Origin of the sequence: Bacillus sp. 22-7 (assembly GCF_010628845.1) — a bacterium.
Classification (GTDB): Bacteria; Bacillota; Bacilli; order Bacillales; family Cytobacillaceae; genus Cytobacillus; species Cytobacillus firmus_B.
Map to the genome: position 1 here is coordinate 40008 of NZ_NJQY01000004.1, position 52156 is coordinate 92163.

The 52156-nt window shown below is 44.4% G+C and carries 51 protein-coding genes and 1 other annotated feature; of the genes, 34 read left to right on the forward strand and 17 right to left on the reverse strand.

What is annotated here, in order from left to right:
• Positions 1-73: 73 nt before the first annotated feature.
• Complete coding sequence (gene cbpA, locus CE058_RS02120; protein WP_163139988.1) at positions 74-718, reverse strand: cyclic di-AMP binding protein CbpA; 645 nt, start codon at positions 716-718, stop codon at positions 74-76.
• Positions 719-837: 119 nt separating this feature from the next.
• Here cbpA and CE058_RS02125 point away from each other — a divergent pair, with 119 nt between their 5' ends.
• The 3 genes from CE058_RS02125 to CE058_RS02135 all read left to right on the forward strand — a co-directional run bounded on the left by CE058_RS02125 (position 838) and on the right by CE058_RS02135 (position 4458).
• Complete coding sequence (locus tag CE058_RS02125) at positions 838-1503, forward strand: LytTR family DNA-binding domain-containing protein (protein WP_206763087.1); 666 nt, start codon at positions 838-840, stop codon at positions 1501-1503.
• Between the two features lie 132 nt (positions 1504-1635).
• The gene (locus CE058_RS02130) at positions 1636-3159 is read left to right on the forward strand and encodes a succinyl-CoA:acetate CoA-transferase ScpC (protein WP_163139990.1); all 1524 of its coding nucleotides are present in this window, start codon (positions 1636-1638) and stop codon (positions 3157-3159) included.
• A 105-nt stretch (positions 3160-3264) separates the two neighbouring features.
• Entirely contained in the window at positions 3265-4458 is a 1194-nt protein-coding gene (locus tag CE058_RS02135) for a class I SAM-dependent rRNA methyltransferase (protein WP_163139992.1), read from the forward strand.
• 60 nt (positions 4459-4518) lie between these two features.
• Here CE058_RS02135 and CE058_RS02140 read toward each other — a convergent pair whose 3' ends face one another.
• A complete protein-coding gene (locus CE058_RS02140; protein WP_163139995.1) occupies positions 4519-5565 on the reverse strand; it encodes a TRAP transporter substrate-binding protein in 1047 nt (348 codons plus the stop codon).
• Positions 5566-5646: 81 nt separating this feature from the next.
• Here CE058_RS02140 and CE058_RS02145 point away from each other — a divergent pair, with 81 nt between their 5' ends.
• From CE058_RS02145 to CE058_RS02165, 5 genes are all read left to right on the forward strand, one after another.
• Positions 5647-7248, forward strand: coding sequence for an ATP-binding protein (locus CE058_RS02145; RefSeq protein WP_163139996.1), 1602 nt, complete (start codon positions 5647-5649; stop codon positions 7246-7248).
• Positions 7238-7924 (forward strand): response regulator, encoded by a 687-nt coding sequence (locus CE058_RS02150; protein ID WP_163139997.1) that lies wholly within the window; start codon positions 7238-7240, stop codon positions 7922-7924. Before CE058_RS02145 ends, CE058_RS02150 begins: the two co-directional genes overlap by 11 nt.
• Positions 7925-8046: 122 nt before the next feature.
• Positions 8047-9336, forward strand: a complete 1290-nt coding sequence (gene dctP / locus CE058_RS02155; RefSeq protein WP_163139999.1) for a C4-dicarboxylate transporter DctP — start codon at positions 8047-8049, stop codon at positions 9334-9336.
• 298 nt (positions 9337-9634) lie between these two features.
• Positions 9635-10948: an MFS transporter gene (locus CE058_RS02160; RefSeq protein WP_163140001.1), complete on the forward strand. Its 1314-nt coding sequence runs from the start codon at positions 9635-9637 to the stop codon at positions 10946-10948.
• 79 nt (positions 10949-11027) lie between these two features.
• Positions 11028-11873, forward strand: a complete 846-nt coding sequence (locus CE058_RS02165; RefSeq protein ID WP_163140003.1) for an STAS domain-containing protein — start codon at positions 11028-11030, stop codon at positions 11871-11873.
• Positions 11874-11914: 41 nt separating this feature from the next.
• Here CE058_RS02165 and CE058_RS02170 read toward each other — a convergent pair whose 3' ends face one another.
• Positions 11915-13597, reverse strand: a complete 1683-nt coding sequence (locus tag CE058_RS02170; RefSeq protein WP_163140005.1) for a hypothetical protein — start codon at positions 13595-13597, stop codon at positions 11915-11917.
• Between the two features lie 137 nt (positions 13598-13734).
• Between CE058_RS02170 and CE058_RS02175 the strand changes: the two genes are divergently transcribed.
• The 6 genes from CE058_RS02175 (at position 13735) to CE058_RS02200 (ending at position 17033) form a co-directional block, all read left to right on the forward strand.
• A complete protein-coding gene (locus tag CE058_RS02175; protein WP_163140007.1) occupies positions 13735-14127 on the forward strand; it encodes a DUF3139 domain-containing protein in 393 nt (130 codons plus the stop codon).
• A gap of 66 nt (positions 14128-14193) precedes the next feature.
• The gene (locus tag CE058_RS02180) at positions 14194-14325 is read left to right on the forward strand and encodes a hypothetical protein (protein ID WP_276570955.1); all 132 of its coding nucleotides are present in this window, start codon (positions 14194-14196) and stop codon (positions 14323-14325) included.
• A gap of 96 nt (positions 14326-14421) precedes the next feature.
• Positions 14422-15246 (forward strand): MBL fold metallo-hydrolase, encoded by an 825-nt coding sequence (locus tag CE058_RS02185; protein WP_163140009.1) that lies wholly within the window; start codon positions 14422-14424, stop codon positions 15244-15246.
• A 58-nt stretch (positions 15247-15304) separates the two neighbouring features.
• Complete coding sequence (locus CE058_RS02190) at positions 15305-15847, forward strand: DinB family protein (protein WP_048010542.1); 543 nt, start codon at positions 15305-15307, stop codon at positions 15845-15847.
• Positions 15840-16361, forward strand: coding sequence for a signal peptidase I (gene lepB, locus CE058_RS02195; protein ID WP_163140011.1), 522 nt, complete (start codon positions 15840-15842; stop codon positions 16359-16361). Before CE058_RS02190 ends, lepB begins: the two co-directional genes overlap by 8 nt.
• A 78-nt stretch (positions 16362-16439) precedes the next feature.
• Positions 16440-17033, forward strand: coding sequence for a histidine phosphatase family protein (locus CE058_RS02200; protein ID WP_163140013.1), 594 nt, complete (start codon positions 16440-16442; stop codon positions 17031-17033).
• Positions 17034-17133: 100 nt separating this feature from the next.
• On the opposite strand, the gene CE058_RS02205 is transcribed toward CE058_RS02200, so the two are convergent.
• The 3 genes from CE058_RS02205 to CE058_RS02215 form a co-directional block, all read right to left on the reverse strand.
• Entirely contained in the window at positions 17134-18186 is a 1053-nt protein-coding gene (locus CE058_RS02205) for a DUF4179 domain-containing protein (protein ID WP_163140015.1), read from the reverse strand.
• Positions 18183-18752, reverse strand: coding sequence for a sigma-70 family RNA polymerase sigma factor (locus tag CE058_RS02210; RefSeq protein WP_163140017.1), 570 nt, complete (start codon positions 18750-18752; stop codon positions 18183-18185). Before CE058_RS02210 ends, CE058_RS02205 begins: the two co-directional genes overlap by 4 nt.
• Before the next feature lie 105 nt (positions 18753-18857).
• On the reverse strand, positions 18858-20117 hold the full coding sequence (locus CE058_RS02215; protein WP_163140019.1) for an ATP-binding protein: 1260 nt from the start codon (positions 20115-20117) through the stop codon (positions 18858-18860).
• A 252-nt stretch (positions 20118-20369) separates the two neighbouring features.
• Between CE058_RS02215 and CE058_RS02220 the strand changes: the two genes are divergently transcribed.
• The 4 genes from CE058_RS02220 (at position 20370) to CE058_RS02235 (ending at position 25660) form a co-directional block, all read left to right on the forward strand.
• Positions 20370-20843, forward strand: a complete 474-nt coding sequence (locus tag CE058_RS02220; RefSeq protein ID WP_242069088.1) for an ArsR/SmtB family transcription factor — start codon at positions 20370-20372, stop codon at positions 20841-20843.
• Complete coding sequence (locus CE058_RS02225; RefSeq protein ID WP_163140021.1) at positions 20844-22121, forward strand: MFS transporter; 1278 nt, start codon at positions 20844-20846, stop codon at positions 22119-22121. It begins immediately after the preceding gene.
• A gap of 134 nt (positions 22122-22255) precedes the next feature.
• On the forward strand, positions 22256-24343 hold the full coding sequence (locus CE058_RS02230; protein ID WP_163140023.1) for a catalase: 2088 nt from the start codon (positions 22256-22258) through the stop codon (positions 24341-24343).
• Positions 24344-24796: 453 nt separating this feature from the next.
• Positions 24797-25660, forward strand: a complete 864-nt coding sequence (locus CE058_RS02235) for an AraC family transcriptional regulator (RefSeq protein ID WP_163140025.1) — start codon at positions 24797-24799, stop codon at positions 25658-25660.
• 28 nt (positions 25661-25688) lie between these two features.
• On the opposite strand, the gene CE058_RS02240 is transcribed toward CE058_RS02235, so the two are convergent.
• The gene (locus CE058_RS02240; RefSeq protein WP_163140027.1) at positions 25689-27203 is read right to left on the reverse strand and encodes a glycine betaine uptake BCCT transporter; all 1515 of its coding nucleotides are present in this window, start codon (positions 27201-27203) and stop codon (positions 25689-25691) included.
• Positions 27204-27343: 140 nt separating this feature from the next.
• Between CE058_RS02240 and CE058_RS02245 the strand changes: the two genes are divergently transcribed.
• The 5 genes from CE058_RS02245 (at position 27344) to CE058_RS02265 (ending at position 32061) form a co-directional block, all read left to right on the forward strand.
• Positions 27344-27826, forward strand: coding sequence for a DinB family protein (locus CE058_RS02245; RefSeq protein WP_163140029.1), 483 nt, complete (start codon positions 27344-27346; stop codon positions 27824-27826).
• Positions 27807-28607: a GNAT family N-acetyltransferase gene (locus CE058_RS02250; protein ID WP_163140031.1), complete on the forward strand. Its 801-nt coding sequence runs from the start codon at positions 27807-27809 to the stop codon at positions 28605-28607. Before CE058_RS02245 ends, CE058_RS02250 begins: the two co-directional genes overlap by 20 nt.
• Positions 28608-28740: 133 nt before the next feature.
• A complete protein-coding gene (locus CE058_RS02255) occupies positions 28741-29292 on the forward strand; it encodes a cupredoxin domain-containing protein (RefSeq protein WP_163140033.1) in 552 nt (183 codons plus the stop codon).
• Positions 29285-30751: a cbb3-type cytochrome c oxidase subunit I gene (locus tag CE058_RS02260; RefSeq protein WP_163140035.1), complete on the forward strand. Its 1467-nt coding sequence runs from the start codon at positions 29285-29287 to the stop codon at positions 30749-30751. The genes CE058_RS02255 and CE058_RS02260 overlap by 8 nt, the downstream gene beginning before the upstream one ends.
• Before the next feature lie 86 nt (positions 30752-30837).
• Positions 30838-32061, forward strand: coding sequence for an MFS transporter (locus tag CE058_RS02265; RefSeq protein ID WP_163140037.1), 1224 nt, complete (start codon positions 30838-30840; stop codon positions 32059-32061).
• Between the two features lie 34 nt (positions 32062-32095).
• Here the strand turns inward: CE058_RS02265 and CE058_RS02270 are convergent, their stop codons facing one another.
• Together CE058_RS02270 and CE058_RS02275 are read right to left on the reverse strand one after the other, a co-directional pair.
• Positions 32096-33052 carry a calcium/sodium antiporter gene (locus CE058_RS02270; protein ID WP_163140039.1) on the reverse strand — a complete coding sequence of 319 codons (957 nt, stop codon included), beginning with the start codon at positions 33050-33052 and terminating at the stop codon, positions 32096-32098.
• Positions 33053-33121: 69 nt separating this feature from the next.
• Complete coding sequence (locus CE058_RS02275; RefSeq protein WP_163140041.1) at positions 33122-33850, reverse strand: DUF3784 domain-containing protein; 729 nt, start codon at positions 33848-33850, stop codon at positions 33122-33124.
• 106 nt (positions 33851-33956) lie between these two features.
• Between CE058_RS02275 and CE058_RS02280 the strand changes: the two genes are divergently transcribed.
• Positions 33957-34181 carry a hypothetical protein gene (locus CE058_RS02280; protein WP_048010560.1) on the forward strand — a complete coding sequence of 75 codons (225 nt, stop codon included), beginning with the start codon at positions 33957-33959 and terminating at the stop codon, positions 34179-34181.
• Positions 34182-34251: 70 nt separating this feature from the next.
• Positions 34252-34860 carry an exonuclease domain-containing protein gene (locus tag CE058_RS02285; protein WP_048010561.1) on the forward strand — a complete coding sequence of 203 codons (609 nt, stop codon included), beginning with the start codon at positions 34252-34254 and terminating at the stop codon, positions 34858-34860.
• Between the two features lie 43 nt (positions 34861-34903).
• On the opposite strand, the gene CE058_RS02290 is transcribed toward CE058_RS02285, so the two are convergent.
• The 3 genes from CE058_RS02290 to CE058_RS02300 are packed head-to-tail and all read right to left on the reverse strand — an operon-like array spanning position 34904 to position 36582.
• Positions 34904-36157, reverse strand: a complete 1254-nt coding sequence (locus tag CE058_RS02290) for an ATP-binding protein (RefSeq protein WP_048010562.1) — start codon at positions 36155-36157, stop codon at positions 34904-34906.
• A 39-nt stretch (positions 36158-36196) separates the two neighbouring features.
• On the reverse strand, positions 36197-36394 hold the full coding sequence (locus tag CE058_RS02295; protein WP_048010563.1) for a YwbE family protein: 198 nt from the start codon (positions 36392-36394) through the stop codon (positions 36197-36199).
• Positions 36394-36582, reverse strand: coding sequence for a hypothetical protein (locus CE058_RS02300; protein WP_076257657.1), 189 nt, complete (start codon positions 36580-36582; stop codon positions 36394-36396). Before CE058_RS02300 ends, CE058_RS02295 begins: the two co-directional genes overlap by 1 nt.
• Positions 36583-36791: 209 nt before the next feature.
• Here CE058_RS02300 and CE058_RS02305 point away from each other — a divergent pair, with 209 nt between their 5' ends.
• Entirely contained in the window at positions 36792-38624 is a 1833-nt protein-coding gene (locus CE058_RS02305) for a M6 family metalloprotease domain-containing protein (protein WP_286167841.1), read from the forward strand.
• A gap of 42 nt (positions 38625-38666) precedes the next feature.
• Here the strand turns inward: CE058_RS02305 and CE058_RS02310 are convergent, their stop codons facing one another.
• From CE058_RS02310 to CE058_RS02325, 4 genes are all read right to left on the reverse strand, one after another.
• A complete protein-coding gene (locus tag CE058_RS02310) occupies positions 38667-39587 on the reverse strand; it encodes a ketopantoate reductase family protein (RefSeq protein ID WP_163140045.1) in 921 nt (306 codons plus the stop codon).
• Positions 39588-39804: 217 nt separating this feature from the next.
• A complete protein-coding gene (locus CE058_RS02315; RefSeq protein ID WP_048010567.1) occupies positions 39805-41256 on the reverse strand; it encodes a carbon starvation CstA family protein in 1452 nt (483 codons plus the stop codon).
• A gap of 301 nt (positions 41257-41557) precedes the next feature.
• Positions 41558-42289 carry a LytR/AlgR family response regulator transcription factor gene (locus CE058_RS02320; RefSeq protein WP_163140047.1) on the reverse strand — a complete coding sequence of 244 codons (732 nt, stop codon included), beginning with the start codon at positions 42287-42289 and terminating at the stop codon, positions 41558-41560.
• Positions 42289-44028, reverse strand: a complete 1740-nt coding sequence (locus CE058_RS02325; protein WP_163140049.1) for a sensor histidine kinase — start codon at positions 44026-44028, stop codon at positions 42289-42291. Before CE058_RS02325 ends, CE058_RS02320 begins: the two co-directional genes overlap by 1 nt.
• 177 nt (positions 44029-44205) lie before the next feature.
• On the opposite strand from CE058_RS02325, the gene CE058_RS02330 reads away from it, so the two are divergent.
• The 7 genes from CE058_RS02330 (at position 44206) to CE058_RS02360 (ending at position 49928) form a co-directional block, all read left to right on the forward strand.
• Positions 44206-44616: a GNAT family N-acetyltransferase gene (locus CE058_RS02330; protein ID WP_163140051.1), complete on the forward strand. Its 411-nt coding sequence runs from the start codon at positions 44206-44208 to the stop codon at positions 44614-44616.
• A 64-nt stretch (positions 44617-44680) separates the two neighbouring features.
• On the forward strand, positions 44681-45313 hold the full coding sequence (locus CE058_RS02335; RefSeq protein WP_048010571.1) for an NUDIX hydrolase: 633 nt from the start codon (positions 44681-44683) through the stop codon (positions 45311-45313).
• The gene (locus tag CE058_RS02340; protein WP_048010572.1) at positions 45303-45881 is read left to right on the forward strand and encodes a nucleotidyltransferase family protein; all 579 of its coding nucleotides are present in this window, start codon (positions 45303-45305) and stop codon (positions 45879-45881) included. Before CE058_RS02335 ends, CE058_RS02340 begins: the two co-directional genes overlap by 11 nt.
• Positions 45878-46444 carry a hypothetical protein gene (locus tag CE058_RS02345; RefSeq protein ID WP_048010573.1) on the forward strand — a complete coding sequence of 189 codons (567 nt, stop codon included), beginning with the start codon at positions 45878-45880 and terminating at the stop codon, positions 46442-46444. The genes CE058_RS02340 and CE058_RS02345 overlap by 4 nt, the downstream gene beginning before the upstream one ends.
• Positions 46445-46503: 59 nt before the next feature.
• On the forward strand, positions 46504-47244 hold the full coding sequence (gene map, locus CE058_RS02350) for a type I methionyl aminopeptidase (protein WP_048010574.1): 741 nt from the start codon (positions 46504-46506) through the stop codon (positions 47242-47244).
• A 107-nt stretch (positions 47245-47351) separates the two neighbouring features.
• Positions 47352-47558: a binding site (T-box leader), on the forward strand.
• A 48-nt stretch (positions 47559-47606) separates the two neighbouring features.
• Entirely contained in the window at positions 47607-48854 is a 1248-nt protein-coding gene (gene tyrS / locus CE058_RS02355) for a tyrosine--tRNA ligase (RefSeq protein ID WP_163140053.1), read from the forward strand.
• 78 nt (positions 48855-48932) lie between these two features.
• The gene (locus tag CE058_RS02360; protein WP_163140055.1) at positions 48933-49928 is read left to right on the forward strand and encodes a zinc-binding dehydrogenase; all 996 of its coding nucleotides are present in this window, start codon (positions 48933-48935) and stop codon (positions 49926-49928) included.
• Between the two features lie 44 nt (positions 49929-49972).
• Here the strand turns inward: CE058_RS02360 and CE058_RS02365 are convergent, their stop codons facing one another.
• A complete protein-coding gene (locus CE058_RS02365) occupies positions 49973-51016 on the reverse strand; it encodes a lactonase family protein (RefSeq protein ID WP_163140057.1) in 1044 nt (347 codons plus the stop codon).
• A 121-nt stretch (positions 51017-51137) separates the two neighbouring features.
• Between CE058_RS02365 and CE058_RS02370 the strand changes: the two genes are divergently transcribed.
• Complete coding sequence (locus CE058_RS02370; RefSeq protein ID WP_163140059.1) at positions 51138-51905, forward strand: hypothetical protein; 768 nt, start codon at positions 51138-51140, stop codon at positions 51903-51905.
• The last annotated feature ends 251 nt before the right edge of the window (positions 51906-52156 follow it).

Consider the following 52156-nt stretch of genomic DNA (forward strand, 5'->3'; position numbering starts at 1 on the left):
CTTAGCGACACTAGAACGCGACTAACAATCAGTGGGGATAAGGAAAACCCCCACTGATTGAAGTTTCACTTTATCAGCATTCTCCATTATGACACTCGACTCCGATCACCCGGAATCCATTTATGTCCAGTTCTTTCTTGATTTTATCTAAAGTTTCTTCAGTCGTATCCTTCGGCAATGTAAAGAGGATACGGCGGATCAGACTGACATGGAAGTTGGATGAATCCAATGAGATGACTCCCTGGATATCGCTGTACTTACTGATAATACTGCTTATCTTTTTCAATGTTCCCTGTGTGCCATAGCTGCCTACAGTCAGCGTATAGCTTCCGCGGTTCAGTCCCCACGCTTCCTCCAGCAGCTCCAGTACGGCCGCATGTGTCAGTAATCCGACAAAATGCCCCTGGTCATTTTCAACCGGAAGATAAGGATATCTCTTCAGCGTGAAAAAGGCTTTCATGAAGGAGTCATCCTCATCAATTATGGTCTGCTGGTCTTTAGCCAGTGCCGTAATCGGCTCATCCAAAGAATGATTCTCCTTGTATTCTAAAATATCAACCTTATAAATATTGCCGACAAACTTTGTATGTGCCGCATCCAGTATAGGGACACAGCGGTAGCCAGTTTCATTTAAAAACTGCAGTGCCTGTTGCAAATTAAAGGTTTCATCACAAAACCGGACATCTTTTTTCTCCACCATCTGATGGCGAATCAGCATACGAGCATCCTCCTTTACCCCATAACCTTCTCTATTCTATGCCGGTGCCTTTTCGGCAATGATAAGAAATTAAGTGAATCCCCCTCCGAAAACTTGTAAAATAAGAAAAAGCAATCATCATGAAAGGTGCTGAAAAGAACGTGGAAAGCATTACAGTTGTATCGCTGCTGGATGTAATTGGGGAGCTGTTTTCCGATGAGATTTCCATAGCGGTTTCCAATACGAGTGAATATATTTATTACAGGCCGAGCAAGCGCATCGATTTGAAAATCAGGCCGGGGGACATGGTAAAGGAAGGGACCATCGCCTATAAGGCTTTAGGGACACAGCAAAGGGTGTCGGAGTTCATAGACCGTGAAGTGTTCGGTGTTCCGTATCACGGCATGGCTGTGCCATTTTTGCATGAAGGGAAGCTTGAAGGCTGTGTAACGGCGATTTTCCCGGCTTTGACGGACGGCAAATCGGTTGTGACGATGAAAACGAATGATGGCTGGATTCCGATTCCTTTTTCCGAGGTTGTATGCCTGGAGGCAAAGGATAAGAAGACCTATGTACATACAGGCGGCCATTCAGGCACCCATAAATACTCGCTGCAGGATTTTGAGTATTCGCTGCCTAAGGACAGTTTCATCCGCTGCCACCGCTCATTCATTGTAAATGTTAATCATATCAAGGAAATCTTTCCTGATACCCATTCCACCTTTCTCCTCGTCATGAAAAATGGGGACCGGGTGCCTGTCAGCCAGTCCTATTCCAGCTATTTCAGGAAATTACTCGGTTTTTAGAAAATTCTTTCTGTTTCAGTGGTGAAATTCGCTGTTTTATCGGAATTTTCCGTAAGTTAATCGGAAAAATCCTGGCTCCCTCTTTATCCAGGTAAAATGATTACATATATCTTGATAAAGGGGATGAGCATCATGGAGAAACATTTAGAACGGATTCGCGATAGCCGCCTGCATGACCGGGTAGTTACACCTGAAGAAGCAGCATCCTGGATTCAGGATGGCATGACTCTGGGGCTAAGCGGCTTTACACGTGCAGGTGATGTGAAAGCGGTACCATTTGCGCTCGCAGACCGTGCCAAACATGAGAGTTTTAAAGTGAATGTCTACACGGGCGCTTCTTTGGGATCTGATGTGGATAAGCTTTTTGCGGAAGCAGGGATTTTGGGAAAAAGGCTGCCATTTCAGGCCGATCCGACCATGAGAAAAGGGATTAACCAGGGGGATTTTCTATTTGTCGATCAGCATTTATCCCACACGGCAGAGCTTATCCGCGCTAATGTCATGGATCCTATTGATTTCGCTATTTTGGAAGCGGTTTCTATCTCGGAGGACGGGCTGATCATTCCGTCTACTTCTATCGGAAACTCACTGTCTTTCGCTGAAAATGCGAGACATATTATTGTTGAAATCAATTTGGCCCAATCCACACAGCTGGAAGGATTGCATGATTTATATGAACCTGGCAGGCAGGGGGAGCGTAATCCGATCCCGCTGACGAAAGCGGACGACCGTATCGGCGCTCCAGGAATTAATGTGGATCTGGATAAGGTGAGGGGAATCGTATTCACGAATCAGCAGGACTCGCCTTCGACGATCGTGCCGCCGGATGAAGAAACCGCCATCATGGCACAGCATCTGCTTCAGTTTCTCCGCGGGGAAATTGCAGCAGGAAGGCTGACAAATAGCCTGGCACCGCTGCAGTCGGGGATTGGGTCTGTGGCGAATGCCGTGCTTCATGGAATGCTTGACTCTGAGTTTGAGAATCTGGAAGTCTATTCAGAAGTGCTTCAGGATGCCGTATTTGATTTGATGGATGCCGGAAAGGTGAACTTTGCTTCCTGCTGTTCTATCACATTATCAGATGAAAAGATGAAAGAGGTTTTCACGAACTTTGACCGGTACAGGGACCGCTTAATCATGCGTCCTCAGGAGATTTCCAACCATCCTGAAATCATCCGCCGCCTCGGCTTGATTTCGATCAATACAGCACTGGAGCTTGATATTTATGGAAACGTGAACTCCACCCATGTCCTTGGAACGAAAATGATGAATGGCATCGGCGGATCCGGCGATTTTGCCAGAAATGCGCGACTGGCGATCTTCGTGACGAAGTCTATTGCCAAAGACGGCAAGATTTCAAGCATCGTCCCATTCGTCTCCCATGTCGACCACACCGAGCATGATGTAGATGTCATTGTAACAGAACAGGGCTTTGCAGACCTGCGGGGGCTGGCTCCAAGACAGCGCGTGGAGTTGATCATCGAAAATTGCGCACACCCGCTGTACCGCGACCAGCTTCGCGGCTATTACCGGGAAGCTCTCACAAGAGGCGGCCAAACACCGCACGTACTGGAAAAGGCACTCTCCTGGCACACAGACTTTGCAAAGAATGGAACCATGCTGAAAGAAACAGCGGCAGCTGCTGCCCGTCAGTGAAGAGATGGTGACAGGCACCTATACCACTTCATCCAAGTGGTATAGGTACCTGTCACTTTTAATGTTACAATGATAGCTATACTAACAAAATGATTGGGTGAATTTATGAGTAATGCTATCAAATTAATCGCGGCTTCTAAATATATGAATAGTTTTAGGGAGGGCTATCCGCTTGTGACGGAGGAGTCGGTGCAGCGGATTCCGAATGGCATCAAAGAGGGTGCGGTCATTGAGCTGACTGACGAGAGCGGCCGGTTTATAGGTAAAGGATATTATGGAAAGCAGAATAAAGGCAGGGGCTGGATACTGTCGCGAAATCCTCAGGAAACCTTTGATGAAGCATTTTTTGCGAAGAAATTCCAAGAAGCGTTAAGGAGACGGGAAGCTCTATTCCGTGATCCCGATACAACCGCTTTTCGGGTTTTTAATGGAGAAGGAGACGGAATCGGAGGCATCACGATTGATTATTATGATGGCTTTTATGTGATCAGCTGGTACAGTGAAGGCATTTATACGTTCAGGGATACGGTGATTCAGGCATTCATGAACAGTGCTGATGTAAAAGGATTGTATGAAAAGAAACGGTTTGCTGTAAAAGGCACTTATATAGAGGACGATGATTTTGCGGCAGGAGAGCGGGCCTCTGTTCCGCTGATGGTGAAGGAGAATGGAATCAGCTTTCCCATTTATCTGAATGATGGCGCCATGGTAGGTGTATTCCTTGATCAGAGGCATGTCCGGAAGACGATCAGGGACAAGTATGCAAAAGGAAAAACGGTCCTGAATACGTTCTCTTATACAGGCGCTTTTTCAGCTGCTGCCGCATTAGGGGGGGCAGTGAAAACAACCAGTGTCGACCTTGCCAACCGCAGCAAAAGCAAAACCATTGAAATGTTCAGCGTCAACGGCATTGATTTTGAGGCACAGGATATCATTGTGGAAGATGTGTTCAACTACTTCAAATATGCTGTCCGGAAGCAGCTGACATTTGATATGGTCATCCTGGACCCTCCAAGCTTTGCCCGTTCCAAAAAGCATACTTTCAGCGCCAGAAAAGATTATCCGGAATTGCTTGCGCAGGCCATTCAGATTACAGAAAAAAACGGAATCATTGTGGCCTCATCCAACTGCAGCACATTCAACATGAAAAAATTCAAAGACTTTATCAAAAAAGCATTCGCACAGACTGGGGACCGCTACAAAATTCTTGAGGAATTCACCCTTCCTGAAGACTTCCGCACCATTAAGGAATTCAAAGAAGGAGACTACCTTAAGGTAGCATTCATACAGAAGCTGTAAAAAAGGGGTGACAGGCACCTATACCACTTCAGCCAACTGGTATTGGTGCCTGTCACCTTTTCATTCATATTTACCCCGCAGTTCCTTCATCTCTTCCACCAGATTCTTCCCGATATCCTGTGAAAAGTCTTCATAGATGGGATCCAGCACAGCTTGCCATTCCTGTTTTTCTTCCGGTGTAAGTTCATGAATCTGAATGGAGGAATTCTGCCTGATTTTTTCAAGCAAATCTTCGTTCATGTCAAAAGCCATCCGGCTGTTCCATTCAGTTGTTTCTTCCATTGCCTCAAGCAGAATCTTCTTTGTTTCCTCACTCTGCTCATTCCAGACCTTCCCGCTCATCATCACCGCATATCCCAGATAGCCATGATTGCTGATTGTCATATGCTTTTGCAGGTTATAAAATTTCTTAGAGTAGATATTGGAAACTGTGTTTTCTTCTCCATCCACTTCACCTTCTTCCAGCAGCTTGTATGTGGAATTGAAGGAATCCTGAATAGCCTTTGCCTTCAGGCGGCTGAATTGGGCCGATATCACATCACTTTGCATGATACGGAAGGATTGCCCTTTCAGATCCTCGGGTTTTTGAATGGGCCCTTTATTCGTGGTGAGCTGCTTAAATCCATTTGGCCAGTGGGCGAGCCCTTTAATGCCGTCCCCCTGAAGAGAATCCAGCAGCTGCTCACCGATATCCCCATTCAGGCCTTCCAGAGCCGCTTTGCGCGATGGGAAGGCAAAAGGCAAATCCAGCACAGCCCACTTTGGGGAAAGCATCCCAAGCTTAGAGGTGGAAGGGGCAATAAAGTGAACCTGTCCTTCCTTAAGCGCATTAATTTCTTCAATATCAGAATAGAGGCTGCCGTTTGGGAACACTTCTATTTTTATATGGCCATCCGATTTTTCGGCGACAAGCTCTGCAAACCTTTGAGCGGCAAGGCCCTTCGGCGTATTTTCAGCTACCACATGGCTGAATTTGAAGACAATTTGATCCTTAAGCCCTTCCTGGTCATCATCGTAGGGAATCTCTTCCACCGGAAAAAAGCTTCGATAGCCAAAGAAGGCAGCCAGCAGCAAAACCATGCCGGCAAGGAGAACATAGCTTTTCATTTGAATCCTCCTTTTTAAAACTATTAATGTTATCATACTTACAAGAATTCTATCCGTAAAGACAGAAGGGAGGGACCCTTTGTGAATCAGCTGCCCATCCGCTGGAAGATTACCATATTGTCTTATGCAGTCGTTATTTTTTCTTTATTGATTGGCGGAATGGTCGTGATTGCAAACATCCAGGAGCAGGAAGAAAAAGAACTGAGGATACGCTCGATGAATACGGCCAGAACGGTGGCAGAGCTGTCAGATGTGAAAAAAGGAATCCTGCAGCCGCAGGGCTGGAAGACGGTTAACAAAGTTGCTGAGGAAATCCGGATTATCAATGAAACCGACTATATCGTTATCATGAATATGGAGCGTATCCGCTATTCCCATCCGGTTCGGGAGCTGATCGGCAGGCCTTCATCAGGTGAGGATGAGAAACCTGCTTTTGCCGAGCATATCTATTTTTCCAAGGCTGAGGGAGACGTCGGCACCTTTATACGCGCATTCATACCGATTAAAGATGAAAGCCTCAATCAAATCGGTGTGGTTGTTGTCGGCAATAAGATCCCTTCGATTACGGAGATTATCACAGATCTGGCAAATGAGATCAGCATCATTGTGCTTTTGACGCTCATATTTGGACTGATCGGTTCTTTAATGCTCGCCAATCATATTAAAAAGCAGATGTTCCAGCTGGAGCCCCATGAAATCAAACGGATGCTGGAGGAAAGGACAGCCACTTTCCACTCGATCAATGAAGGCGTAATTGCAATCGATAACCAGGAAAACATTACGATTTTCAATGAAAAGGCAAAGAAAATTTTTAATGTATCAGGCAAAGTCGCAGGCAAAAAAATCAGAGACGTGCTAAAAGACACAAGGCTTCCGGAAATTGTAGAAAGTAATCGAGCCGTCTATAATGAACAGATCATTGTAAGCGGCAAGGTCATCCTGAGCACCAGAATTCCCATCCGGAAAGACAATGAGAAGATCGGAGCTGTGGCCATCTTCCAGGACCGCACGGAAGTTACGAAGCTTGCAGAAGAGCTGACCGGTGTAAAAAGCTTTGTTGAGGCGCTCAGGGTGCAGAACCATGAACATATGAACAAGCTTCACACCATTGCGGGATTGATTCAGCTCGGGAAAGCTGACAAAGCACTCCAGCTGACGTTTGATGCATCTGAAGAGCAGGAAAACCTCTCGAATTTCCTCAGCGATAAAATCAGGAACGATGCCATTGCAGGGCTTTTATTAAGCAAAGTAAGGCGTGGAAAGGAATTGGGCATCTCGGTGGTCATCGATCCAAAGAGCAGCCTAGAGGAGTTCCCGGAGCGGCTGGATCATCATGATTTTGTTCTGCTTCTGGGGAATCTGATTGAAAATGCTTTCGGTGCCTTTGAGCATAGTGACCGGGAAGATCGAAAAATTGACATCAGCATTGAACAGACCGTGGAGATTTGTGCGGTGCTGGTGGAAGATAACGGCAGCGGGATAGAGGAAGCGATATTGCCGAAAATATATGAAAAAGGATTTACCGCCAATAAATCTGGCGGGACAGGCTACGGGCTTTACCTTGTCAAACAAATTGCAGAAAAAGGCGGGGGAGCGATCGAGGTTTCAACACACAGGGATGAAGGAACCTCTTTTACAATCGTTTTTCCGATGGAAGCGGAGGGAGAAACATATGGCGGTTAAAGAAGAAATCAGTGTGCTGCTGATTGAAGATGATCCAATGGTCCAGGAAGTGAATAAGGAATTTATTGCAAGTGTGCCCGGATTTACGATCATCGCTGCGGCCGGGAATGGGGAGGAAGGCATTGCCCTGGCGAAAGAGCTGCAGCCTGACCTTGTGATTTTGGATATTTTCATGCCGAAAAAAAATGGAATCCAAACCCTGCAGGAATTCCGGAAGCAAAACCTTGTTTCTGATGTCATTGTCGTATCCGCCGCAAAGGATAAGGAAACCATTAAGCTGATGCTTCAAAACGGCGCCAGGGATTATATTATCAAGCCCTTTAAGCTGAACAGGATTCAGCAGGCCCTCGAAAAATACCGCCATTACAGGGAAAGCCTGAAGGAAGCGGGCACTCTGTCACAGGAGCAGCTCGATGCTCTGCTTTATGCCAAGCAGGCGAAGAAAGAAGAAAACGTATTGCCTAAAGGGCTGAATGAATTCACTTTAAATGAAATTACCGTATTTATGAAACAGCAGACCGAACCCCGCTCTGCCGAAGAAGTTGCGAACGGCATCGGCATTGCCAGAGTCACCGCCCGCCGCTATCTTGATTATCTTGAAAAAAGCGGTGCGATCCGGCTGGATGTGCAGTACGGAGGCGTGGGCAGACCTGTGAATCGGTATGTCATCGTTTAGCTGCATTCCCGGAGACCAAAATGAACAAAACATCCGTTATGACCATAAACTTCTCTCTTTTATCTGAAAACGCTATCATTTCTAATAGAACGAATAGTTAGAAAAAGGGAGCTGAGATAAGAGTGAAGAAGCAGCGGATTTATAAGAATCTAACCTTTCAGGTGTTAACGGCTATTTTTATCGGTGTTATGGTCGGGCTGATTTGGCCGGAAGTCGGAAAAGAAATGAAGCCGGTCGGCGACACCTTTATCAACGCAGTCAAAATGGTCATCGCCCCAATTATTTTCCTGACCATCGTCCTTGGAATCGCTAAAATGGGCGATATGAAAAAAGTCGGCAAAGTGGGCGGAAAAGCGTTCATCTATTTTGAGGTGGTTACTACACTTGCTTTAATGATCGGTCTGATCGTCGTTAATGTCATTAAACCAGGTGCAGGCCTGAACTTTAATGAATTGGAAAAAGGAGATGTTTCACAGTACACAGCCAATGGCGGAGAGGGCATCAATTGGATTGAGTTTGTGACACATATTGTTCCTTCCAACATGGTAGATGCCTTTGCAAAAGGAGATATCCTGCAGGTATTATTCTTTTCTGTTCTATTTGGTGTCGGTTTGGCGGCTCTTGGGGACAAAGGCAAAATCGTCATTGAGTTTTTGGATAAGCTATCATTAGTTTTCTTTAAAATTATCGGCTATGTCATGAAGGCAGCTCCGCTTGGTGCTTTTGGCGCGATGGCCTATACAATTGGCCATTTCGGACTGGCATCACTTGTTCCGCTTGGCAAACTGATGATTTCCGTGTACGTGACAATGTTCTTATTTATCTTTGTTGTGCTAAATATTATCTGCAAAATGTACGGATTCAGCTTATGGAATTATCTAAAGTTTATCAAAGATGAAATACTAATCGTATTAGGGACAAGTTCTTCAGAATCAGTGCTTCCGAGAATGATGGATAAAATGGAGCGCATCGGCTGCTCCAAATCGGTTGTGGGTCTGGTCATTCCAACAGGTTACTCTTTTAACCTGGATGGTACATCCATCTATCTGTCCATGGCGGTTGTATTCCTTGCACAAGTGTTCGGAGTAGATCTGACAATAGGCCAGCAGGTTACCATTCTATTAGTGCTCATGCTGACTTCAAAAGGTGCCGCGGGTGTAACAGGCAGCGGATTTATCGTATTGGCATCGACGCTTGCCGCCCTTCAGGTTATTCCTCTTGAAGGATTGGCGCTTCTTCTTGGCGTAGACCGCTTCATGAGTGAAGGAAGAGCAATCGTGAACCTGATCGGAAACGGAATCGCAACAATGGTTGTAGCAAAGAGTGAAAATGAATTTGATGAAAATAAGGCTAAGAAAGCCATCAGTGAAATGAAATTAATGAAGCAGGAACAGCAAAAGCAGGCAGTATAAATGGAAAGGCCATTCCGATAAGAGGGATGGCTTTTTCTCATTTATTGTCGAAAATCCTACTGAGCAGACGACAATTTCTGCAGCTATTTCCCGGGAAAAATTCAGATATGTAAGTACTTCTTGTTATTTCAATCAAACGTTTGATTGAAAAGTAAATTGTTGAATAAACGCGAAAGGTAAACATAATTTAGAAAGTTACAAAAAATATATGGTATGATTATTTTTAAAAAGTGACAGGCACCTATACCACTTGGACCAACTGGTATAGGTGCCTGTCACCGGAAAGAAGGTTCACATCGTGAAGCGCTTAAAGGTTCATTATGCGTGGATAATTTTAGTCCTGACGTTTTTGGCTTTGCTTGCCGCGCAGGGTGTCCGATTGTCGTTCGGCGCGTTTATGGCGCCATGGGAGCATGAGTTTTCCGCAAATCGCAGTGTTATATCGTTTATAGCCTTTGTCAGCTATATTGTTTTTGCCATTTCACAGCCGTATGTCGGACGGCTGATTGATAAATACGGCATCCGTTATATTCTGTCCTTCAGTATACTGGTTATTGGCTTTTCAACAATTCTGACCTTTTTTACCGCCAATCCCGTCCAGCTGATGATTATCTACGGTGTGATTGCCTCCGTTGGCTTTGGCGGTGCATCCAATGTAGCAGGAACGATGGCAGTGGCGACCTGGTTTGCCGATAAAAAGGGTATGGCAATGGGACTGATGTCTGCAGGCACAGCCGCAGGACAGCTTATTCTCGTCCCGCTGTCCTTATTCCTGATTGATCTGCTGGGCTGGAAGACAACCGTACTTGTGCTCGGCTTCTTTTTGATTGTAATCATTTTCCCGCTGCTTTTGCTCTTTATCCGCTCGAACCCGGCAGATCTCCAAATCGATGCTTATGGGGCAAACGTGAGTGACAGTCAAAAGGGGAGGCAGGGAAAAAAGGAAGCACCAAAAGGAACGCTTTCCATATTTCAGCTCTTAAAGCGGAAAGAATTCCTATTTCTCATGCTCCCGTTTTTCGTGTGCGGAATCACCACTACTGGCCTGATGGATACTCATCTGATTCCCTTTGCCCAGTATTGCGGATTTTCGCCTGGTGTAACGGGAGCTGCTGTCAGCCTGCTGGCCGGCTTTAATATTCTTGGAACTGTCATTTCGGGGTTCCTCGCAGACAAATGGAATTGCAGAAAAATCCTTGCCTTTCTCTATGGAGTACGGGCGTTAACCATTGTTCTTCTGCTCATCATCGTAAATGATGCGTCATTGTTTGGCTTTTTCGTCACTCAGTCCCATCTGCTCATTCTGTTTGCCATCAGCTTTGGGATTGTCAATTTTGCCACCGTCGCACCAACCATGAAACTGGCTGCAGAATATTTCAAACATCTGTCCGCAGGAGCCGTAATCGGCTGGATTTATTTGAGCCATCAGCTGGGTTCAGCTCTCGGTTCATTCGTTCCTGGTGTATTATTTGATCTGACAGGCAGCTATGACAGCTCTTTCATTGCATCCATCATTCTTCTGGTATTCGCCTCAGTCTTTAGCATAATGCTTCCAAGGCAGGGGGCAGACTATCAGTATGCAAACAGCAGGAATTTGGCGGAAAATAGGTAGGAGCTTAAAAATGACACTTTATTTCTCTTCGGTTAAAATAAAAATATTGAAATAACAGTTGGGTTAGGGGAGACGGGGCATGCATCGTAATCATGATCTATATCAATTTTTCCTTGAGAAAACATGGGACTTAACAGAAGAATGGTATAAAAATGTGAACAAAGAAGAAAGCGGCGGGATTTATACCTCGGAAGACCCCGCTGTAATTGAAAAAGTCAAAAAGCAAAATTATGAATTCCACAAGCAGTTCTCCGAAGTCTTCAATAAAGAAGAAGAAGCGTTCTTTAATGATTTGGAAGTCTGGATTGTCAAAGTGGCGCAGGATGATGAACATCTCCGCACACCTCTTGAGATGATCCTCAAGGAGTTCTTTAACACTCAGGAACAGTATTTAAACCTGCTTGAGCAGTTCCTTGAAACCAATCAGGGCCAATATGATGACAAGCAAATCGTCTTATGGCGCAGGATGATCATCAGAACCATTGGGGAAGTAGTTACCTGGTTCACGGAAGAGTATAATAACCATTCCCAGAAGAGGCTGCAGGCTCAGCAGGCTTTAATCCTTGAGCTCAGCTCCCCGGTCATCTCATTGACAGAAGATATCGCACTTCTGCCGCTTGTCGGGGATATTGATACAGCACGAGCGAAAATCATGCTTGAAAATACACTTCAGCAATGCAATAAATTAGGCGTCAACCAGCTGTTCCTTGACCTTTCAGGCGTAGTCATGATCGATACAATGGTAGCCCATCAGCTATTCCAGCTGATTGAAGCTCTAAGCCTGATCGGTGTAAAGACTACAATCTCCGGCTTAAGACCGGAAATTGCCCAGACAGCAGTACAGCTCGGACTGTCTTTTGATCACGTCAGCATCAAATCCACGCTATCTAGTGCCATTAAATCAGCGAATATCATAGCAGGGTAATAAAAAACACGATGAAGACAGTTTTCATCGTGTTTTTGCATCTATTCCAATCCTTTAATGCTCATTTCCTTCACAGGCAGGAATGCCTCACCTGTATCCAGATAGTTAACGCTGACCTGATCACCTTCCTGCAGATAAATGGCCATCGGCACGGTTTCGGATGAAACCACATAGCTTTGCCGGTTGTCCAGAAGGAATGATACGACCGTGAAATCACCGGATTTCTCCTTGTACACCCGCACCACAGTGCCGCCTATCTGTTTTTCCTCTGCTTTCGAGCTACCGTCTACTGTGCCTCCGCCCCGCTGCAATGCAGTTTTATACAAACGCAATGCTTCATTTGGCGTCGTTCCATAAGCGGAAATTTCCGGATTGGCAGCTGATACAATGAAGTAGTTCTGCAGGAATCCGTTGGCATCAAGCACAGGCGTCAGCCAGCTCGCTTCCCCGTAGAAGTTATACAGAACAGGCATTTCCCCGCTCCATTTCTTCTCGATGAATTTTTTCTCGATAATCTGGAGGGCACCCTGCGAATCCATATAAGATTCCTCAAGATTGCCTGTAAAGAAGGTGGCTTTGCCCGTCCTTGAATTTGTCAGAGAATAGCCCAGCATCGAATCGACGCCTTCTTTTGGACTTGTAAAATCAGTGAAGTAGTACATGTCGCCATTTTCATCAAAAATTGGACTCACATTGGCTTCTGTTCCCTCATCCGATGGAATCCTTACATCTGACTTTCCGAATTTGCTGTTCCAGAAGCCATGGACGTAATTTCCGAAATAGCTGTTCTGCAGGCTGACCGTTTCAGGGGAAACTGCTCCATCAATAAAGGCCGGCACATCCGCAAGTTTATAAGACTTCGTCTGTCCGCTCAGCGGGTCAACCATGACCACTCCTTTAACGTCAAAGCCATTTCTCGCCGAAATAAATTCTCCATACGAACGGATATAAAATGGTTTTCCGTCGTCATCCACTTCCAGCTGAACATCTCCGTAAAAGATGGCCTGCGGATACTGCATCCGGATATGGCGCTCTATATTTTTATTAAAATAAGAAGATGGTGTGTACACCATATCGCTCTTCACGAATTTTGGATTAGCTGAGGAATCAGTCGCGCTAATTGTAAAATAGCCTGGTGTCTTATCCCCATTCCACCATTTGAAAAAGCCCGAAAACTCTACAGGCGCAATATAAACATACTCTCCATTGACTTTCTGGATCTGCAGGCTGCCAAGTTCATAATAACTCGTGTTCGGAACCTGCCCGAAAGCCTTCTTCATCTTATTGCGCGCAAACTTCGGCGGAACGCTCGCCGGTGTTTCTTTTTCATCAAATGTTTCAATCTCCGTTTTTTCCTTCATTTTGGCACTTTCATACTTATCGTCCGCATTAAACAGGAAAGCTGTCAGAAAGAAAGCCCCTGCAGCTAAACTAAGGACAAACACACCCGTTTTGATCATACGCTCTCGGCCAGTCGCAAAAACAGCCCCGATTACAGAAGCGATAACCGCGAACAGCCACAAACTGGTTAAGTTCCGGTCCAGATTGGTGAAATAGTACACGGCAAAAACAAGCAGTACAGATACAGCGGCGGTGGCGGCCATAATTCCGGTTCCCAGTTTCCTGCCTTCCTTTTCCTTCGCCTTCGGTTTATAGCTGAACGGAATCAGCAGGATCGAAATCGCCAGTCCGGCAATCAGTGAAAAAATAAAAATATTTCCCATTATGAATCTCTCCTAAAATAAGTTCGTTAGTATCTAATACGGGTGGCATGCAAAAAAGTTTCAAAAAGAAAAAACTACCACTTTAAGTTCTTATTAGTGTAAAATTACACTGTGATGAAAATAGGAGTGTCAAATACATGAAAAAATTACTGTTAATTATAGCGGGCTTGTTATTTCTGACTTCACCCGCCCTTTTTCTTTATGTATTGAATAATGGAAATCCGATCATGAACAAGTGGATAACACTTGAAGTGAAGGCGCATCTGGATGTAACAGGCTATAGCAAAAGTGATTTTCAAAAGCACAGCTATAACATACCTAAGGTGGACATCAATCATGACTTCTACCATACCCACTATTATGTCATTTTCAAGGATGAACCGAACATCATTTATTACTATGGTAAAAAGAAGTGGTTTGGAGATGTCGTTCAGTTTTGTGAAAAAGAGGACGCTGCCACATATGAGTTTGTAACGGAGAATACGGAACATAACGAAGAAGCCTGTATCTCGATGCTGGATAATCGTTAAAAGAAAGAGGAATCTTCCGCCCCGAGCCAGAATAGGATTAGCATTGCCTTACTAAGGAGTTTTTTTATGATCAAATATGAATTGGCTATACCGGATCAGGCTCAGTTGTTTCAGTTATATGAAAATGACGGCTGGAATGACTTCTTGAAGCTGACTGAGGTTTTCACATTAAGCTTAAAGTATAAGTCCTCAGTCTAAAGCTGTAGCCGCTTTCAGCCGAAACGGCGATTTAACTGAACGTTTCCAATAGTAAACTGGTTAATATAACCAATATGAGAAACGGAGGCAATATCTATGGAAAAACATATATGCAAAACGTGCGGAACGCAATTTCCACCATGCGATCATCAGCCTGAAAGCTGCCCGATCTGCATGGAAGAGCGCCAGTATGTTAGACCCGGCGGCCAGGAGTGGACTACTTTACATGAAATGACGGAAAGCCAAAATTATATGAATGAAATAAAGCAGGAGGAAGCCAATCTTTACAGCTTGAAAACAGCTCCGGAATTTGCCATCGGCCAGACAGCCTATCTTATTCAGCAAAACGGTTTTAATCTGATGTGGGATTGCATCACCTACCTGGATGAGTGCACGATTGAAGCCATAAAAGAACTGGGCGGTATTAGCGCGATTGCACTGTCCCATCCTCACTATTATTCAGCACAAGTTGAATGGGCGGAAGCATTTAATGCGCCGATCTATATCCATGAAGACGACAGGGAGTGGGTAATTAGGGAAAGTGACCACATCATTTTCTGGAGCGGAGAAAGTTTTAAAATTCTTGATGGCCTGGTCATCCACCGCCTCGGCGGCCATTTTAAAGGCGGTGCTGTCCTTCATTGGGAAAAGGGGAATGGGGGCAAAGGCGTCATGCTTACCGGCGACATCATTCAGGTCGTTGCGGACAGGGAATGGGTCAGCTTCATGTACAGCTATCCGAACCTCATTCCGCTTCCCGCTGAAACGGTTGAAAGGATGGCCGGCAAAATCAAACCGCTGTCATTTGACCGGATTTACAATGCGTTTCACAGAGTGGTAGAAAAAGAGGCAGACCTTGCAGTGCAGCGGTCAGCCGAACGGTATGTTAAAGCAATCAGGGGCGAGCTTTTTCAGACCTGAAGTTGGCTCTTTATATGAAAATTTAGTAAAATAAGGGAATAGAATGGGAGGGAACGAGATGTTAAAGAAACCTGGATTGGATGAGTATGCACCGTATTATAAGAAATATGTCAGCTCTGTACCGGAAGGGGATCTTCTGCAGATCCTTGATGAACAAATGAAGGAGACAATCAATCTGGTCAAAGATCTGAATGAAGATCAGGCGCATTTCCGCTATGCTCCGGAAAAATGGACGGTTAAGGAAGTGATCGGCCATATTACAGATACTGAACGCATCATGAGCTACCGCCTGCTTTGCATTGGAAGAGGGGAGATGGCTGAGCTGCCGGGCTATGATGATAACCAGTATGTAAAGAATGGCAAATTCAACCGCTTCAGCATTGGGGAGCTTTCAGCACAGCTGTCCCAGGTTCGCCAAAATACGATTTCTTTACTGAAAAGCCTGGATGATGAAGCACTGCTTGGGCGAGGAAATGCGAACGGCACTGGGGTAACTGCCCGGGCCATTGCCTATATCATTGCCGGACATGAACTTCACCACCGCACCTTAATCAAAGACCGGTATCTGGGTGCTGAAAGCTTTGGAGGAGCACATGAATAAGCATGAAATAGCGAGCTGGCTCAAGTCTCTTCTGATTGCCTTTGGAATTGCACTGGTCATCAGGGTCTTTCTTTTTTCACCCTACTATGTGGAAGGAGCCTCCATGGATCCGACCCTTCATGACGAGGAAAAAATCTTTGTTAATAAATTTGAAGAACTGAACAGAGGCGATATTGTCATCATCAGGGGCGATGAAAAGAACTATGTAAAGAGATTAATAGGCTTTCCTGGCGATGAACTGGAAATGAAGAATGACCAGCTGTATATTAACGGCCAGCAATGGAATGAAGACTACCTTGACGAAAATCGCGAAGCAGCAGATGGAATTGTCAGCAAACTGACCGGTGACTTCGGCCCTCTCACGGTTCCGAGTAATCACTATTACGTTATGGGGGACAACCGCCTTGTCAGCCTGGACAGCCGAAATGGGCTCGGTTTTATTGAGAAAGAGCGCATCATCGGCGTCAGTGAATTTGTCTGGTATCCTTTTACAAGCATGAGAAAAGTAGATTAGATAGGGAGCAAAGACCGCTCTTTTACTTAGATAAGGCAACTCATAACAATCTATTCAAAAGAAAGGATGTTTTTACATATGACAAGAATCGGATTAATCCGGCACGGAATCACACCCTGGAATAAGGAGGGACGGGCACAGGGAAGCTCGGATATTCCCCTTCATGAAGAAGGTTTGGCTGAGGCAGAACGCCTGGCCGAACGAGTTAACGGCGAAAAATGGGATGTTATTTACTCCAGTAATCTCTTAAGGGCAAAGCAGACGGCAGTAGCAATCCAGGAGAAAATCGGCTCCATTCCCCTTCACCTCGATCCGAGGATTAGAGAAGTAGGCGGCGGGATGATTGAAGGCACAACCGAAGCCGAACGCCTTGAAAAATGGGGCAAGAATTGGCGTGAAATGGACCTTGGTTTCGAGCCGAAAGAAAGTGTTATAAAAAGAGGGCTTGGTTTCCTGCAGGAGATTACAGAAAAGCATCCGGGTGAAAACGTGCTGATCGTAAGCCATGGCGCCTTTATTCGTCATCTGTTAAGAGAACTGGTTCCGCATACAGACCTTTCCACTCCGCCGAAGAACACTTCCATCACAGAACTGTTAATAAAAGAAAGCAAGTGGAACTGTGAGCTGTATAACTGCACGAAGCATCTGGAGGCGGAGCAGATCGAATCATAATGAAAGAGACAGGCGGAATCGCAGGCTTTTCCTGGGAGAAAAAATAAAAGCCTCCCCGAAACGGGAGGCATCTTCTAAATAAAGCTTACCTGTACATATTTTAATTTATTTTCTTTTTATCTTTACTTAAGATCGTCAGCTCATATGGGTCATTTCGAATATCCTCTGCTTTTTCATGTGTTTGTAAGAAGCTCTTGATTTCCTCTTCAATACGTTCTGCCAGCACCTTTGCATCCGGGTCATCTGCTTTCACGGATGTTTTCACCTTGATTTGCAGCGGGAGAGGATGGAAAGAGTATGAAAACCCCTTTACCTTGAATTCTTTGTTTTCCATCAAGCCGCTTGCGATGACGTGAATGACTCCGGCTTCATCCCATCGCTGTTCCTGTTCTCTGGCCTCCATATCAATCTGTCTAATGTCAAATTTGAACCCCTTTCCATATTCACTTGAAATGGAATTCAATAAACTATTAAGCTCGTCAGTCCTTTTTTCGGTCTTCGGAATAGCCACAAAAATATATTTCTCAATTTCATTAATCCTGGCCTGAACTGGGAAGGCCATCGTGTAATTATTCGCTTCAAGCGCTTTAATGATTTTTTGTTCCAGCTCCAGGCTGTCAGCTTGCTGCTTTTTCATTTCAGGGGTTTCTTCTGGTATCGTGTTATCATGTTTGTCCCTTTTTATTCTGATATCATACGCACCAAAGTTATGATCTTTTAATGAGTGACTGAAGGTTTTTTTTACATCTCCTTTAATGCTGTTTACATCCTCCTTTGTTCCTCCAAGCCAGACGGTTAACTCTTTATCAGGGATGGAGGCATCCATTCTTCTTAAGTCATAGCGATGCTTATTAGCAGTATCACTAATGACATCATATAAAGCATTTTTGTATTCTTCCTGTTTTATAAATACGCTGAAGTAAGGAATCTTGGCGGCAACCTTTGCCATTCCGGGAGAAAAATAAGCTGTCCCGATAAAAAGAATGAACAAAGCTGCTGCAGCTGTACCTGCGTAAGCCCATTTCTTTTTCCGGCTTATTCTTTCTTTCTTTTGAAAAGAATATGAGTTAGGTCTTACAGCTTTTAATACCTTTTCTTTCTGTCTATCCTCGAATCGAATTTGATTATCAGGGTATTTAAAATGATTGGTCATGTCTGTTCATCTCCCTTCTCTGAAAGAACGTCCTTTAAGGAATTTCTTGCCCGGTGAAGCCGCGTTTTGACTGTATTCATATTTATGCTCAGGAGGTCGGAAATTTCGCCAAGCGTTAGTTCTTCATAATAGTGAAGGATAATGACTTCACGCATTTTCAAAGGGAGCCTAAGAACTCTGCTATACAGATACTCCTTGTTTTCTATATGAAGCAGCTCAGTTTCAACAGAATCCATTCGGTCTGCAAGCAGGGATCCAATCCATTCTTTATAAAATAAATTTTTATAAGACCAGCTTTTTAAAACATCCTTGCATTTGTTGACAGTGATCCTGTAAAGCCAGGTTTTATAGGCAGCTTTCTTCTGAAAACCTTCAAGGTTCTGATAGCAGCTAATAAAAACTTCCTGAGATACGTCTTCAGCCAGCTGCTTTTGTTTTAAATAGGAGAAGGCAACCCTGATAACCATGTCCCCATATTTATCCATGAGCCAAATAAGCTTCTCTTCTTTGGACTCTGTATCGGATTGAATGGGCGGCCCTTGATTGTCTGTTATTTTTACCAGCATGTTTATGCTCCTTTCGTTGGTAACACTTAGACGAGGGGTACTGGCTGGAGGTTCCATAAAAACTGGAAAAAAGAAAAACAGCAGTGTTGCCCCTGCTGTTTTTTGTTAATCCTTATGTAGTTCCGATTTATAATTCGGAAAAGTAAAGCTGAAAACAGTTCCTTTATCGACTTCGCTTTTGACCCGGACATTACCATCCATGGCTCTTACAATACTGAATACGACCATCATTCCAAGGCCGGTCCCTTTGGAGCCTTTAGTAGAATAATAGGGTTCTCCCAGGCGCTGAAGCTGTTCGGGAGTCATGCCTACGCCGGTGTCTTTTATTTCGATGGTGATCTGGCTGCTGCTGTAGTGCGTTTCTATGTATAATTGCCCGCCGCGCGGCATGGCCTCGATTGAATTTTTAATTACATTCAAGAAACATTGGTGGAATTTTTGCCGATCCCCCTTAATCGATCCGAGGAGGGAAAAGTGGGCATTGACTTCGACGGAATTCTGGTTGGCTGTCGGCTTTAATATATTCAATACCTGCATGAGCTCTTTTTTTACATTGATCTCCTCGATCTTATCTAAGGATGGCTTGGAAAAGGTTAAATAGTTCTGGATGACCTGCTCCGCTGATTCCAGCTCAGCCTTCACAATGCTTAAATATTCCACCCTTTTTCGCGGTGGCAGCCGCTGCTCCTGCAAAAGCTGAACAAATCCGATAGCGGCTGTCAGGGGATTGCGTATTTCATGGGAGATGGCTGCACCCATTTGCTCGACAGCTTCAAGTTTTTCGGCCCGGACGAGATTCTCACGCATATCCAGATTCCTTTTAGTAAATTCAAATACATATGTAATCATAAAGACACCCAGTGGCGGAATCATCAAATAGGCAAACCAGGCATCGAACCGGTTTTGTGGCGGTGCGCTTATTTCCATTGCCATGACCGTCAGTACACTTAAAATTAGGGTAATGAAAACCGAAAAGCGAATCCTTTTTCGGGGCACCTGCTTCCAAAACCAGGGATAGAGCTTCCAAAGAATAATTCCCAGGGGCAAATATAAAAGAATATTAGAATAAAACCCAGGCTCTATTCCATAAAAACTTCTCATCAAGATCACAGTCCCGGCCAATGTGAGACCGAGCCCGGCATATAAACCGCCGATGATGACAGGTATCAATCGTAAATCAAAAAAATAATGGGGGCTTGTCTGAAAGGAAAACTGAAAGCATATCCAGATCATGAACAAAAGCCATACAAAAGAGCAGGCTTTGGAAAATCGGAATTTAGAACTTTTTTCCGCCCATACAAGCACAACAAACAAGATAACGATCAAGAGCGATAGATTAAAGAAAAGATGCTTTGTAATTTCCATCGTTTCACCTGCCTCTTCGTGAGGTTATAAGAAAATTCTATATTGTTTTACTATTTATGACAATACTCATTTGCTTTTTTTATATAATATTGTCAGAAAATACGAAATTGTGGAGGGTGGGACGAAGAATTCATGTAAAAAGATAAACTGTTACAACGGATTTGTATTTTTCATTTTAAAAAAATGTATCATTCTAATTTTTTAGAACGTATAATAAAATTAGAATATATGAATTAGAAAGGGTGAACCATCTTGGATTTAATCAAGAAAACGATGGAGATCAATCTTGAACAGCAGAAGCTGATATCCAGCCCGTTAAGGATTAAAATTATATATCTTCTCGCTAAAAGTCCCATGACAGCCAAACAGGTTGCCGAAGAGCTTGGGAAGTCTGCTGGAAGCATTCATTATCATATTCAGCAGCTTTATAAAGGCGGAATACTCGAGATTGAGGAGACGAAAGAAAACAGGGGAATTATCGAAAAGTATTACCGTTCAAAAGCGACCCAATTCAACTTGAAAGAAAGCGGACAGGAGAAAGGAGAAAGCTGCAGCACCATGGGAATAAACATCTCCCTCACAGAAGAAGAATTAAAGGGATTTCAGGACGATTTTTATGATTTGATGGTTAAATACATGGAAAAGAGCGTAAAGGGAGCTCTAAAGCGCAATTCTTATGAGGTTTCCTGCAGCTTCAAATTGCTTGATTCCGAGGAGGAAGAATAGATGGAAGCACAGATTAAAAGAAATATAACACTGTTTCTGGCAGGGAAATTGACAGCGGTGCTCGGTTCCTCCATTTACGGATTTGCCATTGGCTTATATATCCTTTCAGAAACAGGGTCCAGCCTGAATTTTGCCATAACCCTCATTCTTAGTGCACTGCCAAGAATCCTGCTTTCTCCTGTTGCGGGCGCACTCAGTGACAGATGGGACCGCAAAAAAATCATCATTATTTCCGATTTCGCCTGTGCCGTCTGGCTTATTGCCATTTTTCTTCTGTACCTTTTGGTCACACAGGAAATCTGGCTCCTTTACACAGCCACAGCCGTTTTAAGCATTTTGAATACTTTTTATTCAGCTGCAGTCACTTCAGCAATTTACAACATGGTCGGTCCTGATACTCTGCAAAAAGCAATGTCACTCAATCAGGCCGCAGCTTCATCATCCTCCATCTTGGGACCCGTTCTTGGGGGCGTCTTCTTTGGCATCTTTCATCTATCAGTCTTCATGCTTATTAACATCATCGCCTTCACAGTCTCCGGCATCACCAGTTTACTTATTCAATACAATCTATTTGCAGAAAAAAAAGAAAGACCAGAAGAAAATGGAATGATCTACGATCTGAAAATGGGTATTTCATATGTGAAAAATCAGCCGTTTATAAAAAATCTCATTATCATTAGCATCTGGCTGAACTTTTGGTTTGCGGTTTTTCCCGTTGCCATGCCTTATCTGGTTCTGACTGTGCGGGAAATGAGTTCACTCCAGCTGGGCATCATTGAAGGAGCCTTTTCCGTCGGGATGCTGATCATGTCGGTCGTTCTATCTGCCCGTCCCGAGGTAAAGAGAAAAGAAGTGACCATTTTTGGGGGCGTAATGGCCATGTCCCTTATCATTGCTCTGCTTGGCCTCCCGAATTTTCCTGGCCTAATGGGCATTTCAAACAGCATCATGTTTCCTTTTTTAATAGGTCTGGTCCTGCTGCTATCTTCAGTTATCATGGTAATCAACATTCCAGTAATGGTTCTGCTGCAAAAAGGCACGCCTGATGCCTATCGGGGCAGGGTCATGTCACTCCTTGAAACAGGAGCAAGTGCCATGACACCACTGGGCTTTATCTTTTTTGGATTTTTACTCGAAAAATTGCCTGTCTGGATCCTGATGGCTGCATCCGGCGGCAGTATTCTGGTGCTAATCCTGTATCATTTGCAAAAAAGAACCTTTATCCAGCTGCTGAGAGACGCGGATCAGCCTAAAACTGAGATTAGCCCACAAGCCTGAGAGAAAGCAGTTTTCTGCTGCTTTCTTTTATTTTGCCGTTTACCGCCTTCATTCTGGGGTATTTCAACTTATAGATACATAGATAACATCGTAACCCCGAAGCAATTGCTTCTTTATAAAAGGAGGAAGGACATTTGAAACAAGATCCGCAAAATAAAAGCGTAAATGAGCACAGCAAAGACAAGCAGCTTGAGGAGTTTCGCATGGATAACACAGGCAAGAAGCTGACAACGAACCAGGGGGTAAAGGTTTCGGAGGATGAGCATTCACTGAAAGCAGGTACCCGCGGACCGACGCTGATGGAGGACTTTCACTTTCGGGAAAAAATGACGCACTTTGACCATGAGCGCATCCCTGAACGGGTTGTTCATGCCCGCGGGTTTGGCGCACATGGCTATTTCCAGGTGTATGAATCCATGGCAGAATACACTAGGGCCAAGTTTCTGCAGGACCCATCTGTCAAGACCCCGGTCTTTGTGCGTTTCTCGACAGTTGCCGGCTCCCGCGGCTCGGCAGACTCTGTACGTGATGCCCGCGGCTTTGCCACCAAGTTTTACACGGAAGAAGGCAATTATGATTTAGTAGGAAATAATATTCCGGTGTTTTTCATCCAGGATGCCATCAAATTCCCGGATCTCGTTCATTCATTCAAGCCGGAGCCGCATAACGAAATGCCGCAGGCTTCAACGGCCCATGATACGTTCTGGGATTTTGCAGCCAACAATACGGAAACAGCCCATATGATCATGTGGACGATGTCAGACCGTGCCATTCCGCGCAGTTTCCGCATGATGGAGGGCTTTGGTGTTCACACGTTCCGATTTGTGAACGAGCAGGGGAAGGCGCGTTTTGTGAAATTTCACTGGAAGCCTGTTCTGGGCACGCATTCCCTGGTTTTTGACGAAGCCCAAAAGCTCGCCGGAAAGGATCCGGATTTCCACCGCCGTGATCTTTGGGAAGCCATCGAAATGGGGGACTACCCTGAATTTGAGCTCGGCGTTCAAATGATTGAGGAGGAAGATGAATTTTCCTTTGATTTTGATATCTTGGATGCAACAAAGCTCTGGCCGGAGGAAATGGTCCCGGTTAAGATCATCGGGAAAATGACCCTCAACCGTAATCAGGATAATGTATTTGCTGAAACAGAGCAGGTTGCCTTCCACCCGGGCCATGTCGTACCTGGCATTGATTTTTCAAATGACCCATTACTGCAGGGCCGCCTGTTTTCCTATACAGACACACAGCTGATCCGCCTAGGCGGTCCAAACTTCCATGAAATCCCGATCAACCGTCCTGTATGTCCATTCCACAATAATCAGTATGACGGCTATCATCGCATGACGATCAACAAAGGGCCGGTTGCTTATCATAAAAACTCGATGCAGAATAATGATCCAAGCCCTGCCACAGCAGAAGAGGGCGGCTATGTTCACTATCAGGAAAAGATCGAAGGGCGCAAAGTGCGCCAGCGCAGCGACAGCTTCAAAGACCATTACAGCCAGGCGAAATTGTTCTGGAACAGCATGTCTGAAGTGGAAAAACAGCATATGATCGAGGCGTTCCGCTTTGAAGTCGGAAAGGTTCAGAACAAAGATGTGAAGCAGCAGGTTGTAGACATGTTCAGCAACGTAGATAGCTTCCTGGCTGAGCAAATTGCCCTCGGAGTTGGCGCAAAAGTGCCGGATGCTGCGAATGAATCCAAAGTGACGCATTCTTCACCAGCATTAAGCCAAATGAACACAGCCAAATCACCTAAGACCCGAAAAGTCGCCATTCTTGCTGATAATGGCTTCAGCTATACTGAAGTCAATAGCGTAATGGAAGCTTTGAAAAGTGCCGGGATTATGCCTGAAATTGTCAGCAAAAACCTGGGTATGATCAAAGGAGACGGCGGAGAACTGGAAGTTATGAAAACATTCCTGACTTCACACTCCGTTATGTATGATGCCATCTATGTGGCAGGGGGAAAAGAAAGTGCCAAAGCTCTGAAAATGATGCCGCAGGCAAAGGAATTCGTCAGCGAAGCCTACAAGCATTTTAAAACCATTGCGTTTGGCGGTGAAGGAGCCGAACTGCTGCCTGCAGAAGCTTTAAACCTGCTGGGGCAATCCCAAACTCTTTCCGATATGGGAATCGTCGAAATCAAAAGCGGCGATGCTTCCTCCAGTGAGAATTTAATTAATAGCATTGCAATGCACCGTCATTGGGGCCGTGCCATATAAAATCAATGCCAGCTGCCCGTTATCGGGCGGCTGGTTTTTTTCTGATTCCTTGATAGAATAAGGACTGACCGTTAAATTTCAAAAGTGACCGAAATAATGCAGAAACTGACCGATAAAATTGAAAAGAAACCGATAAATTAAAATAATGACCGATAAAGCTGATGAAGTGACCGATAAACGGAAAATTGTTTGGCCGATAAATCTTTAATTATGGCCTGTAAATGCCCCACCTTGGCCGGCGAAACCACAAATAGGCCTGTATATCCCTCATTTCGGCCGGTATTTTCCTGATTCTGCCCCGGCCCGCCAGCATCCGAATCAAAGATTCCCCAATAAGCAGGATTCTCCGCCTATAATAAGAATTCTTTAATATCTGCCTGCCAAAACAAAGCAAAAAATGACAGGCAGCCAAAAAGAGATAAAGATAGGATATACATAAGGGAGTGATCAGTAATGTCATGGATTGAATCGCTGCAGAAGGCTATTGATTATATAGAGGAGCATTTGCTGGATGAGGATTTTTCAGTCCAGAGAGCTGCGGAGGCAGCGAACTCCTCCGTATTTCATTTTCAGCGCACGTTTGCCATTCTGACAGATATGCCGGCGGGAGAATATATCCGGGGCAGAAGATTAACGCTCGCCGCACAGGACCTGGTTTGTACAGACCTCAAAGTGATTGACCTCGCTTATAAATATGGCTATGACACTCCCGAAGCATTTACAAAGGCTTTCCGCAGACAGCATGGCATGATACCGACGGAAGCCAGAAATTTTTCCGGAAAGCTGAAATCATATAACCGCCTGGTGATCCAGGTGAGTCTGAAAGGGGCGGAACAAATGCAATATGCAATTGTCGAAAAAGAAGCTTTTCAAGTAGCGGGCATCAAAAAGGAGTTCTCTTTGGTCAATGAAGAAAATTTGGCCGGCATCCCGAAATTGTGGGATGAAGTAAACAGTAACGGCACCTCCGGTAAGCTATTCAAGCTGAATAATGGGGATATCAAAGGAATTCTAGGTGTGTGTGTGGATAACCGCAGCCAGAAGCCTGACAGCAGGGATTACTGGATTGCCGCAAGCTTCAAAGGTGATGAGCCTGACAGCTTCGAGTGCCTGGAAGTCCCGGCCTCCAAATGGGCGGTGTTTGAAGTACATGGCGCCATGCCGCATGCCATGCAAAACACCTGGAAAAAAATCTTTTCGGAATGGTTTCCATCAAGCGGCTATGAACATGCTGATGCACCTGAACTGGAGGTCTATACAGCAGGTGATGCGTCCAGTCCGGATTATTATTCAGAGATCTGGATTCCGGTAAAATAACCATCAAAAAATCTGCAGGTTTCTTCATCTACACCTTCTTCTTCGGGATCTTCCCAATACCAAGCTCCTTCGCTTCTTTCTGCAGAGCCTTGATTAGACTGAAGGTCATTAAAGCCATAATAACGGAAAAGGGAAGAGCTGCTGCAATCATCGTATTCTGCAGAGCTTGAAGCCCGCCGGAATAGAGCAGGACCAATGAAATGGCAGCAAGCAATATTCCCCACACAAATTTAATCTTGTTGCCGGGATGGTGTGAACCATTAGTCGTCATCATTCCCAGGACATAGGTGCCGGAGTCGGCAGAAGTAATAAAGAACGTGCAAATGAGCAAAATGGCGATGATCGAGAGGACTGTACCCATTGGAAGGTTGGAGAATACGCCAAATAGTGCCTCTTCAGTAGCCAATTCCGAGATTTTCGCTGTGCCTTGGTGCTCTTGCATAATGGCGGTTCCCCCAAATGTGGCAAACCAGATAAATCCAATTAGCGACGGAATAAGCAGGACCCCAAAGACAAATTCCCGGATGGTTCTTCCTTTGGAAACACGGGCAATGAAAATGCCAACGAACGGCGCCCAGGCAATCCACCAGGCCCAGTAAAAAATTGTCCAGCCATTAATCCATTCCCTGACCTCCGGATTCAGAGGGGCAATCCTGAGGCTCATGCCCGGCAAATATTGAAGATAGCTTCCAAGCGTATTGGTGAACAGATTCAGAATGAATAATGACGGTCCAAGAAAGAACGTCAGAATAAATAGAGCACCCGCAAGAATCATATTGGCATTACTCAAAATTTTAATGCCTTTTCCAAGACCGGACATGGCCGAAATAATAAACAGGACTGTAACAATAGCGACAATCACAAACTGTACGGTGAAATTAACAGGAAGGCCATATAGATATGACAATCCTCCGTTAATCTGCACAGCTCCAAACCCAAGTGTCGTGGCCACACCGATAACAGTTGCTACTACTGATAGAATATCAATGACTTTTCCTGTCACCCCCTGTGTACGGTCTCCCAATATGGGTTTTAAAGTGGCACTGATTAAACCAGGTTCCCCATGGCGGAAATTAAAATAAGCCAGCACAAGTGCGACAATTCCATATATGGCCCAGGCATGTATCCCCCAATGGAAGTACGTATATCTCATCGCATTCTTAATCGCCTCGTCCGTCCCTACTGCTCCGCCGGTAGGAGACCCCACTGCATAGTGATAAATCGGTTCTGCTGAACCCCAGAAAACCAGCCCGATTCCCATCCCAGCGCTGAACAGCATCGCAAACCAGGTAGGGCGGGTAAATTCCGGTTTATCATCCTGCTTCCCAAGCTTGATTCTTCCTAAAGGGCTGATTAAAAAATATAAACAAACAATGACAATAAACGAAACAAGAATCAAATAATACCACCCGAATTTATCGGTGATGAAGGTCTGTACATTTGCTGTCACACTCTCCAGTGAATCCGGGACAAAAACACCGAATAAAACAAGCAATAATAAAATGCCGACCGATATATAGAAAACCATTAAGCTTTTCTTCACATGCAATCCCCTTTCTTCTCATGCTGCTTCCTTTAGGATTAAATATATAGCCAGTAATTATGCGGCTGAAACATAAATTTGCAGGAAATTCCCATATGCTGACGAAATTCATAGGTATCTGGACAAGGAGGTAAGTGGATTTGCTGACATTATTCCGCTATAACTGGCAAGTGCGTGATGAGTGGTTTGAATGGTGCCGTCAGCTCTCAGCCGAAGAGCTGAAAGCCAGCCGGACTGGAGGAGTTGGAGGCATACTGGAAACCCTTTTTCATATCGCAGATGTAGAATACAGCTGGATTTGTGTGATACAGGGCAAGGAAGTGAAAGATCCCCTGTTTTCCGACTATGCTGAATTGGATAAAGTAATGGCACTTTCTGAGGAATACCGAAGGGGATTAGAACACTTTTTTCAGGAGGAATGGCCAGTTCCATACAATGAGTTTGTTACACCTCCATGGATGGAAAAGCAATATAAAAAGGGTGACATCTTAAACCATGTGATTGCCCATGAAATTCATCATATCGGACAGCTGTCAGTCTGGGCAAGGGACCTGAATCTCGCGCCTGTATCAGCCAATTTGATTGGAAGGAGATTAATTGAATATGATCAGACAACTAACTGAACAAGATCATGAAATGTGCTTCAGCCTTTTAAAACAGCAGCCGGCTGAGAATCTGTTCATTCTTGGAGATATTGAAGCATACGGCTATGTACAGGATTTTCAAAAGGTGTGGGGGAACTTTGGAGAAGACGGAAAATTAAAGGCTGTTTTATTAAAATATGAAGAAAATTTCATTCCATATGCAGCAGGAGACTTTGACGCCAAGGGATTTGCGGAGATAATGCTTGAGGACCCGAACTTTGGAATGATGTCCGGCCTGAAAGCTGTTACGGCGAAAATTGAACCTTATGTATCACACCGCATAAAAAGAAAGCGGGAAACCTATTATGCAAAATGCACAAAGTTAAATGCAGAAGGGGTTGAAGTATCAGCAGTGTGCAAGGCTGTTCCTGAAGATGCAGAACAGCTTGTTGAGCTTCTGAACAGCATTCCAGAATTCAGCGATTCCGCCATTACCGTTGAACGAAAAAGCAGGGTGTTAAAGGATGGCTCATCCCGTTCCTTTTTTATCAAAGAGGATGGTAAGATGGTCAGCACTGCTTCAACGACAGCTGAAAATTCCCTTTCAGCCATGGTTGTAGGTGTAGCAACAGACAGTGAATTCAAAAAGAAGGGATATGCTACTCAGTGCATGGTCAAGCTCTGCCGCCAGCTTCTTTCGGAAAATAAAGAGCTGTGCCTGTTTTATGATAACCCGGCAGCAGGCGCGATCTATAAACGCATCGGATTTGAAGATATAGGTTTTTGGATGATGTACACGATAGAGAAGAAAATGTCCTGATAATCCAGGGCATTTTTTTGTGGGAAAATTTCAAAAAAATTCGTCGAATAGGACATATATCACCGAATTAATTTTTAAGCTTCCATAAAATAGGGTTTGGGGAATTGTTGAATATTTTATGGGAGGGGTAGAAATGTATCAGCTTATCGCCATGTATGCGACTGTTTTCTTTGTTTTCCTGCTGGCGCTGGCTTTTGCGTTTGTTTACGGTGAATCCAAGCGCAGCGGTGAATATAGTGCCATTCAGGAAAAAGGATATAAAATAAGGAAATTCTATTTTCTCGGACTTATTGCAATAATGGCTTTTGCCACAATTATGACGCTTGGCAGGCTGCCGTATGACCGGAATCAGGCAGAAGCGGAAGGGTTTAGTGAAACGAAGGTAGTGAAGGTAACCGGAATCCAATATGCGTGGGAGATGAGCGAGGAAAGGTTCGAAGTTGGGGACACAGTTCAATTTGATGTGACAGCTTCGGATGTTACCCACGGTTTCGGCTTATACAATGAAAAAATGGAGCTTGTCGCACAGACTCAGGCCATGCCTGAATATACAAATACCGTTTATTATACGTTTGAAGTGCCTGGAACTTATCAAATATTATGTCTTGAATATTGTTCAACAGGCCATCATGTGATGGTCAAAAAAATTGTTGTTGAGCCGGAAGGGGGAAGCTCTGATGAATGATGCGATTCACCCTTTAGCCAGGAAAGCAGTGATATGGCACCTGGCTGTGACAGCACTTGTTTTAATTCTTATGATGATCTTTGGGGTTATTATGCTGATGAATCAGGGGGAAATGATCAGCATCACACCGCAATGGTTTTATAAAATCATGACTGCACACGGTACAGGCATGGTTGGAATCGCGGCATTGGGAGGAACGGCTATTCTATGGTACTTCCTGTCTAAATACGTGAAGCTTAACCCTGCCATTCTCATTGTAAACTTTGTCCTTTTTTTAACCGGAGTCACGATGGTCCTCATCGCCATTTTCGTCTTTGACTTTTCAGATGGATGGACGTTCTTATATCCGCTTCCTGCCCAGTCAGCCAAAATGTACGGGGCAGCAGGGGCAGTATTCTTCTTATCAGGCATGCTGATTCTCGGCATTGGCTTTTTGCTTCTGTACATGTATCTGGCTGCAAGACTGACAGCAGTTTATGGAGGCCTCGGAAAGGCGCTCGGGTGGGATATCATTTTCAGGGGGAAGAAAGGATACGGGCCGCCTGCTGCTGTCGTGGCTACGGCAATGGTTATCATCACCAACTCGACTGCACTGCTGTCAGGTGCCACGGTGCTGGCTGCATCATTAGTGAATATTATGAATCCGGCCATTACAATAAATCCGCTGCTTGCCAAGCATCTTACCTATGCGTTTGGCCATATCTTTGCCAACTGCACCATCTATATGGCTGTTATTGCCGTCTATGAGGTCCTGTCAGAATATACAAAACGGCCGTGGAAAGCTAATAAAGTTTTTCTAATTGCTTGGAACTGCTCGACACTTTTCACCTTAATGATTTATACGCACCATCTGCTGATGGACTTTGCGGTGCCAAAATGGATGCTCATCATCGGGCAGGTGTTTTCCTATGCTAACGGCTTGCCCGTTATGGTTGTTACGGCCTACGGTGCGCTTATGATTGTCTACCGCTCGCGGATGAAGTGGGACTTTGCCTCAAGCCTGTTTTTCCTTTCCATGTTCGGATGGGTGGCAGGAGCCATTCCCGCCATCATTGATGCCACGATTGTTGTCAATCATGTGATGCATAATACGAAATGGGTTCCTGGACATTTCCATACATATATGGGAATGGGAGTAGTCGCTATGATTATCGGATTTATGTATTATTTCAATAAAACCGAAGGCAATCAGCAGCATAGGGGAATCGATACATTCACCATTGCGCTCTATTTTGCGTTTTTTACGGGTTTGGTAGGCTCTTTCCTTTATGCCGGCGGGATCAGTGCACCAAGAAGATGGGCAGAGCACCTGCCGCAATGGGTGCTGTCCGACCAGGTTGGCGCCGTTAGCGGAATCTTTATCGTTCTGGCTGTGATCATCTTCACTGCAAGGTTTTTTGCCGGGTTGAGAAGCGTTGGCACAAAAGTTCCTTTTCATAAAAAATCAGCAGCTGGCTGATGATTGAGGCTCTGGAGATCACTCTCCGGGGTTTTTTTTGTGCTACACTAATAATTGGGAAAATTCTAAAATTATGCAGGTGATCCATGAAACAATTTAACTGGAAATTGGCGTCAATGCTGCTGGCGGGAATAGGGATATCCAAATTAGGGGATTTTATTTACCTGATTGCTATTAATTTGATTGTCTATGACATGACCGGATCAGCAGCTGCTGTGGCAGGATTATGGATTATAGGTCCCATTACTTCCGTTATAACCAATTCATGGAGCGGAGGTATGATTGACCGGAAAAACAAAAAGAGCATTATGATTTGGACGGATGTGGGCAGAGCCCTGGGTGTAGCTCTGATACCATTTCTCGAAAGCATAGGCTTCATTTATGCAGCCCTTTTTCTCATCAGTATAGCGAAGGCACTATTCATGCCGGCTTCCGCCACGTATATAGCCAAGCTGGTTCCGATTCAAAGCAGAAAAAGATTCAACTCTATCAACAGTCTTGTTGCTTCAGGTGCTTTTATCGTGGGACCGGCCATCGCAGGCGGATTATTTCTGATTGGAACCATTGAAGCAGCTGTCTTTTTAAATGCGGCTTCCTTTGTTTTTTCAGCTGTCATCATATGGCTGCTGCCGGACATGGATAAAGATCTGGGGGAGGCTTCAATCAAAACGTCAGCATATGAAACGATCCAGGATGATTGGAAGAAGGTCATTGCGTTTGGCAGGTTAGAGTCTTTTTTCATCTCTGTCTACGGTTGCTTCCAGGCATTTGGTTTGTTCTCGCTCGCAATGGATTCCCAGGAGGTTGTTTTTATCCAGGATGTTGTCGGGCTGACAGAAGCGATTTATAGTTTCCTTGTAAGCATCACGGGAATCGCCTTTGCGTTGGGAGCTCTCTTTATCACCATCGTTTCAAAAATGCTCAGCATCAAACAGCTCATGGGCTTTGGCATGCTATTGACAGCGGCAGGTTATCTGATTTATGCAGTGGCAGACTCCTTTATGATGGTTGTTATTGGATTTACTGTACTCGGCATTTTTAATGCCTTTTCAAGTGCGGGATATCAAACCTTTTACCAAAATAATGTGCCTGTTGAAATCATGGGCAGAATGACCAGCGTGATCGGTGTCATTCAAAGCATTGCGCAGATTTTCCTGCTCATCGGTATCGGTGTTCTTGGTGATCTGTTTCCGCTCCGCTATACCATTGTCATTTTAGCAGCCCTGAATTTACTTCTTTCTCTATATGTCTGCTTGCAGCTTTTAAAGCCGGGGAAGCAGCAGTATTTTTCAGAAACAACGTCCGCTTAAAAAAAGCGCCGACCCAAAAGGACCGGCACTGTAATTAGTTACGCATTATGATATAAATCAAATACATAATGTAAGAGGCTGCGAGAAAACCCCCTTCATACTTTCCAATGGCATAATGGCTTCTAGAAAAGATAAGGAGCACAAGAGTAATCAAAATTAAGAGTGTAATATCGATGAACATTTTAGGGTCTACAGGAAGTGGGGATATGGCAGCCGATGCCCCAAGGACAAAAAGGATGTTAAAGATATTGCTTCCTACGATATTTCCTAATGCAATTTCACTCTCTTTTTTTATGGCTGCGGCGACAGATGTCACCAGCTCCGGCAGAGAAGTCCCGATGGCTACAATCGTTAAGCCGACCAATGTTTCACTCATCCCCAATGATAAAGCAATTTCCGTACTGCTTTTAACAACCAGGTCGCCGCCAAAAATAATGGCAGCCAATCCGGCAATCGTCAAAAGACTTTGCTTTGTCCATTGGGCAGTACTTGTTTTGACAGGAGAAGACCCTGTGCTGCTTCGGTTCTCCCAGGCCACTTCAAATAAGTAGTACATGAATACAGCAAATATCAGCAGCAGCACGAGACCATCACTGCGTGAAACCACATTGCTGCCGATAGAGTCAAGATATGCATCACTGATGAAAATCATAAGAGCGGCCGTGGCAAGCAAAGTAAAGGGAATCTCCTTGCGGATGGTTGCACTTTCGACTTTTAAAGGGAAAATCATGGCGGTCACACCGACCACCAGCGTGATGTTAAAGATATTACTGCCGACAACATTTCCTATAGCCACATCGGCATTTCCATCCAGCGCAGCCAGAATGCTGACAGTGGCTTCAGGTGAACTCGTTCCAAATGCAACGATTGTCAGCCCGACCAGCAGCGGGGAAATCTTTAGGAACCCCGCAATTTTTGAAGCGCCATTCACAAAAAAGTTTGCCCCTGCAATCAATAGAGAAAATCCAATAATTAAAAATATATATGACACCTTAACGAGTCACCTCCTGTTTTTACTATGATTACCCAATTATGGATTCAATTAAAAGCCGTTGCGGATTCATTTGATATCCGCCACTTCTTTCATTACCTTATACCAGCTTTCAGTTTCTGCGGAATCTTTGCTGTTCACAAAGATCTTCTCATCTTTAAGTTCAATGTACAGAATCGGCGTATGGCCTTTTTGTATGAATAATAAGCTGCTGCCATAGCCAGTCACTTTAAAATGCCCCTGTGAAAGAGTGGGGAGGCCGATTCCATTCTGCTTCCAGGTTACCTCAGGCATCTCCTCCAATAATTTAACAGACTGAATATCCCGATAATCCCATTCGTCTCCGTAAATTCCGGAGATTTCAAATGAATCCTCTGCTAATGCCATTTCATAGCCTTTATGACTGGAGACAGTCAGGTAAATGAGGGGGCCAAGTGTCACAATAAAAAGAATGAGAGCGATGATATAACTTCGTTTTCTTTTAGACGGAACTTCATATTTCGATAAACAGATGAATCCCCCAAGCAAAACAATCATCATAAAGCCGAACTGCACTTCCATTGCAAATCTGAATCCGGTAAATGATAAAGGCAGCAGCACCAGCATCCCGATAGCGGTGCCAATGAGCAGGCTGCCGGTTTTTTGCGGATAACCGCTGTTAATTAATTGTTCTTTTTCAATCTCCGGACGCGAGGTGAATCCGGAAATGAGCCAGTAAGCTTTTTTGAATCGTACAGCCCATCCCAGAATCAGGAAGAGCAGAATCACAGAAATCTGTGTAATGACAAGTCCAATCATGGCAAAAACCTCCTTGTTATTCTTTACGGATAAAGCGGCCGTTTTGTTTCGGTTTTGGTATAATAATAAGACAGCTTTTTAGTTTCAAGTAAGAGGAGGCACACCCTTGAAAAACAAAAACATTTTATTCTATATATTAGTAGCGCTCTTGATCACTACCGTTGTCAGCATTGTCATGGGCTACCACAACTTCGGCTTTGGGGTAGGCTTTCTGTTCGCATTTCTTTCTCTTTCAACAGGATATTTCTATTCCATGAAAAACCGTGAATACATGCACCAGAATTATCATGCGGATTATGTGGACCGCTTGAAAAACGATAAAAAGATCTAAGAGCGGTTCCGCTGGCATTCAGCACTCCTCTATTATATGCTTAATTTAAAATCAATAGAGGAGGCAGGCAATGAAAAACCAGGAAAAGATGGGATTGCTGCTGGATGTGGAGACAACGGGGCTAGGACCAAATTCCGATGAAATCATCGAACTGGCATTAAAGCTATTTTCATATCGTGGCGACACAGGGGAGGTCCTTGATATAAAAGATAAATCCTCTTTCCTGCGGGAACCCATCAGCAAATCGGCCAAAAACAATTACAGCCGTGCATTCAGAGTCCATGGGATTCCTTATGAAGCTGTCAGTGGAAAAAGCTTTGATGATATCAAAATAAAAAAATACTTCTTTCACGCTGATTCGGTTTTCGCTCATAATGCATCCTTTGACCGCAGCTTTTTATACCGGATGTATCCTGAAGATATTAACGAATTAAAATGGTACTGCACGATGAGAAGTGTTCCTTGGAAGGAATACGGCTTTACAGACAGCAGGCTGCTGACGCTTATTCAATCCCACCGGATAGCAGACAGCCAGACACACCGTGCCATGGATGATATTACATACCTCTTAGAACTGCTGAAAAAAAGAAATCCGGCCGGTGACTTCTATATGCGTGATGTTCTGGCAAAAGGCCCAATGAGAAAATACCAGCCAGCAGCTCAGGGCCGGCTTGGCTAAAAGTCTATACAGAAAAAGAGTGCATCCTTTGGCACTCTTTTTCTTATTCATTTTTCAGCAAAGGCAGTATGATGTTCACTGTCGTCCCCTTGCCGATTTCGCTATCATACTCTATTGTTCCCTGCATTTCACGGATGATTTTGTTCGTAACCATGCTCCCCAGGCCTGTACCCTTTGTTTTCGTTGTGTAGAAAGGCAAACCGATATTTTCCAACTGCTCGGAGGTCATGCCCCGTCCGTTATCCGTAATTGTCAATTTAACGGTATTATGAAAATAATCTGCTGAAGTAATGATTGAGATTTTTCCTTTTTCCTGAACCGATTCAATTCCATTCTTGATTATATTCATGAGGGCCTGTTTTAGGTGGTCTTCATCACCCCTCACATAAAATGGCCCTTTATTCCCGTACTCAATCACTACATTTGAATAAGAGGCAAGCGGCCTCATGAGCAGAACGCAATCCTGAATCACCTCATGCAGGGGGACATTAGCCAGTTGGAACTGTTCGGGTTTTGAAACTTTAAGATAGTTGGTAATGATGCTGTTTGTGCGATCCAGTTCTTCAATTATGAGAGGGGAGAACTTTTTAAAGTTCTCATCCGCCGTATCCTGGCTCAAATATTGAATGAAGCCCCTCACAGTAGATAAAGGATTTCTAATTTCATGGGCAATCGAAGCTGCCAGCTGTCCGACCATTGTAAGCTTATCCATATATACCATTTCACTGATCTGTTTATTCGTTCTGAAAAGACTCTCGATTATAAAAACAAGAGCAATAAATGTCAGATAAAACGCCGCGAAATAGGTCAGATAAAAAAAAGTGTCCAGAAACATGACGGCTGTCGCAAGAATGGCTATATATAAGTAAAAATAAAAAAAGAGAATAAATGAACCTGTTATCAACCGGTGTTTAGAATTAAGAAACACTCTTCTTAAGGAAAATGTAATCACAAAGGATAAAATAGAAACCAATATTCCAATATAAATAAACTGGCCGCCTATTACATAGCGGGCAATGACGGTACTCAGCATCACAATGGATCCCGGCAGCCACCCTACATACAGTGTCACAATCATGATCGCGACCATGCGCAAATCAAAATGGGTTTCCCCCAGTGTTTCAATGGGGTAAAACATACACAGAAGTGCCCCGAATGAGCCAAGCAGGCCGTAAATCAATTTTTGCTTAAAGGTAAGGGGGGCCTTTGTCTGATAGGGAAAAAGTAAATTTCCGTTAAACGTAAATGAAAATAGTATCGTTATATTTACCAGTAAAGGTTTAATCAGTGTAACCAATAGTCTCCTCCGTGAGTTATCAAATTAAAAGGCCGCTCCTTATGGGCGCAGGATTTGTTTTACCCGGCCAACCTGACCATCCTCAAGCCTTACTTTAATGCCATGCGGATGGGAAGGGGACTTCGTTAAAATATCTTTCACGATTCCTTCTGTCAGCGCACCTGTCCGCTGATCTTTTTTAAGAACGATCTTTACCTTTAATCCTGGCGCTATGGCAGCGCGATTCTGACCTTCCATTACACACCCGTCCGTTTCCGCTGATTATTGGTCTTCTTAGTCTGCTGGCTTTTCAGCGCTTTCGTGGATTTAACTGGGGCATTATTGAACGTTCCGCCTGACTGACCCTGCTTTTTATTCATAAGCTGCTGTTTCATTGCTTCTTTAAGGCTGATCTTTTTTGGTGAATTATCTTCTATATGAGTCATGTTATAGTCTCCTTTATTTACATATCCCTCTATTATAAATCATTAACCTATTAAAGGAAATTTCTCAGAGAAATAATCTTTTCACCTGTAACTTTTCGGAAAAATAAGTCTTTAGTATCGCGAAATTCTATACGAAACCATGCTTTCCTCCTATTTAGAAAATACTGAATATTTTATAATATTTAGATTACAGAAATAGATTATAGGGAGTGAGTATATTGTTAAAAGTTCTATCAACTTCAGCTTTAACCCTTGCTTTAGCAGGAAGTGCCGTTTTTGCAGGAGCAGGGCCGGCAGATCCTCAGGCTAAGCAGGAAAGCAAGTATCAAATCAATCTTGCACATCATGTCGGTGCGTCTCCGGAGCTTGCTGCAAAAGCTAAAGAATTGGGAATTGACCTATCGAAGGTTGACCCGGCTGAAAAAGCAGCAAAGGCAGGGGCAAAATTCCAGCAGCCTGGCGACAACCATGTTGCGTATAATGAGGCAACAGGTGATATACCGGTTTTGGTACTTTTGGCGAAATATAAGGATGGGGATGAGCCGGTTGGGGATATGCCTGGGCAAGTTCCGGCCAAATACTATGAAGATTTAATCTTTGGTACAGAATACAACCCGTATGAACTTGAGCAATTCAAGAAATATGACGGACCAGATGTGCCAAAAGACCGTACAATGCAAAATGCTTACAAAGAATCCAGTTATGGAAAGACAAATCTTGTCCGCAAAGAAAACACCGAATTTGTATGGGTTGAGATGCCAAGAGGAGCTTCCTATTACTTAGACCAAGAGGGAACATATGCCGAGGGCGGAGAATATAAGCTTGGAAATGTGAATGGAGACGCACATACAGGTGAATTCATCCGTGATCTTTTAAAAGCAGCAGACGATCAGGTTGATTTTTCGAAGTATGCCGAAAATGGGGAAGTGCCTAATATCTTCGTCATTCATGAAGGTACAGGAGCTGAATTCAGCCGTGATCCGGCACAGTTCTGGTCTCATAAGTGGAGCCTTTTAAGTGCTTTGTATTATGGAAAATACTATGAAACTGGCAAACCTGCAGATGTTCATGCTGGCATGTCCCAAGGTGAATGGATTAACAAAACAGTTGCTGAAGATATGACATATGATGGGGTAGTAGTCAACAACTACAACATCCAGCCAGGAATCGGCGGTAACGTGGCCGGATTTGATGCAGCAACAAATACGTATAAAGATGAAGCAAAAACAGGTCCATTCCCTGCTCAAACTGGGGTTTATGCCCATGAATTTGGACATGCATTGGGATTACCTGACTTTTATGATACGGTTTATAGCTCTGAAGGGGTAGGGAACTACTCGATGATGGCAGGCGGATCATGGCTGCGCTATCCGAATAAACCTGAATATGGCGGAAACTCTCCGGCACACTTTGACCCGTTCTCTAAGATTTTCTTAGGGTGGGTAAATCCGGTTGAAGTAAAGCCTGGGGACACGAAAACTATTACATTGCCTCCAATCAATAAAGCGGATGCTGACAACGGCATTGTCAAAATGGAAGTGCCAGGCTCAAACGGAACTGAATACTTCCTATTTGAAAACGTTCAGCAGGACGGCTTTAACAAAGGGTTTATCCGTCAGGGTGAAGACGCTAAAGGCTTAGTGGCATGGCATGTAGATGAGAACATCATCAACCTGTACCAGACAGCCGGCTTCCGTCCAAACAATGTGGAAAACTGGATGAACAAACGCTTCCAGTACAACCAATCGGAAACAGCTAGTGACGGAACAGTCGTAACACACTACGGCTTATCTGTTCTGCAGGCTGATGGCAAGTATGACCTGGAGAAAAATCTAAACCGCGGGGATGCAGGCGATTTCTTCAAATCAGGAAGCCAAATCACACCTGTCTCCGGAAATGTTCATACTGGCTCTTACTATTTCTGGAAGGGCAACAGCTCAACACCGGCTGACTCCGGAATCCATGTAACAGACATTAAAGAAAATGCGGATGGATCTATCACAGCGAAATTCTTCTATAATTCGAACAGCAGTACAAAATAAGAGACTAAAAATCCGAGCAGGCTACCCTGCTCGGATTTTTGTTTAAAGACTATTTTTCTCATATACTTGCAAGTTTGCATAAATCGCTCCAAGAACAGGAGCATCTAAATTCAGCAGTTCAGCCTTTTTCAGCAAGTATCCGAAGAAATGATCCGCTTCAATAGCCTGCTGCTTTTCCATATCTCGCTGCAGGGAAGATTTCATTTCATAGCCCATTTCATGGATTTTTTTAACCTGAGTTTCTTCAATCCCTTCAGCTAGCGGAGCACCCAGGCCTTTCATTATGGCAGATGCCTCTTTTAGTACCTCTTTAATCGAATTTAATCCGAAAGCCTGCTCGCGGATCGGACCGATAGGTGAGCGGAACAGGGAGGTAACGCCGGAAAGTGTGGAAATAAACAGGTACTTATGCCACATCTCCTGTTCAATATTTTCAGAGAGGCGGAAATTTGCTTTTGTACCTGAAAAGGCTTCTTGAAGCTGCAGAATCCGATCCGTTTTCTCACCGGAACGCTCCCCGAAAACCAAGTCATGGACAGGGCTGGACTGAACCACTTTCCCATTTTCACCAAGAGTGGTTTCAATAAAGCATAGGCCCCCAAGAACGTTCTCTTCTCCAAAAGCAGCTGTCAGCTGATCCATATGAGCAATTCCATTTAAGAGAGGAAGAATCAAGGTTTTATTGTCTGTGTATGGACGGATATCCCTGATGGCTCCCTCAAGATGATAAGCTTTGGTAGAGAGCAGGATGACGTCGAATGAATCTGCCTTTTCTCCAGCCTGAATCGTTTTTGGTCCCGAAAACACCATTTCCCCATGAACACTTTCCACCAGCAGTCCATATTTCTCAAGCTGCTGCTTTCTTGTCTCCCTTACCAAAAACGTAACATCCTCACCTTTTTGCAAAAGTCTTCCGCCAAAATAGCCCCCAATGGCTCCGGCTCCAACAACCAATATTCTCATACAATAGTGCCTCCCTTTGATTAAATGGAAAAGTGCACGCATGTACGTGCACCTTTGCCAGATTGTTAAGTTAAATAGAAGAAGATGCCTGTTCCTGATAACATAACTGCTGCTAAAATTAATTTGGCAGAATGAGAGAGTGAATCCTCGCCTTTCGCGTTTATTCTCTTCTCTTCCTCATTCACCGTTTCCCGGTATTTGGGATTGCAGCAGCCCATTAAGCAGATCTTTTCCAGCCGGAAATATCCTCTTCAAGCGGCAGATTATTCGCCCGAGCTTTTTTAGCCGCGGAGAAGAACAGGGCTACAAGAGCAACTGTGCCGATTGCACCGCCAATCCAGGCAGTACTCCAGGATAATCCGAAACCGATTGGTGCGTTTAAGATATACGTTAAGACCATCAGCAGCATGAATGTGCCAGGAATAAGCGAAATCCAGTAATTTTTCTTTGCGATATACAAGTACATGGCACCGACAAACAGTGCGATAACTGCTGTTGATTGGTTAGCCCAGCTGAAGTATCTCCATAAAATGTTAAAGTCGATTTGCGTTAGTGCCAGTGAAACCGCGAACAAAGGAATGGCGATCCACAAACGGCTTGAGAATTTCTTCTGAGCAAAATTAATATAATCAGCAATAATCATCCGTGCACTTCGGAAAGCCGTATCTCCTGAAGTGATTGGAAGGACAACAACTCCAAGAACAGCAAGTGTTCCGCCGATTGCACCAAGCATCATAGTGGAAGCTTCACTGACGACTGCTCCAGGACCTCCGTTTGCAAGGAAATCACTTAATCCGTTATAGCCATCAAACAAGCTCATTGCAGCAGCCGCCCAGATCATCGCGATAATTCCTTCTGCAATCATCATGCCATAGAAAATTTTGCGTCCCTGGTTCTCATTCTGAGTTGTACGGGAGATAATCGGTGTCTGTGTTGCATGGAAGCCGGAAAGAGCACCGCAAGTAATCGTGAAAAACAGCAATGGAAAAATAGGTGCATTAGCCGGGTGGAAATTCTGCAGTGAAATTTCGGGAATATTAGCGCCGGTCGCAACTAAACCGATACCAACACCAAGTGCACTGATTAAAAGCAATGCTCCAAAGTATGGGTATAAGCGGCCAATAATTTTATCAACAGGCAGTAAAGTCGCCAAAATGTAATAAATGAAAATTGCAGCAATGATGAGGGTTACAGATACCTTCTGATCCATCACCACATAAAGCAGATCAGCCGGAGTCGTAACAAACACCGTACCAACCAATAACAGAAGCAGTACAGCGAAAGCGTTCACAACATGCTTCATGACTTTCCCGAGGAACTTGCTCGCAAGCTCGGGCAAATGTGCGCCGCGGTTGCGGATAGAAATCATTCCTGTTAAATAGTCATGAACAGCACCGGCAAAAATACAGCCGACCACGATCCAGATAAAAGCTGCAGGCCCGTAAAGAGCTCCCATGATCGGACCGAAAATTGGGCCGGTGCCAGCAATGTTCAACAGCTGGATTAACGAGTTTTTTGGCGTACTCATGGCGATGTAATCCACACCGTCAGCATGCGTATAGGCAGGTGTTGTACGTGCCTCCTTCACACCGAAAACTTTTTCAACAAACTTGCCGTACGTAAAATAACCTACAATTAAAAGTGCAATACAGACTAAAAAAGTAATCATATTTATCCCCCTTTATGAATGCGTTTACATTAATTATATAAAAGAAGGAGAAAATTTGAACAATTTGTGTCCAACATGTAAAAAATGAAGATTAAAAGGCAATGAAGGAGGATTAAGATGCATGGAAAATCGAAAGTGTGTTTGAAAATTCACTATATTATGATTGGAAAGAGGGTAGGGTCATATTTTAAATCAAGCGCAATTAACCTCGAGATCAGTACAAACCTAATACAACGTGCACTCGCATCCCCAAGCAGCAAACTCCCCCCAAAATACAAAAAAGCACCGTCCCGATGCTTTTTCACAATTCCAATCGCACCCGGAGTGCTTTCACATAGTTCCTGCTCACAGACAAGAGTTCTTCCCGGCCTTCCATCTCAAGCTGATAGGCCCCGTTAAACCAGGGGGTCAACCGAGTTACATAATCCAGATTCACCAGGTAACTCTTGTGAATCCTGAAAAAAGAGAAGGGTAAAAGCCTGCTCTCCAAATCCTTCAGCGGGGTTTTGGTTTCATGCTCTCCGGTCCTGGTGATGATCCGGGATACTTTTTCATCCCGGCCGATATAGAGGATCTCTTTTGGCTCCAGGTATAAAATTTCTCCATCTTCTTCAACAGCCAGTTTGCTGGCCGGCTTGCCTATGTCATTTTCTTTTTTTGCGCCAATCAATTTTTCCACACGCCTGATTGTCTGCTCGAGCTGTTCCTCGTCGTAGGGCTTTAGTAAGTAATCGGTAGCTTCATAGCGGAAGGCTTCAGCAGCAAACTGCGGGTAGGCCGTTGCAAAGATGATAAGCGGTACTTTTTTCAGCTCGTGCAGGGACTTGGCCGCTTCCATTCCGTTCATTTTAGGCATCTCGACATCAAGGAAAACAACATCCGGCTGAAGCTGGATGGCTTTCATCACCGCAGCTTCGCCTGATTCAGCCTCGCCGATAACCTGAATTGCAGGAAATTCCTCCAGTAAATGCTTTAATTCATCTCTGCTGTAGCGTTCATCATCAGCGATTAAGGCTCGGATCGTTTTTTCCATCAGCTTTCTTCCTCCGTTTTCGGAATGGCGAATTGAATGTCAGTGCCTATGCCTGGCGTGCTTGCAATTTGCAGAGAAGCTTCCTCGCCAAACATCATGGTCAGCCGGCGGTTTACATTGTACAATGCAAGTCCTGATCCCGTTTTTGACTGCAGGGTTTCCTTCCCAATCTGCTCAGCTCTCTCCTTGCTCATGCCCTGTCCATTGTCCTTCACTTTTACTATAGTCATTCCGTCCTGTTTCTGAATTTTAATCATAATGATACAGTCTTGTTCCTTGTTCTTAATCCCATGTTTTACTGCATTCTCCACAATCGGCTGCAGAGTGAGCGGCGGAATTCTCTCCAATAGGGCATCTTCTTCAATGTCATATATAACTTCGAGTCGATCCACAAACCGGGTTTCCTCAATTGATAGATAGGCCTTAACATGTCTAAGCTCCTGTTCAAGCGTTGTACAGCTGACAGTTGTGGCCGTCAGGTTCTGCCGCAAAAAATGGGAGAGTGATACAAGCAATTTCCGTGCCTGGGCAGGCTCAATCCGCACAAGGGAAATAATCGTATTTAATGAATTAAATAAAAAGTGCGGTGATATTTGCGCCTGAAGCGCTTTAATTTCAGCTTCCTTTGCCAGCTGGAAGGCTTTGTCAGCTTCAGCGATCTCAAGCTGATTGCTGAGCAGTATACTGAGTCCCGAAATCAGCTCCATCACGAGGTTTGTCATTTCTTTTTCAGAAGTGAAGTAAAACTTCAGCGTTCCGATCGTTTCGCCGCGCAGCTTTAAAGGAGCGACAATGGCTGCACCAAGTGGGCAGTTTTCCTGACGGCAGTGAATGGACTGGTCATTGGCAGCCGCAATTTCTCCGTGTTGAATGACATCCCGTGTGATCTGGGTCTGAATCGGGCTTCCGGAACGGTGGTGGTCATTTCCAAAGCCGACATGGGCAAGAATTTCAGTGTGATTGGTGATGGCAACTGCTTTCATCTGAAGTTCCTTATGTAAAATCAGGCAGACTGCCAGAGCGGACTTATGATTGATGCCTTCCCGAAGGTGAGCAAGGGTCTGGTCTGCAATCCGAAGCGTTTTCTGTGCGTGAAAAGCACCTGCTTTTTCTTCTTCGTTAATGACATTTTTTATAATCAGCAGGAATAAGGCACTGCCAAGCCCATTTGCTATTATCATAGGAATTCCAATCATTTCGACAAGTGCGACTGCCTTTTCCATGGGCCGTGATATTCCAAGGATAATCAGCATTTGCACGGCTTCAGCCGCAGCACCAATGAAGAAGGCCGATGATAGCTTCACATGTTCGTTCTTTCGGCGGAAAAAGCCGGCAAGCAGCCCTGCCACTATGGACGCCAGCCCGCAGGCAATCCCGGTAAAGCCTCCAAGCGTAAACCGGTGGAATCCTGCTATAATTCCTGCGCCAATTCCTACTTTAGGGCCGCCAAGCAATCCGGCGAGCACGACACCGATCACCCTGGAATTGGCAATGGCTTCATCGGAGGCAAGCTCGGATGCCCAGCGGTTAAACTGAAGTGTGTCTGTATTAAATGCTAGCCCGGAATAAGTTCCAATGATGCCAAAGAAACCAAAAAAAAGAATGGCTTTATACTCTTGCTGCCGTTTTAATCTTTCGCCATAAATCATCTCTCTGAAAAAGCGGAACCTTGTCAGAACCAGCGCAATCGTGACAATGATTCCAAGCCGCTCCAGCATTGTAATCAGCAGTTCAAGCATCCCTTATGCCCCTTTAACCAAGTCTATTATCATCATTCTAATAGATTAAAGAGTAAATGAAAAATGGCCTGTTTGAATTTTTCAAAAAAATCGCAGGCTTTTTATAAATAATTGTCGAAAATATCTTGTTAGCAGGCTTTTTGACTGCTTCTTTCCGATAATAATGGAGCTGACAAAATGATCGAATATAAAGTGGGTATAGAAGGAATATCACCAGATATGCTGGACGGTTTTTTTGACGGGTGGCCAAATCCGCCGAGCCCTGAAAAACATCTGAAGCTTTTAAAAAACAGCACGAAGATTGTGCTTGCTGTTGACCGCGATAAACATGCAGTGGCCGGATTCATCACAGCAATCAGCGATGGAGTGCTATCTGCCTACATTCCCCTGCTTGAAGTACTGCCTGAATACCAGCAGCAGGGAATCGGCCAAAAGCTGATCACCCGAATGCTTGAAGAGCTGGACGGCATTTACATGATCGATATTATGTGCGACCCTGAATTACAGCCATTTTATGAAAAGTTCGGAATGATCAAATCTTCGGGAATGGTGCAGCGTAATTATCATAATCAATCAGGAAAGCAGTAACAGGGGAAACTGGAAGCCGGGTATCCCTTCAATATAGTTTATCTAAAAAAGGGAGGCCAATTAATTGGACACAGAAATTCTCAATATTTTTGATGATGACCGAAAACAAATCGGTGTAGCTTCTCGTGAAGAGGTCCACCAAAAAGGCCACTGGCATGAAACTTTCCATTGCTGGTTTGTTAGGAGGGAGCATGATCAGGAATATATTTATTTTCAATACCGCAGCAATGACAAAAAGGATTACCCCGGACTTCTGGACATAACCGCTGCAGGCCACCTTATGAGTCATGAATCTGTCATGGACGGCATGAGGGAAGTGGAGGAAGAACTGGGGATTCATGTTGATTTTGCGGACTTGGTGCCGCTGGGTGTCATTGAATATATTGCAGAGAAAGAAAATTTTATCGACAAAGAACTGGCGCATGTATTTCTTTATGACAGCGCCCATACACTGGAGGAGTTCAACCCGCAGCTGGAAGAGGTAACAGGAATCTACCGGATTGCTCTGGAGGACTTCTATGAGCTTTGGTTTGAAGCAAGAGAACATATTAAGGCAGAAGGGTTTCAGATTGAAAGCGATGATAGAATCACCTCTGCCATTACCGTGCGCAAAGAGGACTTTGTTCCGCATGAGGATTACTATTACAGGCGTGTACTGCATTCAATTCGGGAGATGGAGAGGGAGCATGCTGATTAAGACTGAAGAAGATATAGTGAAGGTGGTAAAGCAGGATAAATGGATGATGGCCATCCTAACAGCCGCAAAGTCATTAAACCTCCCTGACTGGTGGGTCTGTGCCGGCTTTGTGAGGGCAAAAGTCTGGGATACTCTTCATGGATACAGTAACAGAACTCACTCGCCGGATGTGGATGTCGTTTATTTTAACAAGAGTGACCTTAGCGAAGAAACGGAAAAAGAACTGGAGTCTAAGCTTAAATCCCTCCTGCCCAAAGTGCCCTGGTCAGTTAAAAATGAGGCAAGAATGCATCTCATTAATGACCTTTCCCCATATATATCATCAGTGGATGCGATCTCAAAATTTCCTGAAACGGCGACTGCCCTTGGATTAAAGCTTGATGACAAAAACAATATTATATTAACTGCTCCATGGGGGATCGCGGACTTGCTTGCCCTTAAAATAAAGCCCACACCTATGTTTGCTGAAGACAGCAAGTTATTTGGAGTTTACCTGGAGCGAATTGAAAAAAAGAACTGGGAATTATTATGGCCAGGGATCAAAGAAATTCAAGGAAGAAACCAATGAAAAAGGTGTTTTTAATACTGATATTGCTTATGCTGCCAGGCGGTTCGCCAATACTGGCAACAAAATGGGCGGAACTAAATCCGGAAGAGGTCGAATCCCGCTCACAAGTCATTGTGCTGGGAACATATAATTTTAAAAGTAAACCAAAACCAGGCAAGAGTAATTTTTATGGAAGCCAGTTTCATGTTGAAAAGGTTTATAAAGGAGAAGCGGCAGATAACATCACGGCAGGCATTGAAATATTCGATGATGGATGGGCTGAGGAATTTCAGCAGGATGGCGGAAAGTTTCTGTTATTTTTGGAAAAAACAAAGGAAACACGCTTTCTTGTTCCCGTTGCTGGCCCCAATGGAATGGTTCAAGTGCAGGATGACAGAATTGTATCAGGGCATGAGGACTATTACGGAAAAATAATAAATGAAGAAGCAAGAATACCAAGCCCTGTTAAAGAAAATGAAAGTGAAGGCTATCTGCTTGAAATCTTGCTGTTTTCCTTAACTGGCTTTATCACTCTCCTGCTAATTATTAGGTTTTTATCAAGAGAAAAGCCGAAATCTTATTAAGCGCGCTGCATTTAGATTATAATAGAGAAATAACAACAAAAGAAAAGGCAGGATTCTGTATGATTGTAAAAAACGAAGAAGAATTAGCAAAACTGAAGGAAATCGGTAAAATTGTCGCGGAGATTCGCGATGCGATGATTGAAAAAACCAAGCCAGGCGTAACAACCAAAGAGCTTGATGATTTAGCCGGAGAGCTGTTTGAAAAGCACGGAGCGATTTCAGGCCCTAAAGGAGAATACGACTTTCCAGGCTTTACTTGCATAAGCGTGAACGAAGAAGTGGCCCATGGCATTCCCGGAAGCCGCATAATAAAAGAAGGCGATCTTGTAAATATTGATGTTTCCGGATCAAAGGATGGCTATTTCGCAGACACAGGCCTATCATTTGTCGTTGGTGAAGACGAGAAGCTGCAAAAGTTATGTGATGCGGCACAGGAAGCTTTTGACGAAGGCCTGAAAAAATTAAAGCCGGGCGGCAAGCTGAGCCTCGTTGGTAAAACGGTTCATAAAGTCGCAAAAAACAATGGATTCAACGTAATCATGAATCTGACCGGCCACGGTGTAGGCCGCTCCCTTCATGAGAAGCCGGACCATATCCTGAACTATTTTGATCCATGGGATAAGCAGCTGCTAAGAGAAGGAATGGTTGTAGCCTTCGAACCGTTTATTTCAAGCGGAGATGAAGAAGTAAGAGAAATGAGCGACGGCTGGACGTTTGTCACACCTAATAAAAGCCATGTCGCCCAATGTGAACATACCGTTGTTGTCACAAAAGAAGGACCCATTATCTTAACGAAATAATCATGAACCAGGGGCATTGAATGTTCCTGGTTTATTACTTTTAAGATTTATTAAAAAAACACTTGAACATTCCAAAGCATTCCGCTAGAATAATAAAAATTTCAAATTTTAAAGTAATGACAGAAATCAGTAGCTGTTTTCTCCCTGTTTTAGAGAGCTGATGCCCGGTGAAAATCAGCACATAGATAACAGTGAATTACCTTCTTGAACTTTCTCTGTGAACAGAAGTAGCAGGGAACGGCTCGAACCGTTAATCCGCTGAGTGGAAGAGCAATCTTCAATAAGGGTGGTACCGCGTTAACCACGTCCCTTTCTTTAGGGGCGTGGTTTTTTGTATTCCATAAACAGAAAGGATGGAAATCATGGATAATTTTTTCGAAAAATTAACAGCCCAACAAAAGCTTGAAACAGAGAGGCAGCTTGAGATTTACTGCAATGGTGCCCAGGAGATTCTGCCAAAAGCCGAATTGAAAAATAAAATAGCCAAATCCATTTTTCAAAATCAGCCTTTAAAAATTAAGCTGGGTCTTGATCCCTCTGCTCCGGATGTCCATATCGGCCATACGGTCGTGCTGAATAAATTAAAGCAGTTCCAGGACAACGGCCACGTCATTCAGCTGATCATTGGCGATTTTACAGGGAAAATTGGCGACCCGACAGGGAAATCGGCAGCCCGAAATCAGCTCACAGATGAAGAAGTGAAGCATAATGCCAAAACCTACTTCGAGCAATTCAGCAAAGTGCTGGACATGGATAAAGTCGATCTTCACTACAACTCAGCATGGCTTTCTGACCTCCAGCTTGAAGACGTTATCCGCCTGTCTGCAAGCATAACGGTTGCCCGCCTGCTCGAACGAAATGACTTTTCAGAGCGCCTGGCCACAGGTAAGCCGATCTCGCTTCATGAGTTTTTCTACCCGCTGATGCAGGGCAACGACTCGGTTGTTCTCGAAAGTGATATCGAGCTTGGCGGAAATGACCAGCATTTCAATGTCCTGATGGGACGCCATCTGCAGGAGCATTTTCAAAAAGAAAAGCAGGTTGTCATCCTGATGCCGCTCCTTGAGGGACTGGATGGCAAAGAGAAAATGTCCAAATCGAAAAACAATTACATCGGTGTCGATGAGGATCCGAATAATATGTATGGCAAAACGATGTCCATACCGGATGAGCTGATTGTAAAATACTTCAATCTCGCAACAGATTTGCCGGTGACCGAAAAACAGCAAATCGCGGAAGAACTGGAAAACGGAACTCTTCATCCGCGTGACGCCAAAATGCTCTTAGGAAGAACAATTGTCCGCATGTACCATGGTGCAGCTGAAGCCGAGAAAGCCGAACAGCATTTCCAAACCATTTTCCAAAAAGGAGCCATGCCGGATGAGATCCCGGAAACCGAATGGAGGGGTGAGGGTGAAATGCTCATTACCGACCTGATTGCCGGCCTTGGCCTGCTTTCATCCAAAACAGAAGCAAGAAAAATGATTGCAGGAGGCGGCATCCGTTTAAACGGAGAAAAAGTCAGCGATGCAAAGCTGCTCGTGAAAATTACAGACGGATTAGTTCTACAGGCAGGAAAAAGGAAGTATGTGAAACTGAGGCTGAACTAGGCAAATCTCTTTTTTCCCCAATCCATTTCAAGATATGATAGAATAGACGAAATTTTTAAAGAAAAGCGGGTGGAGGAAATGAAAGCGGTCATTCATGAAGGTAAAGCCGGTCTTGCCGGGTTATCTTATGGTGAAATTGAAAAGCCTGAGCCGGGTGCCGGCGAAGTCAGGGTGAAATTAAAGACGGCAGGGCTGAACCATCGGGATTTATTTGTCCTGAACCGCCACAAGCAGGAAGATCCTGCGCTTGTCATCGGTTCAGACGGAGCGGGAATTATCGACGCAGTCGGAGATGGCGTTGCAGACATGAAGTCAGGCGATGAAGTTATCATCAATCCCGGACTCGGCTGGAAGGAAAAAAACGAGGCACCCCCAGCCGGCTTTGAAATCGTCGGCTTGCCGTTTCATGGGACATTTGCGGAATACATCATAATTCCGGCTGAAAACGCTGCACCCAAGCCAGGGTATTTAACCTGGGAGGAAGCGGGTGTCCTTTCCCTGGCAGCACTAACCGCCTACAGAGCATTATTCACTAGAGGAAAGCTTCAGGCAGGCATGAAGGTGTTCATTCCCGGAATTGGAGGGGGTGTGGCAACCTTCTTAATGCAATTCGCAAAAGCGGCAGGGGCATCTGTGTATGTGGCTTCACGTTCAGAGGAAAAATGCCGAAGAGCTTTAGAAATTGGTGCAGATAAAGCCTTAAACAGCAGCGAAGAGTGGACGGAAGCCCTTGGCGGGGAAAAGGTGGATCTTGTCATTGAATCTGTTGGCCCGGCTACATTTAATAAATCTCTGGAAATCCTTCGGGGTGGCGGTACCATCGTAACATTTGGCTCCTCTACAGGGGATGTGCTGGAACTCAATCTCCGCAGTCTATTTTACGCTCAGCAAAACATGCTTGGTTCAACAATGGGAAGTGCAGAGGAATACCATGAAATGCTCCATTTTATTGAAAAACATCAAATCAGGCCGGTTTTGGATCAGGCATTTCACCTGGAACAATATAAACAGGCTTTTGAAAAAATCGCAAACGCGGAGCAATGGGGGAAAATTGCTTTCAAAATCAGCGAATAAAAAAAGGGGTGAGATGCTGCAAAAAGCAGTATCTCACCCTTTTCTTATACATGTAAAAACTTCACACAAACCGGATCCGGTACTTTCACATCAGACTGAAGCAATGTAAGCTTCCCTGTATTTTCATTTCTCGAGAACAAAACAATATTGCTTGAATTCTGGTTCGAGCCGATCAAAAATTTTCCAGATGGATCGAGTACAAAATCACGCGGCCAGTTTCCTTCTGTGGAGGTATGCTCCACAAATGCAAGCTCTCCATTATCCTGATTGACGGAGAAAACAGCAATGCTGTCATGCCCGCGGTTGCCGGCATAAACGAAGCGGCCGTCGGAAGAGATATGAATGGCGCTTCCCTGGTTATTTTCCGTAAAGCCTTCCGGAAGCGTGGTTATAGCCTGCTTTTGTACGAAGCTTCCATCTCCATGATACTGAAGCAAAAGAACTTCAGAGCTAAACTCGGTCATCACATAGGCATACTTGCCTTTTGGATGGAACACAAGGTGTCTGGGACCGCTGCCCGGCTTTGCAGACAGGATACCTTTTTCCTTCAGGATTCCTTCATTCACTTCATACGTAATCACCTGGTCTGTTCCCAGGTCAACTGCAGCTAAGTATTTTTCGTCCGGAGTCAGCCCGGCATAGTGAGTATGCGGTTTTTCCTGCCTGCTGTCAGGACCTGATCCGCTATGCTCCATAACCGAAACAGCAGGATTTAATGAGCCGTCCTCATTTGTTAAGTAAGACTCGACTGTCCCTTTATGGTAGTTAGCACTGAAAACATTGCGCACGGAAGAATCCACACTGACATGGCATGGAGGGGATCCGGCAGAAACCTGGCTGTTGATTTTCTCAAGTGAACCGCTGCTGCTTTCAAGACGATACGCAGCCACTCCGCCGGATTCGCCTTCCTTGGCTACCGAGTATAAAAATTGATTATCCCGGCTGATTGTCAGGTAGGTGGGATTATCCAATTGTGCTGCAGTCCTTACATCGGAAATTTTGCCTGCTTCTGTATCCAGAACAAATGAATATATCCCTTCACTTTCACCCTTTGTGTATGTGCCTATGTATCCTCTGTACTTGGTCATATGAAGCCTCCTCTATATGTTTTCTCCTGAAAATACTCTATCATAATTTGACTTCTAAACAAAAGGAAGAGGAATTTTGCATGGGAAAAAGAATAGTAAAAGGTACATATAGGAGAGGATGATGAGGTTGAACGCACCCCATTCGATATTGTCAGTCTGGAAAATCTTTGATCGTTTTCCGATGGAAACACTGACAAAAGCATGGTACTACGATAAAGCAGGAACGAAAAAGCAGAGAGATGTTTCTTTAATGAAGGAGCACCGTGCCCAATATGGCATTGCCGGAAACTGTTTTGACCTCGCGATTTGGCTTCTCCATGAATTTAAGGAGGCAGGAATTCAGGCCTATCCAGTTGGCCACGATTTGAAAACACCTTCTGCACATGCAGCAGTGGTGGCGGTGGATGAAGAAGGCCGCCGCTTTCTATGTGATCTGGGCGACCAATGGCTGCAGCCCATATTAATTGATTCAAAGGCCCGGGATTTTACTCCCGAAAAAATAAGCGGATTTTTCCCGGCAGCAGATGTCCAGGTTTCATCTGAAAGCGGGCAGCTGGAAATAATCTATCACCGCCCCAACGGAAAAATATCGCAGCAGAGTTATGATACGGATCCGGTTGAACTGAATTCCTTTTTGGAAGCAGCAGAACGATCGCAAAACTCTATTTATCCAAAAGCTTTACTGGAGCAGCGGCTTCTCTATAAAAACGAAACCGCTCACTGGGAATTTTACAATTGGAAAAGCTTCCTCAGTACCACAGAAGGCCTGTACCATGATGTCCCTGCTGAATCTATTGAAGAATGGGCAGACCGTATTCATCAAAAGACAGGGTATAATCGGGAGTTTTTAATAGAATCATTGGGCTTCTATAAAAAGCTGGGAGATTGAATAACTGATGCCGGCTGAGAATCTTTTTATCTGAATGTCACTCAAAAACTGGATTCGCTTATAAAATGGAGATTTCGCTCATAAACACAAAAAATCGCTCATAAAATGGGGATTTCGCTCATAAACACAAAAAATCGCTCATAAAATGGGAATTTCGCTCATAAACACAAAAAAATCGCTCATAAAATAGGAATTTCGCTCATAAACACAAAAAATTCGCTCATAAAATGGGGATTTCGCTCATAAACACA

Excerpts from the sequence above, each read along its gene's own strand:
- CE058_RS02125 (WP_206763087.1), top strand. The coding sequence starts at position 838 with ATGAAAGGTGCTGAAAAGAACGTGGAAAGCATTACAGTTGTATCGCTG.
- CE058_RS02135 (WP_163139992.1), top strand. The coding sequence starts at position 3,265 with ATGAGTAATGCTATCAAATTAATCGCGGCTTCTAAATATATGAATAGT.
- CE058_RS02210 (WP_163140017.1), bottom strand. The coding sequence starts at position 18,752 with ATGCTGGTAAAAATAACAGACAATCAAGGGCCGCCCATTCAATCCGAT.
- cbpA (WP_163139988.1), bottom strand. The coding sequence starts at position 718 with ATGCTGATTCGCCATCAGATGGTGGAGAAAAAAGATGTCCGGTTTTGT.
- CE058_RS02340 (WP_048010572.1), top strand. The coding sequence starts at position 45,303 with ATGCTGATTAAGACTGAAGAAGATATAGTGAAGGTGGTAAAGCAGGAT.
- CE058_RS02170 (WP_163140005.1), bottom strand. The coding sequence starts at position 13,597 with ATGGGAAATATTTTTATTTTTTCACTGATTGCCGGACTGGCGATTTCG.
- CE058_RS02295 (WP_048010563.1), bottom strand. The coding sequence starts at position 36,394 with ATGGAAGGTCAGAATCGCGCTGCCATAGCGCCAGGATTAAAGGTAAAG.
- CE058_RS02325 (WP_163140049.1), bottom strand. The coding sequence starts at position 44,028 with ATGCTTGAACTGCTGATTACAATGCTGGAGCGGCTTGGAATCATTGTC.
- CE058_RS02285 (WP_048010561.1), top strand. The coding sequence starts at position 34,252 with ATGAAAAACCAGGAAAAGATGGGATTGCTGCTGGATGTGGAGACAACG.
- CE058_RS02260 (WP_163140035.1), top strand. The coding sequence starts at position 29,285 with ATGAATGATGCGATTCACCCTTTAGCCAGGAAAGCAGTGATATGGCAC.
- CE058_RS02330 (WP_163140051.1), top strand. The coding sequence starts at position 44,206 with ATGATCGAATATAAAGTGGGTATAGAAGGAATATCACCAGATATGCTG.
- CE058_RS02345 (WP_048010573.1), top strand. The coding sequence starts at position 45,878 with ATGAAAAAGGTGTTTTTAATACTGATATTGCTTATGCTGCCAGGCGGT.
- CE058_RS02200 (WP_163140013.1), top strand. The coding sequence starts at position 16,440 with ATGACAAGAATCGGATTAATCCGGCACGGAATCACACCCTGGAATAAG.
- CE058_RS02255 (WP_163140033.1), top strand. The coding sequence starts at position 28,741 with ATGTATCAGCTTATCGCCATGTATGCGACTGTTTTCTTTGTTTTCCTG.
- map (WP_048010574.1), top strand. The coding sequence starts at position 46,504 with ATGATTGTAAAAAACGAAGAAGAATTAGCAAAACTGAAGGAAATCGGT.
- CE058_RS02250 (WP_163140031.1), top strand. The coding sequence starts at position 27,807 with ATGATCAGACAACTAACTGAACAAGATCATGAAATGTGCTTCAGCCTT.
- CE058_RS02185 (WP_163140009.1), top strand. The coding sequence starts at position 14,422 with ATGGAAAAACATATATGCAAAACGTGCGGAACGCAATTTCCACCATGC.
- tyrS (WP_163140053.1), top strand. The coding sequence starts at position 47,607 with ATGGATAATTTTTTCGAAAAATTAACAGCCCAACAAAAGCTTGAAACA.
- CE058_RS02365 (WP_163140057.1), bottom strand. The coding sequence starts at position 51,016 with ATGACCAAGTACAGAGGATACATAGGCACATACACAAAGGGTGAAAGT.
- CE058_RS02165 (WP_163140003.1), top strand. The coding sequence starts at position 11,028 with ATGCATCGTAATCATGATCTATATCAATTTTTCCTTGAGAAAACATGG.
- CE058_RS02320 (WP_163140047.1), bottom strand. The coding sequence starts at position 42,289 with ATGGAAAAAACGATCCGAGCCTTAATCGCTGATGATGAACGCTACAGC.
- CE058_RS02215 (WP_163140019.1), bottom strand. The coding sequence starts at position 20,117 with ATGGAAATTACAAAGCATCTTTTCTTTAATCTATCGCTCTTGATCGTT.
- CE058_RS02300 (WP_076257657.1), bottom strand. The coding sequence starts at position 36,582 with ATGACTCATATAGAAGATAATTCACCAAAAAAGATCAGCCTTAAAGAA.
- CE058_RS02150 (WP_163139997.1), top strand. The coding sequence starts at position 7,238 with ATGGCGGTTAAAGAAGAAATCAGTGTGCTGCTGATTGAAGATGATCCA.
- CE058_RS02205 (WP_163140015.1), bottom strand. The coding sequence starts at position 18,186 with ATGACCAATCATTTTAAATACCCTGATAATCAAATTCGATTCGAGGAT.
- CE058_RS02370 (WP_163140059.1), top strand. The coding sequence starts at position 51,138 with ATGAGGTTGAACGCACCCCATTCGATATTGTCAGTCTGGAAAATCTTT.
- CE058_RS02180 (WP_276570955.1), top strand. The coding sequence starts at position 14,194 with ATGATCAAATATGAATTGGCTATACCGGATCAGGCTCAGTTGTTTCAG.
- CE058_RS02315 (WP_048010567.1), bottom strand. The coding sequence starts at position 41,256 with ATGATTACTTTTTTAGTCTGTATTGCACTTTTAATTGTAGGTTATTTT.
- CE058_RS02275 (WP_163140041.1), bottom strand. The coding sequence starts at position 33,850 with ATGATTGGACTTGTCATTACACAGATTTCTGTGATTCTGCTCTTCCTG.
- CE058_RS02130 (WP_163139990.1), top strand. The coding sequence starts at position 1,636 with ATGGAGAAACATTTAGAACGGATTCGCGATAGCCGCCTGCATGACCGG.
- CE058_RS02265 (WP_163140037.1), top strand. The coding sequence starts at position 30,838 with ATGAAACAATTTAACTGGAAATTGGCGTCAATGCTGCTGGCGGGAATA.
- CE058_RS02190 (WP_048010542.1), top strand. The coding sequence starts at position 15,305 with ATGTTAAAGAAACCTGGATTGGATGAGTATGCACCGTATTATAAGAAA.
- lepB (WP_163140011.1), top strand. The coding sequence starts at position 15,840 with ATGAATAAGCATGAAATAGCGAGCTGGCTCAAGTCTCTTCTGATTGCC.
- CE058_RS02140 (WP_163139995.1), bottom strand. The coding sequence starts at position 5,565 with ATGAAAAGCTATGTTCTCCTTGCCGGCATGGTTTTGCTGCTGGCTGCC.
- CE058_RS02360 (WP_163140055.1), top strand. The coding sequence starts at position 48,933 with ATGAAAGCGGTCATTCATGAAGGTAAAGCCGGTCTTGCCGGGTTATCT.
- CE058_RS02235 (WP_163140025.1), top strand. The coding sequence starts at position 24,797 with ATGTCATGGATTGAATCGCTGCAGAAGGCTATTGATTATATAGAGGAG.
- CE058_RS02175 (WP_163140007.1), top strand. The coding sequence starts at position 13,735 with ATGAAAAAATTACTGTTAATTATAGCGGGCTTGTTATTTCTGACTTCA.
- CE058_RS02310 (WP_163140045.1), bottom strand. The coding sequence starts at position 39,587 with ATGAGAATATTGGTTGTTGGAGCCGGAGCCATTGGGGGCTATTTTGGC.
- CE058_RS02225 (WP_163140021.1), top strand. The coding sequence starts at position 20,844 with ATGGAAGCACAGATTAAAAGAAATATAACACTGTTTCTGGCAGGGAAA.